Source organism: Erwinia sp. V71 (genome assembly GCF_965644245.1).
Taxonomy (GTDB): Bacteria; Pseudomonadota; Gammaproteobacteria; order Enterobacterales; family Enterobacteriaceae; genus Erwinia.
Genome location: NZ_CBFFRK010000017.1, coordinates 1 through 57,138, shown reverse-complemented (window position 1 = coordinate 57,138; position 57,138 = coordinate 1). Strand labels below are relative to the sequence as shown.

At 53.9% G+C, this 57,138-nt stretch carries 52 protein-coding genes, 2 tRNA genes, 2 pseudogenes and 1 other annotated feature (1 of these 57 only partly in view); of the genes and pseudogenes, 26 read left to right on the top strand and 30 right to left on the bottom strand.

Translation table 11 applies throughout. From position 1 onward, the window contains the following. The 5 genes from ACSZO1_RS06365 to yeaG all read right to left on the bottom strand — a co-directional run. Window positions 1-567, bottom strand: partial view of a sugar transferase gene (locus ACSZO1_RS06365; protein ID WP_437610644.1) — the 5' portion only. Its footprint begins 123 nt before the window's first position; 567 of the gene's 690 nt are visible here — the first part of the coding sequence; its start codon is at window positions 565-567; its stop codon lies off the left edge, out of view. 349 nt (window positions 568-916) lie between these two features. Further along, window positions 917-1,150, bottom strand: coding sequence for a DUF1480 family protein (locus ACSZO1_RS06360; protein ID WP_437610642.1), 234 nt, complete (start codon window positions 1,148-1,150; stop codon window positions 917-919). Between the two features lie 77 nt (window positions 1,151-1,227). Further along, entirely contained in the window at window positions 1,228-2,955 is a 1,728-nt protein-coding gene (locus ACSZO1_RS06355; RefSeq protein ID WP_437610640.1) for a potassium/proton antiporter, read from the bottom strand. Between the two features lie 246 nt (window positions 2,956-3,201). Continuing rightward, window positions 3,202-4,482, bottom strand: a complete 1,281-nt coding sequence (locus ACSZO1_RS06350) for a YeaH/YhbH family protein (protein ID WP_437610638.1) — start codon at window positions 4,480-4,482, stop codon at window positions 3,202-3,204. Between the two features lie 88 nt (window positions 4,483-4,570). Beyond that, window positions 4,571-6,505: a protein kinase YeaG gene (yeaG, locus tag ACSZO1_RS06345; protein ID WP_437610636.1), complete on the bottom strand. Its 1,935-nt coding sequence runs from the start codon at window positions 6,503-6,505 to the stop codon at window positions 4,571-4,573. Window positions 6,506-6,947: 442 nt separating this feature from the next. On the opposite strand from yeaG, the gene ACSZO1_RS06340 reads away from it, so the two are divergent. Then, window positions 6,948-7,697, top strand: coding sequence for a MipA/OmpV family protein (locus tag ACSZO1_RS06340; RefSeq protein WP_437610634.1), 750 nt, complete (start codon window positions 6,948-6,950; stop codon window positions 7,695-7,697). 83 nt (window positions 7,698-7,780) lie between these two features. Beyond that, a complete protein-coding gene (locus tag ACSZO1_RS06335; protein WP_437610632.1) occupies window positions 7,781-8,632 on the top strand; it encodes an aldo/keto reductase in 852 nt (283 codons plus the stop codon). A 147-nt stretch (window positions 8,633-8,779) separates the two neighbouring features. On the opposite strand, the gene ACSZO1_RS06330 is transcribed toward ACSZO1_RS06335, so the two are convergent. After that, window positions 8,780-9,655 carry a D-hexose-6-phosphate mutarotase gene (locus ACSZO1_RS06330; protein WP_437610630.1) on the bottom strand — a complete coding sequence of 292 codons (876 nt, stop codon included), beginning with the start codon at window positions 9,653-9,655 and terminating at the stop codon, window positions 8,780-8,782. Window positions 9,656-9,736: 81 nt separating this feature from the next. Further along, window positions 9,737-10,732, bottom strand: a complete 996-nt coding sequence (gene gapA, locus ACSZO1_RS06325; RefSeq protein ID WP_437610628.1) for a glyceraldehyde-3-phosphate dehydrogenase — start codon at window positions 10,730-10,732, stop codon at window positions 9,737-9,739. A 345-nt stretch (window positions 10,733-11,077) separates the two neighbouring features. Between gapA and msrB the strand changes: the two genes are divergently transcribed. Both msrB and ACSZO1_RS06315 read left to right on the top strand, forming a co-directional pair. Continuing rightward, entirely contained in the window at window positions 11,078-11,488 is a 411-nt protein-coding gene (msrB, locus tag ACSZO1_RS06320; protein WP_437610626.1) for a peptide-methionine (R)-S-oxide reductase MsrB, read from the top strand. Window positions 11,489-11,492: 4 nt separating this feature from the next. Continuing rightward, window positions 11,493-11,774 (top strand): YeaC family protein, encoded by a 282-nt coding sequence (locus ACSZO1_RS06315; RefSeq protein ID WP_437610624.1) that lies wholly within the window; start codon window positions 11,493-11,495, stop codon window positions 11,772-11,774. A gap of 34 nt (window positions 11,775-11,808) precedes the next feature. Here ACSZO1_RS06315 and pncA read toward each other — a convergent pair whose 3' ends face one another. From pncA to sppA, 3 genes are all read right to left on the bottom strand, one after another. Next, entirely contained in the window at window positions 11,809-12,417 is a 609-nt protein-coding gene (gene pncA, locus ACSZO1_RS06310; protein WP_437610622.1) for a bifunctional nicotinamidase/pyrazinamidase, read from the bottom strand. A 15-nt stretch (window positions 12,418-12,432) separates the two neighbouring features. Then, window positions 12,433-13,446 (bottom strand): asparaginase, encoded by a 1,014-nt coding sequence (gene ansA, locus ACSZO1_RS06305; protein ID WP_437610620.1) that lies wholly within the window; start codon window positions 13,444-13,446, stop codon window positions 12,433-12,435. A gap of 379 nt (window positions 13,447-13,825) precedes the next feature. Next, the gene (gene sppA, locus ACSZO1_RS06300) at window positions 13,826-15,682 is read right to left on the bottom strand and encodes a signal peptide peptidase SppA (protein WP_437610618.1); all 1,857 of its coding nucleotides are present in this window, start codon (window positions 15,680-15,682) and stop codon (window positions 13,826-13,828) included. A 173-nt stretch (window positions 15,683-15,855) separates the two neighbouring features. Here sppA and ACSZO1_RS06295 point away from each other — a divergent pair, with 173 nt between their 5' ends. From ACSZO1_RS06295 to ACSZO1_RS06285, 3 genes are read left to right on the top strand one after another with little or no spacing between them, the layout of a single operon-like run. Next, on the top strand, window positions 15,856-16,407 hold the full coding sequence (locus ACSZO1_RS06295; protein ID WP_437610616.1) for an NAD(P)H nitroreductase: 552 nt from the start codon (window positions 15,856-15,858) through the stop codon (window positions 16,405-16,407). Between the two features lie 14 nt (window positions 16,408-16,421). Continuing rightward, window positions 16,422-18,350 carry a DNA topoisomerase III gene (locus ACSZO1_RS06290; protein WP_437610614.1) on the top strand — a complete coding sequence of 643 codons (1,929 nt, stop codon included), beginning with the start codon at window positions 16,422-16,424 and terminating at the stop codon, window positions 18,348-18,350. Then, window positions 18,347-18,649, top strand: a complete 303-nt coding sequence (locus ACSZO1_RS06285; protein ID WP_437610612.1) for a DUF1496 domain-containing protein — start codon at window positions 18,347-18,349, stop codon at window positions 18,647-18,649. Before ACSZO1_RS06290 ends, ACSZO1_RS06285 begins: the two co-directional genes overlap by 4 nt. A gap of 45 nt (window positions 18,650-18,694) precedes the next feature. Here ACSZO1_RS06285 and xthA read toward each other — a convergent pair whose 3' ends face one another. From xthA to ACSZO1_RS06260, 5 genes are all read right to left on the bottom strand, one after another. After that, a complete protein-coding gene (xthA, locus tag ACSZO1_RS06280; protein WP_437610610.1) occupies window positions 18,695-19,501 on the bottom strand; it encodes an exodeoxyribonuclease III in 807 nt (268 codons plus the stop codon). A 266-nt stretch (window positions 19,502-19,767) separates the two neighbouring features. Beyond that, a tRNA-Tyr gene (locus tag ACSZO1_RS06275) sits at window positions 19,768-19,848 on the bottom strand. Window positions 19,849-19,926: 78 nt separating this feature from the next. Then, window positions 19,927-20,011, bottom strand: a tRNA-Tyr gene (locus ACSZO1_RS06270). 197 nt (window positions 20,012-20,208) lie between these two features. Then, window positions 20,209-21,057 carry a formyltetrahydrofolate deformylase gene (gene purU, locus ACSZO1_RS06265; RefSeq protein WP_437610609.1) on the bottom strand — a complete coding sequence of 283 codons (849 nt, stop codon included), beginning with the start codon at window positions 21,055-21,057 and terminating at the stop codon, window positions 20,209-20,211. A gap of 67 nt (window positions 21,058-21,124) precedes the next feature. Beyond that, on the bottom strand, window positions 21,125-21,583 hold the full coding sequence (locus tag ACSZO1_RS06260) for a YchJ family protein (RefSeq protein WP_437610607.1): 459 nt from the start codon (window positions 21,581-21,583) through the stop codon (window positions 21,125-21,127). A 102-nt stretch (window positions 21,584-21,685) separates the two neighbouring features. On the opposite strand from ACSZO1_RS06260, the gene rssA reads away from it, so the two are divergent. From rssA to ACSZO1_RS06235, 5 genes are all read left to right on the top strand, one after another. Continuing rightward, the gene (gene rssA / locus ACSZO1_RS06255; RefSeq protein ID WP_437610605.1) at window positions 21,686-22,588 is read left to right on the top strand and encodes a patatin-like phospholipase RssA; all 903 of its coding nucleotides are present in this window, start codon (window positions 21,686-21,688) and stop codon (window positions 22,586-22,588) included. An 88-nt stretch (window positions 22,589-22,676) separates the two neighbouring features. Then, window positions 22,677-23,690, top strand: coding sequence for a two-component system response regulator RssB (gene rssB, locus ACSZO1_RS06250; protein WP_437610603.1), 1,014 nt, complete (start codon window positions 22,677-22,679; stop codon window positions 23,688-23,690). A 196-nt stretch (window positions 23,691-23,886) separates the two neighbouring features. Next, on the top strand, window positions 23,887-24,795 hold the full coding sequence (gene galU, locus ACSZO1_RS06245; RefSeq protein ID WP_437610601.1) for a UTP--glucose-1-phosphate uridylyltransferase GalU: 909 nt from the start codon (window positions 23,887-23,889) through the stop codon (window positions 24,793-24,795). 24 nt (window positions 24,796-24,819) lie between these two features. Continuing rightward, window positions 24,820-26,160 (top strand): UDP-glucose dehydrogenase family protein, encoded by a 1,341-nt coding sequence (locus tag ACSZO1_RS06240; RefSeq protein ID WP_437610599.1) that lies wholly within the window; start codon window positions 24,820-24,822, stop codon window positions 26,158-26,160. 14 nt (window positions 26,161-26,174) lie between these two features. Beyond that, complete coding sequence (locus tag ACSZO1_RS06235; RefSeq protein WP_437610597.1) at window positions 26,175-27,182, top strand: NAD-dependent epimerase; 1,008 nt, start codon at window positions 26,175-26,177, stop codon at window positions 27,180-27,182. Window positions 27,183-27,340: 158 nt separating this feature from the next. Here the strand turns inward: ACSZO1_RS06235 and hns are convergent, their stop codons facing one another. Beyond that, window positions 27,341-27,748, bottom strand: coding sequence for a histone-like nucleoid-structuring protein H-NS (gene hns / locus ACSZO1_RS06230; protein ID WP_437610595.1), 408 nt, complete (start codon window positions 27,746-27,748; stop codon window positions 27,341-27,343). 172 nt (window positions 27,749-27,920) lie between these two features. Here hns and ACSZO1_RS06225 point away from each other — a divergent pair, with 172 nt between their 5' ends. After that, window positions 27,921-28,097, top strand: coding sequence for a hypothetical protein (locus ACSZO1_RS06225; RefSeq protein WP_437610593.1), 177 nt, complete (start codon window positions 27,921-27,923; stop codon window positions 28,095-28,097). A 175-nt stretch (window positions 28,098-28,272) separates the two neighbouring features. Beyond that, the gene (gene tdk / locus ACSZO1_RS06220) at window positions 28,273-28,893 is read left to right on the top strand and encodes a thymidine kinase (RefSeq protein ID WP_437610591.1); all 621 of its coding nucleotides are present in this window, start codon (window positions 28,273-28,275) and stop codon (window positions 28,891-28,893) included. Between the two features lie 104 nt (window positions 28,894-28,997). Here tdk and adhE read toward each other — a convergent pair whose 3' ends face one another. After that, window positions 28,998-31,679 (bottom strand): bifunctional acetaldehyde-CoA/alcohol dehydrogenase, encoded by a 2,682-nt coding sequence (adhE, locus tag ACSZO1_RS06215; protein WP_437610589.1) that lies wholly within the window; start codon window positions 31,677-31,679, stop codon window positions 28,998-29,000. A gap of 503 nt (window positions 31,680-32,182) precedes the next feature. Between adhE and ACSZO1_RS06210 the strand changes: the two genes are divergently transcribed. From ACSZO1_RS06210 to oppF, 7 genes are all read left to right on the top strand, one after another. Beyond that, window positions 32,183-32,830 (top strand): YchE family NAAT transporter, encoded by a 648-nt coding sequence (locus ACSZO1_RS06210; RefSeq protein ID WP_437610587.1) that lies wholly within the window; start codon window positions 32,183-32,185, stop codon window positions 32,828-32,830. 792 nt (window positions 32,831-33,622) lie between these two features. Further along, window positions 33,623-35,257: an ABC transporter substrate-binding protein gene (locus tag ACSZO1_RS06205; protein ID WP_437610585.1), complete on the top strand. Its 1,635-nt coding sequence runs from the start codon at window positions 33,623-33,625 to the stop codon at window positions 35,255-35,257. 182 nt (window positions 35,258-35,439) lie between these two features. After that, entirely contained in the window at window positions 35,440-37,068 is a 1,629-nt protein-coding gene (oppA, locus tag ACSZO1_RS06200; RefSeq protein ID WP_437610583.1) for an oligopeptide ABC transporter substrate-binding protein OppA, read from the top strand. A 180-nt stretch (window positions 37,069-37,248) separates the two neighbouring features. Then, on the top strand, window positions 37,249-38,169 hold the full coding sequence (oppB, locus tag ACSZO1_RS06195) for an oligopeptide ABC transporter permease OppB (protein WP_437610581.1): 921 nt from the start codon (window positions 37,249-37,251) through the stop codon (window positions 38,167-38,169). Between the two features lie 14 nt (window positions 38,170-38,183). Then, the gene (oppC, locus tag ACSZO1_RS06190; protein ID WP_437610579.1) at window positions 38,184-39,092 is read left to right on the top strand and encodes an oligopeptide ABC transporter permease OppC; all 909 of its coding nucleotides are present in this window, start codon (window positions 38,184-38,186) and stop codon (window positions 39,090-39,092) included. A 10-nt stretch (window positions 39,093-39,102) separates the two neighbouring features. Beyond that, window positions 39,103-40,119: an ABC transporter ATP-binding protein gene (locus ACSZO1_RS06185; protein WP_437610577.1), complete on the top strand. Its 1,017-nt coding sequence runs from the start codon at window positions 39,103-39,105 to the stop codon at window positions 40,117-40,119. Then, window positions 40,116-41,117 carry a murein tripeptide/oligopeptide ABC transporter ATP binding protein OppF gene (gene oppF, locus ACSZO1_RS06180; RefSeq protein WP_437610575.1) on the top strand — a complete coding sequence of 334 codons (1,002 nt, stop codon included), beginning with the start codon at window positions 40,116-40,118 and terminating at the stop codon, window positions 41,115-41,117. The genes ACSZO1_RS06185 and oppF overlap by 4 nt, the downstream gene beginning before the upstream one ends. A gap of 78 nt (window positions 41,118-41,195) precedes the next feature. Here oppF and ACSZO1_RS06175 read toward each other — a convergent pair whose 3' ends face one another. Both ACSZO1_RS06175 and cls read right to left on the bottom strand, forming a co-directional pair. Next, the gene (locus tag ACSZO1_RS06175; protein WP_437610573.1) at window positions 41,196-41,519 is read right to left on the bottom strand and encodes an HI1450 family dsDNA-mimic protein; all 324 of its coding nucleotides are present in this window, start codon (window positions 41,517-41,519) and stop codon (window positions 41,196-41,198) included. 45 nt (window positions 41,520-41,564) lie between these two features. Beyond that, complete coding sequence (gene cls / locus ACSZO1_RS06170) at window positions 41,565-43,025, bottom strand: cardiolipin synthase (protein WP_437610571.1); 1,461 nt, start codon at window positions 43,023-43,025, stop codon at window positions 41,565-41,567. A 145-nt stretch (window positions 43,026-43,170) separates the two neighbouring features. Between cls and ACSZO1_RS06165 the strand changes: the two genes are divergently transcribed. Next, window positions 43,171-43,344 carry a YciY family protein gene (locus ACSZO1_RS06165; protein ID WP_437610569.1) on the top strand — a complete coding sequence of 58 codons (174 nt, stop codon included), beginning with the start codon at window positions 43,171-43,173 and terminating at the stop codon, window positions 43,342-43,344. Window positions 43,345-43,384: 40 nt separating this feature from the next. Here ACSZO1_RS06165 and ACSZO1_RS06160 read toward each other — a convergent pair whose 3' ends face one another. After that, entirely contained in the window at window positions 43,385-43,681 is a 297-nt protein-coding gene (locus ACSZO1_RS06160; protein ID WP_437610567.1) for a YciI family protein, read from the bottom strand. A gap of 306 nt (window positions 43,682-43,987) precedes the next feature. Here ACSZO1_RS06160 and tonB point away from each other — a divergent pair, with 306 nt between their 5' ends. After that, window positions 43,988-44,698: a TonB system transport protein TonB gene (tonB, locus tag ACSZO1_RS06155; RefSeq protein WP_437610566.1), complete on the top strand. Its 711-nt coding sequence runs from the start codon at window positions 43,988-43,990 to the stop codon at window positions 44,696-44,698. A 142-nt stretch (window positions 44,699-44,840) separates the two neighbouring features. Here the strand turns inward: tonB and yciA are convergent, their stop codons facing one another. The 4 genes from yciA to ACSZO1_RS06135 all read right to left on the bottom strand — a co-directional run bounded on the left by yciA (window position 44,841) and on the right by ACSZO1_RS06135 (window position 47,113). After that, window positions 44,841-45,269, bottom strand: a complete 429-nt coding sequence (gene yciA / locus ACSZO1_RS06150) for an acyl-CoA thioester hydrolase YciA (RefSeq protein ID WP_437610564.1) — start codon at window positions 45,267-45,269, stop codon at window positions 44,841-44,843. A 69-nt stretch (window positions 45,270-45,338) separates the two neighbouring features. Next, window positions 45,339-45,875, bottom strand: coding sequence for a septation protein A (locus ACSZO1_RS06145; protein ID WP_437610562.1), 537 nt, complete (start codon window positions 45,873-45,875; stop codon window positions 45,339-45,341). A 55-nt stretch (window positions 45,876-45,930) separates the two neighbouring features. Further along, a complete protein-coding gene (locus tag ACSZO1_RS06140; protein ID WP_437610560.1) occupies window positions 45,931-46,668 on the bottom strand; it encodes a YciC family protein in 738 nt (245 codons plus the stop codon). A gap of 25 nt (window positions 46,669-46,693) precedes the next feature. Further along, entirely contained in the window at window positions 46,694-47,113 is a 420-nt protein-coding gene (locus ACSZO1_RS06135; RefSeq protein WP_437610558.1) for a YkgJ family cysteine cluster protein, read from the bottom strand. Window positions 47,114-47,399: 286 nt separating this feature from the next. Between ACSZO1_RS06135 and ompW the strand changes: the two genes are divergently transcribed. After that, window positions 47,400-48,032 (top strand): outer membrane protein OmpW, encoded by a 633-nt coding sequence (gene ompW / locus ACSZO1_RS06130; protein ID WP_437610557.1) that lies wholly within the window; start codon window positions 47,400-47,402, stop codon window positions 48,030-48,032. A gap of 190 nt (window positions 48,033-48,222) precedes the next feature. Here ompW and trpA read toward each other — a convergent pair whose 3' ends face one another. The 5 genes and pseudogenes from trpA to ACSZO1_RS06105 all read right to left on the bottom strand — a co-directional run bounded on the left by trpA (window position 48,223) and on the right by ACSZO1_RS06105 (window position 54,781). Continuing rightward, the gene (gene trpA, locus ACSZO1_RS06125) at window positions 48,223-49,026 is read right to left on the bottom strand and encodes a tryptophan synthase subunit alpha (RefSeq protein ID WP_437610555.1); all 804 of its coding nucleotides are present in this window, start codon (window positions 49,024-49,026) and stop codon (window positions 48,223-48,225) included. Next, window positions 49,026-50,216 carry a tryptophan synthase subunit beta gene (trpB, locus tag ACSZO1_RS06120; protein WP_437610553.1) on the bottom strand — a complete coding sequence of 397 codons (1,191 nt, stop codon included), beginning with the start codon at window positions 50,214-50,216 and terminating at the stop codon, window positions 49,026-49,028. The genes trpA and trpB overlap by 1 nt, the downstream gene beginning before the upstream one ends. A gap of 45 nt (window positions 50,217-50,261) precedes the next feature. Next, entirely contained in the window at window positions 50,262-51,623 is a 1,362-nt protein-coding gene (gene trpCF, locus ACSZO1_RS06115; protein ID WP_437610551.1) for a bifunctional indole-3-glycerol-phosphate synthase TrpC/phosphoribosylanthranilate isomerase TrpF, read from the bottom strand. Between the two features lie 2 nt (window positions 51,624-51,625). After that, window positions 51,626-53,219, bottom strand: a pseudogene (gene trpD / locus ACSZO1_RS06110) (bifunctional anthranilate synthase glutamate amidotransferase component TrpG/anthranilate phosphoribosyltransferase TrpD). Then, on the bottom strand, window positions 53,219-54,781 hold the full coding sequence (locus ACSZO1_RS06105; RefSeq protein ID WP_437610549.1) for an anthranilate synthase component 1: 1,563 nt from the start codon (window positions 54,779-54,781) through the stop codon (window positions 53,219-53,221). The pseudogene trpD and the gene ACSZO1_RS06105 overlap by 1 nt, the downstream one beginning before the upstream one ends. A gap of 30 nt (window positions 54,782-54,811) precedes the next feature. Continuing rightward, window positions 54,812-54,904: a sequence feature (Trp leader region), on the bottom strand. A 157-nt stretch (window positions 54,905-55,061) separates the two neighbouring features. On the opposite strand from ACSZO1_RS06105, the gene rnm reads away from it, so the two are divergent. Further along, complete coding sequence (gene rnm / locus ACSZO1_RS06100) at window positions 55,062-55,934, top strand: RNase RNM (protein ID WP_437610548.1); 873 nt, start codon at window positions 55,062-55,064, stop codon at window positions 55,932-55,934. Window positions 55,935-55,967: 33 nt separating this feature from the next. Further along, the gene (locus tag ACSZO1_RS06095) at window positions 55,968-56,588 is read left to right on the top strand and encodes an L-threonylcarbamoyladenylate synthase (protein ID WP_437610546.1); all 621 of its coding nucleotides are present in this window, start codon (window positions 55,968-55,970) and stop codon (window positions 56,586-56,588) included. A gap of 48 nt (window positions 56,589-56,636) precedes the next feature. On the opposite strand, the pseudogene ACSZO1_RS06090 reads toward ACSZO1_RS06095, so the two are convergent. Then, window positions 56,637-57,029, bottom strand: a pseudogene (locus tag ACSZO1_RS06090) (serine protease); the annotation flags it as partial. Window positions 57,030-57,138 lie beyond the last annotated feature (109 nt).

The following is a 57,138-nucleotide window of genomic DNA, read 5'->3' as shown; positions in this document are numbered from 1 at the left end:
GCCGCGACGGCCGGATACCTGCCACAGTCCGGTAATACCCGGTTTTGTCAGCGTATAATAGCCTGCCTTGCTGGCGTAACGTTCCAGTTCCACCGCCATAATCGGGCGTGGCCCTACCAGACTCATATCGCCGCGTAACACATTCCACAGCTGCGGCAGTTTATCAAGGCTGGTACTGCGCAGGAACTGACCGAATTCGGTCACGCGCGGGTCCTGCTCGAGACGGAAATCATCTTCCCAGTCGTGGCGTGCCTGCTCGCTGGTCGCCAGCAGCAGACGCTCGTCAGCATCAGTCACCATGGTGCGAAACTTATAGCAGGTAAAGCGTTTGCCATTTTTTCCCACACGCTGCTGACCATAAATCCCTTTGCCACCCTCGCGTGATGCCATACGCCATAACACCAGCATTGCCGGGGCGAGAAACATCAGTAATAAGGCCGCGACGACAATATCAAAACTGCGCTTCAGCGCTTGTGAGGAACGTCGCGCCAGCGCAGGGCTGACGGCGGAAATTGACGAGCTCGCGCGTTTCTGACGATTGTGGGAAATGACTTTTAAATCTTCCATAATAGCGATTCTCTTATAACGAGTGATGGCTATCCTGAAATCATGTTTTTTCCAGGAACCGGATGATCATTGTCAATAATCAATCTGATAAGCGTTATTTTTGAGCAACTTGCGTTGTCAGGCGTAATGCGGAAAACTAAGACTTATTTCACTTTTCTTACGACAACGAGTAACAGTATGCAGGATAAAGTGGAATTAGTTAATAGGGTAATAGTCCTAAAAGAAATAGACTAATGTCTAATTTTTTCGTGGCTTTAATATTATTCCTGGAATTCAGTGCATTGACTTTTTCCAGCAGAAATAATAGCAAAAAAAAGCCGCGATATAATCACGGCATCAGCAGCAATTGTCAGGCAGGTTTTTTCAGCACCCAGCGGTCATGCTGCTTATCATAGTGTCCCACATCAAGATCGACCGGGTTGCCATCGATCCAGGCAGGGACGCTGGTGTCAGTGTCCCAGCCATCCAGCTGATAACTCAGGCCGGGATTGGTGTTGCAGGGAATACTGATAGTCCCCAGATTATCCGTATCCATTTCAGCATCGATAATCTCGTAGCGCCCAATCTTGAGTACGTGACCCATAATATTTCCCCATCAGCAAAGACGTGAATAGTAAGCGTAGTCTTTCCTGACGGGAAATCGAGCCATTTGCTCTCGGATTATTCCTTCTCTTGCGGTACGCGCACACCGATTTTGATCACCTGGTTATCCTCTTTCTCGGCTACTGTCCATATCAGCTCTTTCCACTCAATCTGGTCGCCGACCACCGGTGCACCGCCAATCATATCGAGAATCAGCTGACCGAGCGTCTGCTGATCGTCCATATCGGCATCCAGCTCAAGGCCATAAATCTGCGAAACATCGCGCAAACGGGTATCCGCTTCGAGAATAAAGTCACCAAAGAAGCGTTGATCCAGCGCCACCGGCGGCGATTCGCTGAACAGCTTACCCAGTGCTGGCAGGTCACGCTCACGTCCAATCACACAGAGCACATCGCCTTCCTGCAGGCGGGTGTTACCGGTAGGGTGCAGCAGCTGGTTTTTACGGAACAGCGCGGCAATACGGGTTTCGCGTGGCATATGCAGATCGCGTAATGCTGCACCAACACACCATTTATCTGCACTGAGCTGATAGACAAACTGCTCCCACGGATTTTCCGGATGAATATCGAGTCCGACACGGTTAATCGGCACACCCATCGGCGGCACGATGACCCGCGCTTTACGTGCGGCAAAGCCCAGCGAAGTGCCTTGCAGCATCAGCGAAACCAGCACAACAAAGAAGGCGATATTAAAAAACAGCGTCGCATTGTCCAGCCCGGCCATCATTGGGAAGACCGCCAGAATAATTGGCACGGCGCCACGCAGACCCACCCAGCTGATAAAGAAGCGTTCACGGATATTAAAGCCGCGGAAGGGCAGCAGACCGACCAGTACAGAGAGCGGGCGCGCGACCAGAATCAACCACAGTGACAGCAGCATCGCTGGCAGTGCGATATGCCACAGATCGGACGGAGTCACCAGTAAGCCCAGCACGAGGAACATGCCGATCTGGCTGAGCCATGCCATACCATCGAAGGTTTGCAGGATACCGTGGCGGTTACGAATTGGTCGGTTACCAAGGACATAACCACACAGATAGACCGCCAGAATCCCGCTGCCTTCCAGCACAGTGGTGAGTGCAAAGACGAGGATGCCACCGCTGACCGCCAGCAGGGGGTAGAGGCCACTGGCAAGGGAAATGCGGTTGATCACCTGTAACACGGCCCAGCCGCCGCCAAGCCCCAGCACAATACCGAGGCCAAACTGCTGTACCAGATGCACGACAAACATCCAGCTGAGGCCGGTTTGCCCCTGCTGTATCATTTCGATAAGCGTGATGGTCAGAAACACGGCCATCGGGTCGTTGCTGCCGGACTCGATCTCCAGTGTCGCATTGACACGCTCGTTAAGGCCTTTATCACCTAACAGAGAAAATACCGCTGCAGCGTCGGTGGAGCCGATAATCGCGCCGATAAGAAAACCCTGCATTAAATCGAGATGAAACAGCCAGGCAGCCATCACGCCGGTGAGGCCAGCGGTGATAAGTACACCGACAGTGGCGAGGGAAAGTGCCGGGCCCAGCGCCACCTTAAACGAACTGGCCTGGGTACGCATGCCGCCATCCAGCAGAATAATCGCCAGCGCGAGGTTAGAGACCAGATACGCCACCGGATAGTTATCGAAAGCGATGCCACCAATACCGTCAATGCCCGCCAGCATGCCGAGCACAAGGAAGATCACCAGGATAGGAATGCCAAGACGCGAGGAGAAAGAACTTAGCAGAATACTCGACGCGACCAGCACGGAACCGATGATAAACAAACTATAAATCGCGCTGGCGTCCAATGGCGGGTCTCCTGGTGTCTGAAAGGGTGGGTATTTTTACAGTGTGTAAAACGCAGCGATGAATGTCAAAAATTATTGCTAATGCAATGTTTTTCACCGGGAAAATACCGGGCATAGTATAAAATACCAGACATTATCAGCCGGTAAACGCACGTCAGAAGGCATATTTAGCAGGTTATTAAGCGAATTGAAGCGCTTGCGCAGCAAATGGGCCAGCCAGACAGGGCGTCTGGCTGGTGACGGAGATTAATAACTCTCTTCAGCCTGCTTATGGAACAGCTCGCGGAATACCGGATAAATGTCCTCCGGCTCGCGGATATGCTGAATGGCGAAATTATCAAACGTCGCCTGCAGGTGTTCATACTCACGCCACAGCGTCTGGTGCGCACGGCGGGTGATCTCGATATAGCTGTAGTAGCGTACCACCGGCAAAATATTCTTCGCCAGAATCTCATGACACAGCGGTGAGTCATCTGCCCAGTTATCGCCATCCGACGCCTGCGCAGCGTAGATATTCCACTGTGCCGGATCGTAACGCTCTCTCACCACTTCATCCATCAGTTTCAGCGCGCTGGAGACAATGGTGCCGCCGGTTTCCTGCGAATAGAAGAACTCCTGCTCATCCACCTCTTTCGCCTGCGTATGGTGGCGAATATACACCACTTCCACATTCTTATAGGTACGGATCAGGAACAGATACAGCAGAATATAAAAGCGCTTCGCCATATCTTTGGTGGCCTGGTCCATTGAACCGGAAACGTCCATCAGACAAAACATCACCGCCTGACTGGAAGGCTCCGGGCGTTTCTCAAAGTTTTTATAACGCAGGTCAAAGGTGTCAATAAATGGCACCCGCGCGATACGCGCCCGCAGCTCGGCGATCTCTTTGCGCAGACGCTCCTCTTCCAGCAACTGCACCGGTTCGGCTTTTGCCACTTCTTCCAGCGCATCTTCCAGTTCGTGCAGCATACGCCGTTTGCCCGCACTCATCGCCGTGCGGCGCGCCAGCGAGTTCTGCAGTGAACGCACCACGCTGATATTGGCCGGCACACCATTGGCGGTATAACCCGCGCGATGGGTTTTGTATTCGTTGAGCTGACGATGCTGGTTTTTTTTCAGATTGGGCAGGGCGAGATCCTCAAACAGCAGGTCGAGGTACTCATCTTTGGAAATCTGGAAGACGAATTCATCCTGACCTTCACCATCCTGACTGGCATTGCCCTGACCACTGCCAGAACCGCCACCACCACCCTGCGGACGCTCGACACGGTCATTCTGCACAAAGTGGTCATTGCCCGGATGCACGCGATGGCGGTGGCCGCCGCGTCCCTGATGGAAAACCGGCTCATGAATATCGTCCACCGGAATGGAGACGGATTCACCACTTTCCACGTCGGTAACCGAACGCTTGTTAATGGCCTCGGAGATCGACTGCTTGATTTGCGACTTGTAACGGCGCAAGAAGCGCTGGCGGTTTACCGCGCTCTTGTTTTTACCGTTCAGCCGCCGATCGATAAAATAGGCCATAGTCCCCCCAACATTGCAAGCAGGTCGGGCGTACCCGACCTTTCCGATTTTGTATCCTTACCTGTTCTGGTTTACATCAGCGTCAACTTTAAGACGATTTACGTACCCGCAGGTACCATTCGCACAGCAGGCGCACCTGTTTACGGGTGTAGCCTTTCTCCATCATACGGTCAACGAAATCGTCGTGTTTTTTCTGCTCATCCGTAGATGTTTTCGCGTTGAACGAAATCACTGGCAACAGCTCTTCGGTGTTCGAGAACATTTTCTTCTCGATAACCGTGCGCAGTTTTTCGTAACTGGTCCAGTTCGGATTACGACCGTTATTGTGTGCCCGGGCGCGCAGCACAAAGTTCACGATCTCATTACGGAAGTCTTTCGGATTACTGATACCGGCAGGCTTCTCAATTTTTTCCAGTTCCGCGTTCAGGGACTCACGGTCAAACAGCTGGCCGGTATCCGGGTCGCGATACTCCTGATCCTGAATCCAGAAGTCCGCATAGGTCACATAGCGGTCGAAAATATTCTGTCCGTACTCCGAGTAGGACTCGAGATAGGCGGTCTGAATCTCTTTGCCAATAAATTCAGCATATTTTGGAATCAGATAACCTTTCAGGTGCTCCAGATATTTCTCCGCCAGCTCCTGCGGGAACTGCTCGCGTTCAATCTGCTGCTCCAGTACGTAGAACAGATGCACCGGGTTGGCGGCCACTTCGACATGGTCGAAGTTAAATACCCGCGACAGAATTTTAAACGCGAAACGCGTCGACAGACCGTTCATGCCTTCATCGACACCGGCATAATCGCGATACTCCTGGTAGGATTTCGCTTTCGGGTCGGTATCTTTCAGGCTCTCGCCGTCATAAACGCGCATTTTCGAGTAAGTGCTGGAGTTTTCCGGCTCTTTCAGGCGCGACAGAATCGAGAAGCGCGCCAGTGTTTCCAGCGTGCCCGGGGCGCATGGCGCATGGGACAACTCACTGTGGTTAAGCAGTTTCTCGTAGATTTTGATCTCTTCGGAAACCCGCAGGCAGTAAGGCACCTTGACGATATACACACGGTCAAGGAACGCCTCGTTGTTTTTGTTGTTACGGAACTGGACCCACTCTGATTCGTTGGAGTGCGCCAGAATAATGCCGTTAAACGGCAGGGCGGAGATCCCTTCAGTACCGTTGTAGTTACCTTCCTGGGTCGCGGTCAGCAGCGGATGCAGCACCTTAATCGGCGCTTTGAACATCTCGACGAATTCCATGATCCCCTGGTTGGCACGACACAGGGCACCGGAGTAACCGTAAGCATCAGGATCGTTCTGCGCGTGGTTTTCCAGTTTACGGATATCCACTTTACCGACCAGCGCGGAAATATCCTGGTTATTCTCATCACCCGGCTCGGTTTTGGCGATCGCCAGCTGCTGCAGAATGGACGGCCAGACTTTCACCACTTTAAAGCGGGTGATATCGCCGCCAAACTCCTGCAGGCGTTTTGCGGCCCACGGCGACATAATCGTGCCCAGATAACGCCGCGGAACACCGTACTCTTTATCGAGAATGTTGGCATCTTCCTGTGGATTGAACAGGCACAACGGATGGTCGTTGACCGGGCTGCGTTCGCCATCTGCGCTTAGCACATAGATAGGAACACGCTGCATCAGCGATTTCAGGCGTTCAGCCAGCGAAGATTTACCACCACCGACCGGACCCAGCAGATACAGAATCTGTTTCTTCTCTTCAAGACCTTGTGCGGCGTGTTTCAGGTAGGAGACGATTTGTTCAATCGCTTCCTCCATACCGTAAAATTCTTCAAACGCCGGATAGCGCGCCACGACACGGTTGGAAAACAGGCGGGAAAGGCGTGGCTCCAGGGCAGTGTCGACCATCACAGGCTCACCAATAGCCATCAATAGTCGCTCCGCCGCGTTGGCGTATGCACTGCGATCCTGCTTACAGACGGCGAGGAATTCCTGCAGTGTAAACTCTTCATCCTTGGCAGCTTCATAACGCTGACGATAGTGATCGAATATATTCATAGCGATGCCCGTCCTTTCGTTTTTAGCACAGGTAATAGGAGCTTAAAAAAGATCTGGCTGCTCCCGGAAGATATTCTCTATATGAGTACAGCAACCCTTATGCCAACCTGACGTTTTTTTATCGGGATACACAATTCTTATGGTCACTCTGCTCGTACAAAATTCGCGTCTTACTTTTAACTGTAGATGGCATTTAGGAAATTTCCTTAGCTGCCAGCAGTTTCTAATGAAATTTCAATAACAAAGTCACAAACCAGATAAGCTATAACCCTCATCAGACGCGGGTTGAGGGAGAATTGTAAATAAGCATGCTCAATCTTTATGCCAGCACGGCTTCTTAAATTGATTTTACGTGCTAAAAGCTTTGTAAATTTCTCAACACCAGTCGTATCAGTAAGTAAACTGTGTAGCCTGATTGTTATATTTATGGAATGAATAAATTGTGAACCATTTCAAAGTTAGCGTGCTTGCCGTGCTTTTACCGGGATGTTTAAGCGCTTTTTCCGCCTCTGCTGAACCGCTTACCCTCGGTGCGTCAGTTATTTACTCGCAAAGCCCGTATAAGAGTGGTCAGGACCGTTATTATCCGGTGCCGGTGATCAATTATGAGGGCGAAAGCTTCTATTTCCGCAGCCTTCAGGCAGGTTACTACCTGTGGAAAGATACGCAAGACCAGTTATCACTTACTGTGCTCGGGTCGCCACAAAACTATGATCCGGGTGAAAGTGATGATGGTGATATGCGCGCGCTGGACAAGCGCCGTATGACGCTGATGGCGGGTGTGGCTTACCGCCACGTTGCTGACTGGGGTACTGTACGTACCGCGCTGATTGGTGACGTGCTGAACAACAGCAACGGTATTATCTGGGATCTGACGTATCTTTATCCTTTCACTTTTGGCGATTTCAGCATCACACCGGGCATCGGCGCGTTGTGGAACAGTGCTAACCAGAACCGCTACTACTATGGTGTTTCCGGCAATGAAGCGGCGCGTACTGGCCTGAACAGCTATCGCCCTGATGACAGCTGGAGCCCTTATGTGGAGCTGGGACTCGACTATAAGATTAATGCCAGCTGGCGCGCCAATCTGGTCGGGCGTTATACTCGCCTCGGCGATGAAATTAAAGACAGTCCGATGGTGGATACCGATTCGCAGACCATGATCTGGACTGGCGTAAGTTATACCTTCTGAGTCAAAAAGGTATGCACAAAAACAGGGCGCTTTGCACCCCTTTTGCACATTTATGGTGCTTAATATTGGTGCAGGGAGGGGGCATGCAAAAAACAGTAACTTTCCGACAATCAGAGAGCGTACCGGCCATCGGCCTGGGGAGCTGGTATATGGGGGAAGATCCCAGCCAGCGCCGACAGGAAGTTGCGGCGTTACAGGCTGGACTTGAATGTGGCTTAAAACTGATTGATACCGCCGAAATGTATGCTGAAGGCGGTGCCGAACAGGTCGTGGGTGAAGCACTGCAGGGACGGCGTGACAGCGCGTTCCTCGTTTCCAAAGTGTATCCGTGGAATGCGGGTGAGGTCGACGCGGTGGACGCCTGCGAGCGCAGCCTGCGGCGGCTGAAAACCGATTACCTCGATCTTTATCTGCTGCACTGGCGCGGTTCGGTGCCACTGGAAGAGACTATCCGGGCGATGGAAGTGTTGCAGCAGCAGGGCAAAATTCGCCACTGGGGAGTATCCAACTTCGACAGCGATGATCTGCAGGAGTTATGGCAGGAAACAGGCGGTGAGCAGTGCGCCACTAACCAGGTGCTGTATCACCTTGCATCGCGTGGTATTGAGTATTCCCTGCTGCCTGAATGTCAGCAGCGCCAGATGCCGGTGATGGCTTACTGTCCGCTGGCGCAGGCTGGACGGCTGCGACGCGGCCTGTTTGCCAATGACTATCTTAATCAGCTTGCACAACAAAAGGGCACCAGTGTCGCGCAATTGCTGCTGGCATGGGTGATCCGTAAAGAGGGGGTGATTGCCATTCCCAAAGCCAGTTCGGTGGCGCATGTACAGGATAATGCGGCGGCGTTGCAGGGGAGTTTTAGCAGCGAAGAGCTGGCGTTGCTGAATAATCACTTCCCGCCACCGGGCGGCAAAGAACCGCTTGATGTGGTGTAACGTTTTACTCCCTCAGTTCTGAATGATGAGGGGCTGCTTGTTTCTCCCTCCTCCATAAAATGGGGGAGGGCGGGGAGGGGCAACTGACAGCGTAGATCCCGCCTTTCCCCCCTCCCGGTCTTCCCCGGTTTACGGGGAAAGGCGCAGTTAAAGCTTACGCAAACGAATCGTCGTCCCCAGACGTGCCGGTTTTTCTGGCGCACTCTTCATCGGTGAACTGACGTGTGCAGTTTCAACACAGACAAATGTTTTGTAACCGTCGTTCTCCATATCCGCCATACTGCAGGATAATTCCGCGCCAGGATTCCAGGTGACAACGTCACTTTGGTGGTGGTGATACACTTCAATCACTCGCTTGCCCGCGGTGTCATGGATCAGGCTGCAGCCTTCCGGCTGAGTATGGATGCGGTCAACGCGCGAAGGATAGCGCTGCTTACCATCAGCAGACTCACCACGCACACCGTTATTCACCTTATCGATAAAACTGTTGCCCAGCCCGCTGACTTCCACTCCGGCGATGTCCGCGACGGTAAAATAGCTGTGCAGTGCCGCTGTCGCGTCATACTCACCATGAGCTTCCAGCTCAATCTCACAATGTGCACCCAGGCGGAAGCGGGCCAGCAGGGTGAAATCATGTGGCCAGAATTTTTTGCTCTGCTCACTGCTTTCCAGCACCAGCGTCAGCATTACGCCATCTTCGTTCTCATCGTGCGCGGACAGTTTCCATGGCAGATTACGGGCAAACCCGTGCGCCGGTTCGCCTGCCGGACCAAACCATGGCCAGCAGATCGGCACGCCGCCACGAATGGCTTTACCGGGGATCAGAGGTGTCTTTTCGCTAAGCCAAATCACTGGCTTCTCACCGCTCGGTTGCCAGGCAATCAGCTGCGCGCCCTGCAGGGTCACGGCGGCGCGCACCTTAGGATGGCTGACAACAATTACCGGCAGTTCACCAGTCTGGCGCAGGGAAAGATAAGGAGTGATTTGGTTAACGACAGGAAGTGCAAAGAGTTGTTCGTTCATAATGAATCCTGTTTTATTCAGATTCTGACGATAAAAAAGGGCGACCGTAGTCGCCCTCTGTGATCAGCTGGTCAGCATCACTTATTTAGAGATGTGAGCAATCAGATCCAGAACTTTGTTAGAGTAACCAGTTTCGTTGTCGTACCAGGAAACCAGTTTCACAAAGTTGTCGCTCAGCGCGATACCTGCTTTAGCATCGAATACAGAAGTCAGTTTTTCGCCGTTGAAATCGGTAGAAACCACTTCGTCTTCGGTGTAGCCCAGAACGCCTTTCAGCTCGCCTTCAGCAGCGGCTTTGATCGCTTCACAAATTTCTTTGTAAGAAGCGGGTTTAGCCAGACGTGCAGTCAGGTCAACCACAGAGACGTTAGGGGTAGGAACGCGGAACGCCATACCGGTCAGTTTGCCGTTCAGCTCAGGGATCACTTTACCTACTGCTTTAGCTGCGCCAGTAGAAGAAGGGATGATGTTCTGAGCTGCGCCGCGGCCGCCGCGCCAGTCTTTGTGAGACGGGCCATCAACGGTTTTCTGGGTAGCGGTGGTCGCGTGAACAGTGGTCATCAGTGCTTCAACTATACCGAACTGGTCGTTGATCACTTTAGCCAGTGGCGCCAGGCAGTTGGTGGTGCAGGATGCGTTAGAAACGATTTCCTGGCCAGCGTAAGATTTGTGGTTCACGCCCATGACGAACATTGGGGTGTCATCTTTAGATGGACCAGTCAGAACAACTTTCTTCGCGCCCGCTTCGATGTGTTTACGTGCGGTTTCGTCGGTCAGGAAGATACCGGTTGCTTCAGCAACAACATCCACACCAACTTCGTTCCACTTCAGGTTCGCTGGGTCACGCTCTGCGGTAACACGGATTTTTTTGCCGTTAACAACCAGCTGGCCGTCTTTGACTTCTACCGTGCCGTTGAAACGACCGTGGGTGGAGTCATATTTCAGCATGTAAGCCATGTACTCAGCGTCGAGCAGATCGTTGATAGCAACGATTTCAATGTCAGAACGCTCCTGAGCAGCACGGAAAACAATGCGACCGATGCGGCCAAAACCGTTGATACCTACTTTGATAGTCATATATTCCACCAGCTTGTTGTTAGTGAATAAAAGGTTGGCTGTAAAATTACAAAAACCATACCAGGCGTCAAGCGGAATCGTGTCAATAGTTGCGACAAATCAAACCAGCGACCAGGAATTATTCATCTGAAACTGCGTTCCGCGTTGACAGATCATTCTCTACTTTGGGGCTCGGGTCTTGAAAATAAAGGGCCGGTCATAACAAAAAGTGATGTCCGTCACATTTTTGCCAGTCAGCACAAAAGTGTCGACCTCAGGCAAGAAAAATTGCCCTGATCTTGTTAAGTGTTTGTTAGAATACTAGCCGAAGATTTCAGAATAACTACCCCCCGAGACCATCATAAAATGGCTAAAGAATCGACACATCTTACACCCGATACTGAACTGACGGAAATGCAGCGTTACGTGACGCAACAGCGTGGTACTGAGCCGCCATTTTCCGGTGCGTTACTGCACAACAAAACCGATGGCATCTACCACTGCCTGGTGTGCAACTCGCTGCTGTTTCTGTCAGAAAGCAAATATGATTCTGGCTGCGGCTGGCCGAGTTTTTATCAGCCGTACAGCGATGACGCTATCCGTTATCTGGAAGATAGCTCGCATGGCATGCAGCGCATTGAAATTCGTTGTGGAAACTGTGATTCTCATCTGGGACATGTGTTCCCCGATGGCCCGCAACCGACCGGTGAACGTTACTGTGTGAATTCTGCCTCACTCAGCTTTACCAATGATGACGGCAAACAAACCAAAGGCTAACGCGATGCAAAAAGATCTTGAGGCGATGATTGCGGCCATGACGCCAGATGTTTACCAGCGGCTGGCAACCGCAGTGGAAACCGGTAAATGGGCGGATGGTGTGGCGCTGACCAGCGAGCAGAAAGAGAACTGCCTGCAACTGGTGATGTTATGGCAGTCACGCCATAACCATGATGCGCAGCATATGAGCATCGGCAGGGACGGGCAGATCGTCACCAAGTCGAAGCAGCAGCTGAAAGAAGAGTTTGGCATCATCTCTGATGTGACGCGTATTACGTTGCAGTAAGTGGCGTAGCGGGCCGGGAACCCGGCCCGCTACGTTAATGCACCTGTGCGCCCGCCGCGGCCATGTCAGCGAAAGCCTGTTCACTGTCATCGGCGTGCAGATTGACGCCGCGACATCCTTCACGCAGCACCTCCACCTTATAACCCAGCTCCAGTGCGTCCAGCACGCTGAATTTGACGCAATAATCCGTCGCCAGTCCGATCACCAGCAGGGACTCAATACCGCGTTCACGCAGCCAGCTGTCCAGCCCGGTTTGCCGGCGGTGGCCGTTATCAAAAAACGCGCTGTAGCTGTCCACGGAAGCATCCTCGCCTTTGTGAAATACCGCATCGATCAGCGTCTGATCGAGTTGCGGGTGAAACGCTGCTCCCTTGCTGTGCTGAATGCAGTGATCCGGCCACCACACCTGCGCCAGACCGTCCAGCTCACCCACGCTGTAGGGCACGGCGCCAGCCACTGAGGCAAAACTGCCGTGCTGCGCCGGATGCCAGTCCTGGCTGGCGATCACCGCCTCGCCACGCTGACGATATTCGGCGGCAAGGCGGTTAGCCACGGCGATGGTTGCATCGCCATCACTGACCGCCAGTGCACCGCCAGGACAAAAGTCATTCTGCAGGTCGATCAGTAATAGCGCACGTTTCATCGCGTCTTCTCCAGATTATTCTGCGGTCAGCTCACCGCGCAGGTTGGTCTGCATCTGCTGGCGAATCTCTTCTGCGGAGAGATCCTGGCACAGCAGGAAGTGCAGTTTGGTGAGCGCAGCTTCTACCGTCAGATCATAGCCGCTGATCACGCCCGCGTGTGCCAGCGCGTTCCCCGTGGCGTAGCCGCCCATATTCACTTTACCGGACATACACTGCGTCAGGTTAACCACCACAATGCCGCGTTCAGACGCCTGGCGCAATTCATTGAGGAATTCAGCATTTTGCGGGGCGTTACCGACGCCATAAGAGCGCAGGATCAGCGCTTTTACCGGCTGGCGCAGGAAGTTGCGTACCACATCGGCGGAGATACCTGGGTAAATGGTGACCACGCCAATTGGCTGTGGTGAGGTCGGGTGAACCACCAGTTTCCCCTGGCCCTGCGGCGCTGGCGGGGTATTGAGGCGACGAATATGGATACCCGCTTCCAGCAGCGGAGCCAGGTTAGGGGAGGCAAAGGCATTAAAGCCATCGGCATGGGCTTTGGTGGTGCGGTTGCCACGGTACAGGGTGTTGTTGAAGAACAACGCCACTTCATTAATCGGATAATTCGCCGCGACAAACAGCGCATTCAGCAGGTTCTGCTGACCATCTGAACGCAGTTCCGCCAGCGGGATCTGCGAGCCGGTGACGATCACCGGTTTCGCCAGGTTTTCCAGCATAAATGACAACGCTGAGGCGGTGAACGCCATGGTGTCAGTACCGTGCAGGATGACAAAGCCATCGTAGTTGTCGTAGTTCTTTTCGATGTCATCCGCAATCGATTGCCAGTCCTGCGGCGTCATATCTGAAGAGTCCATCAGCGGTGAGTATTCATGGATGGTGAAATCCGGCATCTCCGGGCGATGGAATTCCGGCATCTTAGACAGTTCCTGCTGCAGGTGACCGGAGACCGGAATATACCCGTGTTCAGAACGCTGCATACCGATGGTGCCGCCCGTGTAGGCGACATAAATAGATTTCTTTTGCATTAATGGACTCTGGCTTGCCGTAGAAAGGGCGCAGTATACCTGTTCGATCTGCAATTTGCAGCGTTGTTCACCGGGCAAATCCCTGACGTTAATCACATTGTGGTGAGTCAGCAGAGCCACTCTGAAACTGCAGGCATATCACCGGCAGCAACGAAGAAACTTAAGGCGCAGGGAACACGGTCAGCGGAGCAAAGCGTCCCGCGCCATGGACGGCGCGGGCCGAGCCGTCAGGGATGACGCTTTTTGCGACTTTGCGGAGCTGACCGTGTTCCCTGAGCGGTCGCAGGACTAAAAGCGATGCCCATTGCCACCGCAAAACGTCACGAAGACACCTGGGAAATCGGAAAGGAGAGGCGCGGCAAGCCGCGCCTGTAAGAGATTACCGTACGTCGCCGCAGGTGAGGCAGAAGGCGTAACGGTTTTGCGGGTCGTTAAGATGATTGAACAGGCCAGGTTGTTTGTGCATATCGCTCATCACCTGTGCCACTGGCGCAGGCAGATATGCTTTCAGTGCCTGTGGCAGCAGCGCCTGCGCCGAGGCATCAAACTGGCTTAACAGGGTGTCCAGCAGCCCCGGTTCATCCTGTACCCAGACCAGCTGATAATGGTCCAGTTTCGCCAGCTCTGCGGCTTTCGCGGCGGCATCATCAAAGTCACCCAGCGCATCCACCAGGCCATTCGCTTTGGCATCGCTGCCAGTCCAGACATGACCCTGGGCAATCTGATCAATCTGTTCCGGCATCTTATTGCGCGACTTCGCGACCAGACCGAGGAAGTTCTTGTAGCCATTCTCGATGCTCAGCTGCATTAGCTGCTGCACTTCCGCAGGTAACGCTTTGGTGGTGGCGATATCGGCCAGCGGTGAGGTGGCGACGCCGTCAGTATGCACGCCCACGCTGTCCAGCGAGTTTTCCACGGTGTTAATCACGCCAAAGATGCCGATAGAACCGGTCAGGGTATTCGGGCTGGCAACAATATAGCTGGCAGGTGTGGAGATCCAGTAACCGCCAGACGCCGCCATACCGCCCATTGACACCACCACCGGCTTACCGGCGGTACGCGCGGCGGCCAGCTCCTGGCGAATCACTTCAGAAGCGCTGACGCTGCCGCCCGGGCTGTTAACGCGCAGAATAATTGCTTTGATCGCCGGATCAAGACGCGCATCGCGGATTTGCTGCGCGGTGGTATCGCCACCTACCGAACCCTGTGCTTCTTCACCATCCATAATGGCGCCGTTAGCCAGAATGACCGCGATATTACCGCCTTTATTCGCGGAATCTTTCAGCGTGTAATCGTAAATGCTGATGTTGTTGTAATCGTGCTGTTGCTGGCTATAGCCAAATTTTTTCGCCAGCAGCAGATCCACCGCAGCACGTGATGCCAGTTCATCCACCAGTTTGCTCTCTTTGGCATACTGCGCGGTATCGCCGCCCACTTTCTGCAGGGCATCCAGCAGCCCCTGCGCGCCAGGGAACGCCTGTTGCGGTGTGATCTGGCGGTTAGCGGCAATGGTATTGAGATAGTTCTGCCACAGCTCGCCGATCCAGCGGCTGTCAGACTCACGCGCCGCAGGCGACATATCATCACGCAGGAACGGCTCAACGGCGGATTTGTAGGTGCCGACGCGGAACACATGCGAAGTGACTTTCAGCTTATCCAGCAGCGATTTGAAATACAGGCTGTTAGTGGCGAAGCCGTGCAGGTCAACTGTTCCCTGGCTGGAGAGGTACACGGTATTGGCGAAACTGGCGAGATAGTATTGCGCCTGGCTGTAGCTGTCGCCAGTGGCGTAAATCGGCTTGCCGCTGTCGCGGAATTCACGCAGCGCTTTGCCGATATACTGCAGTGATGGCTGATCCGCACCCGCGAAATCGCGCAGTTCCAGCACCATACCGGTAATATTCTTATCGTCTTTCGCCTGGCGAATGGCGTTGACCACGTCAAACAGCGAGTTTTCTTTCAGGCGGTCACTGCTGGCGCCGAGCAGCTGGCGGCCCAGTTTACTTAGCTTATTACTGACTGTCGGTTTATCGACCACCACTCCGGTAAGATCGACTTTCAGCGCGCCGCGTGGCGTTTCGGCCGGCGTACTGGCGCTGTTAAGCTGGAAATAGATGCCAACGCAAACCAGGATTAAAAACAGCAGAAACAGGTTCAAAATGAACTCGCGGACAAAATTCACGATACGCCATGTCCATTTGAACAAACCTGCGATAATTCGCCACAAAGTGCGCATGTCATCTCCATATTTATCGAATAATTACCCGAAAAATCTCAGCCTTCGGGGGATCAGCCCATCCTAAAGAGCGACGGGCGAATTGTCAGCAGGAAAAAGCGCTATGCTGTAACAAAACGTCAGCCTGTGGTAGTTTGCAGCGGTTGTTATTGCACTTGATCAGGAGGCATTTAATGGACGCACTGGACTTACTGGTTAACCGCCGCTCGGCGTCACGTCTGACCGAACCGGCGCCTGCGGGTGAAGCGCTGGAGAATATTATCCGCGCCGGGATGCGCGCACCGGATCATGGCACGTTGCAGCCGTGGCGTTTTATCATCATCGAAAATGAAGGTCGTGAGCGTTTCAGCACGTTGCTGACCCAGGCGGCACAGGAAGATGCGCTGGATGATAAGGCGATTGAAAAAGCGCAACAGGCGCCGTTCCGCGCGCCAATGATTATTGCCGTGGTGGCGCATTGCGATGAACACCCGAAAGTACCGCACTGGGAGCAGGTGGTTTCCGCTGGCTGCGCGGTGATGGCGATGCAGATGGCGGCTGTCGCACAGGGCTTTAACGGTATCTGGCGCAGCGGCGCCTGGACTGAACACGATACCGTGCGCGCGGCATTTCATTGTCGTCAGCAGGATGTGATTGTCGGTTTCCTGTACCTTGGCACGCCGCAGTTAAAATCTTCCACTACCGTTATCCCGCCGGATAGCGCGCCATTTGTCAGTTCTTTCTGAGTGACGCAACGTTAATGCGCCTGTTTATTGCCGAAAAACCGAGTCTCGCGCGCGCCATTGCCGATGTATTGCCTAAACCACATCGGCGTGGAGATGGTTATATTGCCTGTGGCAACGATCAGCTTGTCACCTGGTGTGTGGGACACCTGTTAGAACAAGCGCAGCCCGACAGTTATAACAGTCGCTTTGCCCGCTGGTCGCTGGCGGATCTGCCGATTGTGCCGGAAAAATGGCAACTGCAGCCGCGGCCGTCAGTGGCAAAACAGCTGAATGTGATTAAAGGCCTGCTGGCGCAGGCCACGGAAGTGGTGCATGCCGGTGACCCGGATCGCGAAGGTCAGTTGCTGGTGGATGAAGTGCTGGATTATCTGGCGCTGCCGCCCGAAAAGCGCGAGAACGTACAGCGCTGCCTGATTAATGATCTCAACCCGCAGGCGGTGGAACGCGCGGTAGGCCGTCTGCGCGCCAACCGCGAGTTTATTCCGCTCTGTGTCTCGGCGCTGGCGCGTGCCCGTGCTGACTGGCTGTACGGCATCAATATGACGCGTGCTTACACCCTGCTGGGGCGTAATGCGGGCTATGACGGTGTGCTCTCCGTTGGCCGGGTGCAGACGCCGGTGCTGGGACTGGTGGTGCGGCGCGATGAAGAAATCGAGAACTTTGTCGCGAAGGACTTCTTTGAAGTGAAGGCTCATATCGTCACACCGCAGGAGGAGCGCTTTGTTGCGCTATGGCAACCGAGCGAGTCCTGTGAGCCGTATCAGGACGAAGAGGGGCGTCTGCTGCATCGTCCGCTGGCGGAACATGTGGTGGTGCGTATCGACGGCCAGCCAGCGATTGTCACGCAGTATAACGACAAGCGTGAGAATGATACTGCGCCGCTGCCGTTTTCCCTCTCCAGTCTGCAGATCGAAGCCGCACGGCGTTTTGGCCTCAGTGCTCAGGTGGTGCTGGATACCTGTCAGCGCCTGTATGAAACCCACAAACTGATTACCTATCCCCGTTCTGACAGCCGTTATCTGCCGGATGAGCACTTTGCCGGACGTCACGCGGTGCTGAACGCGATTAGCGTGCATCAGCCGGCATTAACGCCGCCAGCGGATTTTGATACCGATCGTAAAAACCGCTGCTGGGACGATAAAAAAGTGGATGCGCACCACGCGATTATCCCTACCGCGCGCAGCAGTCAGACACGGCTGACGGAGAATGAAGCCAATATTTATGGCCTGATTGCCCGCCAGTATCTGATGCAGTTCTGCCCGGATGCGGTATACCGCAAGTGCGTCATCGAGCTGGAGATCGCCGGCGGTAAGTTTGTCGCCAAAGCGCGTTTTCTGGCGGAAGCTGGCTGGCGTGCGCTGCTCGGCAGTAAGGATCGCGACGAGGAGAACGACGGCACACCGTTGCCGGTGGTGGCAAAAGGTGATGAGCTGTTGTGTGAACGCGGTGAGGTGGTGGAGAAGCAGACCCAGCCACCACGGCCGTTTACGGACGCGACCCTGCTCTCCGCGATGACCGGTATTGCCCGTTTTGTGCAGGATAAAGATCTAAAGAAAATCCTCCGTGCGACCGATGGTTTAGGAACAGAAGCTACCCGTGCAGGCATTATCGAACTGCTGTTCCGCCGCACTTTTTTGTACAAGAAAGGGCGCTATATTCATGCCAGCGAGGCGGGTCGGGCGTTGATCCACTCTCTGCCGGAGATGGCCGCCAGACCTGATATGACGGCGCAGTGGGAATCGACGCTGACGAAAATCAGTGAGAAACAGTGCCGCTATCAGGATTTTATGTATCCGCTGGTGGAAACGCTGCACAGTCTGATCAATCAGGCGCGTCAGCAGCCTGCGGCACAGGCATTTCGCGGCGTGGCAGCGCCAGCAAAGGGTGGCAAAGGTCAAAAATCGCCGCGTAAATCGGCTAAAGTGAAGGAGAGTGAGGAATGAAATTAGCAGCTTTACTTTGCGGCGCAACACTGCTGCTGAGCACTGCCGCACTGGCGGAAGGGGAAAGCCGCGCGCGTCATGGCGGTGATACCGATGTTATCGTCAATATGCCAGCGGAAGTGTGGAATCAGGGCAGCAGTAATCAACAGAATCAGCCGTGCGCCCGCTGCTGTACTTACGGTAACCAGAGCTATACCGAGGGTGCGGTGATCAAGAAAGAAGGGGGGTTGCTGCAGTGTACGCGCGATAAAGCCTCTTTGGGGACGCACAATCTGATCTGGCAAATCGTACGTGAATAAGCCACAGCGTCTGGCCGCGTGATGCGCGGCCAGACGCTGCTGTGATCAGAGTTTGAATTCTGCCCAGATTGGCGCATGGTCGGACGGTTTTTCCATGCCGCGGATGTCATAATCGATACCGGTCGCCACACAGCGTTCCGCCAGCGGGTTGCTGGTGAGGATCAGGTCAATACGCAGGCCACGGTTATCATCAAAACCTTTCGAACGATAATCAAACCACGAGAAACGGTCACTGTTTTCCGGGTTCTGTGCACGCCAGCTGTCCACCAGTCCCCAGTTCATCAGACGGTCCATCCACTCGCGCTCTTCCGGCAAGAATGAGCATTTACCGGTACGCAGCCAGCGTTTGCGGTTCTCTTCACCGATACCGATATCGAGGTCGGTCGAACTGATATTCATATCACCCATAATCAGCACCGGGTTCGCAGGTTGCAGGTTCTGTTCCAGATAATCCTGCAGGTCGCGGTAAAACTTCTCTTTGGCCGGGAATTTGGTGGCATGATCACGGCTTTCACCCTGCGGGAAGTAGCCGTTAATCACCGTCAGGTTGCCCAGCGGCGTCGCCAGTTCTGCCATGATCAGGCGGCGCTGCGCATCTTCATCGTCACCAGGGAAACCACGACGCACCATCACAGGGGGTTCTTTGGTCAGCAGCGCCACGCCATAGTGACCTTTCTGACCATGATAGAACACGTTGTAGCCCAGCTTGCTGACCTCTTCCAGCGGGAACATATCATCATGGACCTTGGTTTCCTGCAGGCCGATCACGTCTGGCTGATGCTGCTCAATAATCGCTTCAAGCTGATGTGGACGGGCGCGCAGCCCATTGATATTAAAAGAAACAAATTTCATCGCGGATGCCATTGCGCAAGGGGAAAGAGTGGGCGGATGGTAGCATGGGTGGTGGGGGAAATCTAAGAGAATGTGCCGTTTACTGCGATGGGGGAACGGGAGGTTACAGCGATACTGGTATCTGTGCTCTGGCGATGGTGAGGGCAGGATTACCGATGTAAGCGGTGTTGTCTTGATGACGCTCGGCTTGAACCTTCGAGGCGCGGGTAGTGATTTCTGCTTTGACTCTGCTGCGGGAAGGATTACCGCCGCAAGCGGCGTTGTCTCGCTGGCGCTCGACTCGAACCTTCGAAGTCGATGACGACAGATTTACAGTCTGCTCCCTTTGGCCGCTCGGGAACCCCACCAGGTGAAGCGTACTACTTGTTGGTATTCAGCATCAGTTCAGAAACATAATGGCTGTTGTACATACTGCATCAGGTAAATGGTGGTGGGGGAAGGATTCGAACCTTCGAAGTCGATGACGGCAGATTTACAGTCTGCTCCCTTTGGCCGCTCGGGAACCCCACCAGGGATTCACTATCAGTTTGTACTTTACATTGAGACGACAACACTCACTGTCGTTCGCTGTAGTGCTCGTAAGCGGGGCGCATCATATCAAATGAACCGCCGCTGTAAAGCACTGGATCTCAGAAACTTTATCGTTTGCCGTTTTTTTGCCCGTAGCGCTGCATTGCTGCGCAAAACACCCGCCACGGGCAGGGGAATTACAGAATAATCGTGCGGTTGCCGTAAACAAATACGCGCTGCGCCAGCACTTTATACAGCGCACGGCTCAGCACATTTTTCTCCACGTCACGACCTGCGCGCATCATATCTTCGGCAGTGTAGGTGTGATCGACATTAATCACGTCCTGCATGATGATTGGACCTTCATCCAGATTGTCGTTCACGTAGTGCGCGGTGGCACCAATGATCTTCACGCCACGCTCATACGCCTGATGGTACGGACGTGCACCGATAAAGGCGGGCAGGAAGGAGTGGTGAATATTGATAATCTGGTTCGGGTAACGCTGCACGAAAGCGGGCGTCAGCACGCGCATATATTTTGCCAGCACCACGTAGTCAGGCTTAAAGCGGTCAATCTCCGCGGCCATGGCATTGTCGTGCTGCTCGCGTGTTATGCCTTCATGGCTGACGAGGATAAATGGAATGTCGAAGCGTTCAACCAGTGTCTGCAGGGTTTCATGGTTGCCGATCACTGCCGCAATTTCCACGTCCAGCCCGCCATACGCGCTTTTCATCAGCAGATCGCCGAGGCAGTGTGCCTCTTTGGTCACCAGAATCACCACGCGGCGACGCCCGGCAGAGGTCAGTTCACGCATAGACCCCTGTGGCAGCGCGCTGTCGAGATCGGCCAGCAGCGTGGCGTCGTTGAAAATCCCTTCCAGCTCAGTACGCATGAAAAAGCGCCCGGTGCGGTGATCAACAAACTCATTGTTCTGCACAATATTCAGTTCGTGCTTGTAACAGATATTGGTGATCTTGGCGATCAGCCCTTTGGCGTCAGGGCAGATGGTACGTAAAACTTTTCGTTGCAGTGGTTGAGCTTGCATTTCGGTATAGGTCCTGTCGAAGCCTTATATTCATTAATCAATCGGTAGGTGAAGGGCACTGAGTGTATCACTGGCCACAACATTTCTTGTATTTTTTCCCGGAGCCGCAGGGACAACGGTCATTTCGTCCGACAGGCGGCACGGTTCCGTCGATATAGTACCAGCGTTGATCCTCACGAAGGAAGCGCGAGCGTTCGTGAATTGCCGCAATGCGCTGATTCTCGCGAAAACGCGCAAAAAAGGTGACGAAACCTTCATTATCGTGGCTTCCTGCTTCATGAGCGATTACATTCAGGCTGAGCCATTCGGTGTCACGGAAGCTCTCTTCCAGCACACTGTGCAGTTGTGGATGCCGGGCGCTGCTGTGCCAGCTATCAACCAGATAGCCGGCGCGCTGTTTTACGTAGGCGGTATAACGTGAACGCATTAACGCTTCCGGCGTCGGGGGAATTGCTGTCCCGTCGAGCCAGGGCGCGCAACATAAGCTATACTGCATTCCGCTACAGCACGGACATTTCTCAGACACAAGTACTCCGGGTTGTCAGACAACATAAGTAAAAACAGCGGTTATGTTAACCGAGGCGGGCCCGGTTAGCTATTTGCACATTGTGTTATCGCCAGAGGTTGAATGAGACAGGTAAAGATTGGACTGGCGCTGGGTTCCGGCGCAGCCAAGGGATGGGCTCACATCGGCGTCATCAGAGCGCTGGAAAAAGCAGGCATCAACGTCGATATCGTTGCGGGTTGTTCAGTCGGCGCGCTGGTCGGTGCAGCTTATGCCACCCATCGTCTGCCCGTGATGGAAAAGTGGGTACGCTCATTCAGCTACTGGGACGTGATTCGGCTGATGGATTTTTCATGGGGCCGCGGCGGTCTGTTGCGCGGTGAAAAGGTGTTTAATCACTGGCGCCAGCTGGTGACGGCGGAAAATATTGAGGAGTGCAAACTTCGTTTCGGCGCCGTCGCAACCAATCTCAGTACCGGCCGTGAATTGTGGCTGACCGATGGCGATTTGCATCAGGCGGTGCGTGCGTCCTGCAGTATGCCGGGGTTACTGTCGCCAGTAGCGTATCACGGCTACTGGCTGGTGGATGGTGCAGTGGTGAACCCGGTGCCGATTTCCCTGACGCGCGCGCTGGGCGCGGATATCGTTATCGCGGTGGATTTGCAGCATGATGCGCACCTGATGCAGCAGGACCTGCTGTCGGTGACACCACAGGAACCATCGCAGGAGCAGGACGTTGCGACCAGCTGGGGAGGCAAATTGCGCCAGCAGCTGGCAAAAATGGCCAGCCGTCGGATTAACCAGACACCCGGCGCAATGGAAATTATGACCACCTCGATCCAGGTGCTGGAAAACCGGGTTAAACGCAACCGTATGGCGGGTGACCCGCCGGATGTGCTGATTCAGCCTTTTTGTCCGCAGATTTCAACGCTCGATTTTCACCGGGCGGAAGAAGCTATCGCAGCGGGTAAAGAGGCCGTTGATAAGAAGATGGATGAGCTTTTACCGCTTGTTCGAAACAGATAATCAGCCTGTCGTAACTTCAGGCAATTCTGACAGGCATAAGTGCGCTTTTTAAACCACTATTGAATTATCTGGCGTGCAAGGGGGAACGATGGAGAAACCATTATTCGGAAAGCAACTGCTCATTGTTGAAGATGAGGTGGTTTTTCGTTCCCTGCTGGAAAATTTCCTCCGTTCCCTTGGTGCGAGCACCATTACGGCGAACGATGGACTCGACGCGCTCGACGTTCTGCTGCACAGCAAGCCTGATATGATGATCTGCGATCTGGATATGCCGCGCATGAATGGCATCCGGCTGGTGGAGCATTTGCGTGCGCGGGGGAATGCCCTGCCGATCCTGATTGTTTCCGCGACCGAAAATATGTCGGATATCGCCCATGTGCTGCGCCTTGGGGTGCAGGACGTGTTACTGAAACCGATTCGGGATTTGACGCGGCTGCGCGAAGCTGTGTACGAGTGCCTCTATCCCTCTATGTTTACGTCAAAAGTGGAGGAGGATGAGCAGCTGTTTCAGGACTGGGATGCGCTGGTGCGCGATCCGGCGGCGGCGGCAAAGCTGCTGAAACAGTTACAACCGCCGGTGCAGCAGGTGATCGCCAACTGCCGCATTAATTATCGTCAGCTGACGATGGCGGAGCAGCCGGGACTGGTGCTGGATATTGCCGCGCTGTCCGAGAAGGATCTGGCGTTTTATTGCCTGGATGTTACCCGTGCCGGTGATAATGGCGTGCTGGCTGCACTTTTATTACGCGCATTGTTTAATGGTTTACTTCAGGAACAGTTATCAGGACAGGGACAGCGCTTATCGGAATTAAGCGCATTGTTAAAACAGGTTAATGCGTTATTGCGTCAGGCGAATCTGCACGGCCAGTTTCCTTTATTGGTTGGTTATTATCACCACAGTTTAAAAAACCTGATCCTGGTTTCCGCCGGATTGAATGCCACACTCAACATCAATACTCAGCAACTGCAACTCAATAATGGTGTTCCGCTTGGCACGCTGGGTAGCACACATCTTAATCAAATTAGTCAGCGTTGTGATGCCTGGCAATGTCAGGTATGGGGCGCTGGTGGCAGGCTGCGCCTGATGTTATCGACCGAATAACGACCAGCACGTTACTATTTTTTTGCCGGACTAAAGACAGTGCCAGGTATAAGCTTTACACTTGGGTAATAGTCTTAATTTCACCGGAATTTACCCAACCAGGATAAATCCTGCGTCACCAAACTGATATACTCGTTTCGTTTTTTAAATCGACATATCAAGTAATAACTTGAACGGCCTAAAGAGAGGTATCTTGATGTCTGCCTATAAGTCTAAGGTAAAAAAAGCAGTAATCCCTGTAGCAGGTTTGGGAACACGTATGTTGCCAGCTACCAAAGCGATTCCGAAAGAGATGCTGCCGTTGGTTGATAAGCCGTTAATTCAGTATGTCGTTAACGAGTGTATCGCAGCCGGAATTAATGAAATTGTGCTGGTCACCCACTCATCCAAAAACTCGATTGAAAACCATTTCGATACCAGCTTCGAGCTGGAAGCGATGCTGGAAAAACGCGTTAAGCGTCAGCTGCTGGACGAAATTCAGTCTATCTGCCCGCCACACGTCACCATTATGCAGGTACGTCAGGGTATCGCTAAAGGCCTTGGCCACGCCGTAATGTGCGCCCACCCACTGGTTGGTGACGAGCCTGTCGCGGTGATCCTGCCGGACGTGATTATTGACGAATACGAATCCGATCCTGCCAAAGATAACCTTGCTGAGATGCTGAAGCGTTTCGACGAAAGCAACCGCAGCCAGATCATGGTGGAGCCGGTGGCGGATGTTACTGCTTACGGCGTGGTTGACTGTGAAGGTCGCGAACTGAATCCAGGCGACAGCGCACCAATGGTCGGCGTGGTGGAAAAACCGAAAGCTGCCGAAGCCCCATCCAATCTGGCTGTGGTGGGCCGTTACGTGCTGTCTGCTGATATCTGGCCTCTGCTGGCTAAAACCCCTCCGGGAGCGGGTGGCGAAGTTCAGCTGACTGACTCTATTGCCATGCTGATGGAAAAAGAGACGGTGGAAGCTTACCACCTGAAAGGCGTCAGCCATGACTGCGGCAATAAACTCGGCTATATGCAGGCATTTGTGGAGTACGGTGTGCGCCACGCGTCACTGGGCAGTGATTTCAAACAGTGGCTGGAAAGCACCGTCGGCAATAAAAAGTAATTCATTTTAACGCGGGATAACTCAATGAAAGTCACCGTATTTGGTATCGGCTATGTTGGTCTGGTTCAGGCTGCAGTACTGGCCGAAGTCGGACATGACGTTCTTTGCATCGATGTAGACGAGAACAAAGTTGAAAACCTCAAGAAAGGGATTATCCCGATCTTTGAACCAGGTTTGACGCCGCTCGTCACCCAGAACTATGAAGCAGGACGCCTCAAATTCAGCACGGACGCCGCAGAGGGCGTCAGTCACGGTGTGATGCAGTTCATCGCCGTCGGCACGCCGCCGGATGAAGATGGTTCGGCGGATCTGAAGTACGTTACCGCTGTAGCGCGGACTATCGCGCAACATATGAACGAGCACAAAGTGGTGATCGACAAGTCCACTGTGCCGGTAGGAACCGCGGATCGCGTGCGTCAGGTGATGACGGAAACGCTGCAGGCGCGTGACTGCCATATCGCTTTCGATGTGGTCTCTAACCCGGAATTCCTGAAAGAAGGTGCCGCGGTCAGTGACTGTATGCGTCCGGATCGTATCGTTATCGGTACAGATAATGAGGATGTGGTCGAACTGCTGCGCGAGCTGTATGAGCCGTTTAACCGCAACCACGATCGCATGATCCTGATGGATATCCGCAGTGCGGAGCTGACCAAGTATGCGGCAAACTGCATGCTGGCGACCAAAATCAGCTTTATGAATGAAATGTCCAACCTGGCGGAACGTCTTGGCGCGGATATTGAGAAAGTGCGTATGGGTATTGGTTCCGATCCTCGTATCGGTTACCACTTTATCTACCCTGGCTGTGGCTACGGTGGTTCCTGCTTCCCGAAAGATGTGCAGGCGCTGATTCGTACCGCAGAGTCGATTGGCTATACACCTCGTCTGTTGCAGGCGGTGGAAAATGTCAACGATGCACAGAAAAGCAAGCTGCCAGACTTTATCAAACGTCATTTTGGCGACGACCTGCGTGGCAAAACCTTCGCATTGTGGGGACTGGCGTTCAAGCCGAATACCGACGACATGCGTGAGGCTTCCAGCCGCGTGCTGATGGAGACGTTATGGGCAGCGGGTGCAACCGTTCAGGCTTACGATCCGGAAGCCATGGACGAAGCGCAGCGCATCTACGGCCATCGTCCGGAGCTGAAGCTGATGGGCACCAAAGAAGCCGCATTGCAGGGCGCAGATGGTCTGGTGATTTGTACGGAGTGGAAAAGCTTCCGTGTGCCAGATTTCGATGTGATTAAAAATGCCCTGAAAGAACCCGTGATTTTTGACGGTCGTAACCTGTATGATCCGGAAAGAGTCAGCAAACGCGGTTTTGTTTATTATGCAATCGGCCGTGGAGCGTCCATTCAAATCGCATAATTAACGAGGACAGTATGAAATATCTGGTTACCGGCGCGGCAGGATTCATTGGTTTTCATGTTAGCCAACGTTTATTGTCAGCCGGTCACCAGGTTGTCGGTCTCGACAACCTGAATGACTATTATGATGTAAACCTCAAGCTTGCCCGCCTTGAACTGCTTAAATCCCATCGTGATTTCATATTTTCTGAAACCGATCTGGCCGATCGACAGGGAATAGCACATTTATTCGCCACTCAGGGTTTCGAGCGGGTTATCCATTTGGCTGCGCAGGCTGGCGTACGTTATTCCATCGAAAATCCTCATGCTTATGCTGATGCTAATTTAGTCGGTCACTTAAATGTGCTGGAAGGTTGCCGTCATCATAAAATTGGCCATCTGTTATATGCCTCATCAAGCTCAGTTTACGGTCTGAATCGGAAAATGCCGTTTTCTACCGATGATTCTGTCGATCATCCGGTATCGCTGTATGCGGCGACGAAAAAAGCCAATGAACTGATGTCGCATACCTATTCCCATTTGTATGGCATTCCGACCACGGGATTGCGTTTCTTCACGGTATATGGCCCGTGGGGACGCCCGGATATGGCGCTGTTTAAATTCACGCGCGCTATTATTGCTGGCGAAAGCATCGACGTTTATAACCACGGCGAGATGCGTCGCGATTTCACCTATATTGACGATATCGTCGAGTCTATTATCCGTCTGCAGGATATTATTCCGGCAAAAGATGACAGCTGGACAGTGGAAAAGGGCTCGCCGGCCACCAGTTCGGCGCCGTACCGTGTCTATAATATCGGCAATAGCCAGCCGGTTAAGCTGATGGCGTATATTGCGGCACTGGAAAGTGCGCTGGGAATGACGGCGAATAAAAACATGTTACCGATGCAGGCTGGCGATGTGCTGGAAACCAGCGCAGATACGCAGCCGCTGCAGGACGTTACAGGCTTTAAACCCGCTACCAGTGTGGAAGAGGGTATTAAACGCTTTGTCGCGTGGTACAGGGCGTTCTACAGGGTTTAACGACTGGTGTATCAGATAGCCAGCAACAAAAAAAGGAAGCCAGTGGCTTCCTTTGTTTTTTTGCTGATCCCGGTGAAACGAATGTTCGAAAATGCGAACAATAAAAAAACCCATTCTTCTGGCAAATGGGGTTAATTGGGAAGCACCCTGAACAGCGATTACAGCAGGAAATCGTCCAGCTGTTTGCCTTGCTCTTCGATGGCTTTTTTGATCACAGCTGGGGTACGACCCTGGCCGGTCCAGGTTTTGGTTTCGCCATTTTCGTCCACGTAAGAATATTTAGCAGGACGTGCAGCGCGCTTCGCTTTGCCCTGAGTTTTCGCGGAAGTCGGTGCGTTCAGTAATTCATTTGGATCGATACCGTCAGCAATCAGCATTTCGCGATATTGCTGCAGTTTACGGGTACGCTCTTCAACCTCTGCCGCAGCCTGAGATTCTTCTTCACGACGCTCGTTAACAACAACTTCCAGTTTTTCCAGCATCTCTTCCAGAGTTTCCAGGGTGCATTCTCTGGCCTGCGCACGCAGGGTGCGGATGTTGTTCAGAATTTTAAGTGCTTCGCTCATTGTCCTAACTCTCAAAATTATATATGGGTGGGAGAAATGTTCTGCCTGATAATAATAGAGGCCGAATTTGGGAACTGCAATAGCTAATTTTGTAAGAAACTCAAAATAACTATTTAAAGTGCGATTAGCATAACGCTATTGGCATAAATTTAAAGCCCGCTGCCGCAGAAATATGCCATTTGATAAAAAAGTAAACCACGACAGCCGTATGCCGGGCAGGGTTTTGCCTGTCAGTGGAATCGCAATAGAGCAGATGTTATGTGGAAAATCGCCGGATTTCCTGCCGCCCGGTAAAGTAACACGCGACGAAACGGTGCAAATATTAATGGCCGTAATATTGCGTTTTTAACCTTTAATGCGCCACGCGGACATCGGCGGATTGTTGATTAAAACATCAATACAGGCAATTATCCGGTCGCTAAGCAACTGCCGACGCCTGCGCAGTAACACGCAATATAGCGCCAGACTGTGATACAATCGCGCCATCCCCAGACACTTGTTAACCTTTAGTGGAGTTCGGCCTGATGGCTCAGCTTTATTTTTATTATTCGGCGATGAACGCGGGCAAATCCACCGCGCTGTTACAATCCTCTTATAATTATCATGAACGAGGCATGCGTACGCTGGTGTATACCGCAGAGATCGACAACCGCTTTGGCGCGGGGAAAGTGAGCTCACGTATCGGTCTTTCATCTCCAGCAAAACTTTATAATAACCAGAGTTCACTGTTACAGGAAATTAGTGCAGAACATCAGCACCAGCCGGTACATTGTGTGCTGGTGGATGAAAGCCAATTTCTTACGCGAGAACAAGTTAAAGAACTTTCAGACGTCGTGGATAATCTCGATATACCTGTACTTTGTTATGGTTTACGTACAGATTTTCGTGGCGAACTGTTTAGCGGCAGCCAGTATTTATTAGCGTGGTCAGATAAACTGGTCGAGTTAAAAACTATCTGTCACTGCGGACGTAAAGCCAGCATGGTATTACGTCTCGACAGCCAGGGCGCGCCTTTTAAAGAGGGTGAGCAGGTGGTGATTGGCGGCAATGAGCGTTATGTCTCCGTGTGTCGTAAACACTATAAAGAGGCGCTGGAAACCGGCGCACAGCGTGCTATTTTTGGCGATAAACCTCCTGCGCTGTAAAGACTGATTTATAACGTATTAATTGCGTCTGAGAAGCCGTATTAACGGGTCGCAGGCAATAAAAAACCCGCATTACGCGGGTTTTTTTATACTGACTTACTGCGTTACTTCTTTACTTTTTTTTCCGCTTTATCGTTTTTTGCCGCGGGTGCCACTACGGCTTCAGCCGCAACGGTGTGTTCGACAAATTCGCGACCATAGTAGCTGTCCAGCATAATCTGTTTCAGCTCGGAAATCAGCGGATAACGCGGGTTAGCACCGGTACACTGATCATCGAAGGCATCATCAGCCAGTTTTTCGACTTTCGCCAGGAAGTCGGCTTCCTGCACACCCGCTTCGCGGATAGATTTAGGAATGCCCAGTTCCGCTTTCATGCCTTCCAGCCACAGCAGCAGCTTCTCAATTTTCTGCGCGGTACGGTCACCGACAGCACTGAGTCCCAGGTGGTCAGCAATTTCCGCGTAGCGACGACGGGCCTGCGGACGGTCGTACTGGCTGAATGCGGTCTGCTTGGTTGGGTTGTCATTAGCGTTGTAGCGAATGACGTTACAAATCAGCAGGGCGTTCGCCAGGCCGTGCGGGATATGGAACTCAGAACCCAGTTTATGGGCCATGGAGTGACAGACCCCGAGGAAGGCGTTGGCAAAGGCGATACCGGCGATAGTGGCGGCGTTGTGCACGCGCTCACGGGCGACCGGGTTTTTCGCGCCTTCGTTGTAACTGGCTGGCAGATTCTGTTGCAGCAGTTTCAGCGCCTGCAGTGCCTGGCCGTCAGAGTACTCGTTAGCCAGCACAGAGACATAGGCTTCCAGTGAGTGGGTTACCGCATCCAGACCGCCAAAGGCGCAGAGGGATTTCGGCATGTTCATCACCAGGTTAGCATCAACAATCGCCATATCCGGCGTCAGTGCATAGTCCGCCAGCGGATATTTCTGACCTGTTGCATCATCGGTTACAACCGCAAACGGCGTCACTTCAGAACCGGTGCCGGACGTGGTGGTGATGGCGACCATTTTCGCTTTCACGCCCATTTTCGGGAACTTGTAGATACGTTTACGGATATCCATAAAGCGCAGCGCCAGTTCTTCAAAGTGGGTTTCCGGATGCTCGTACATTACCCACATGATTTTCGCCGCATCCATCGGCGAACCGCCGCCAAGGGCGATAATCACGTCAGGTTTAAAGGAGTGCATCTGCTCTGCACCCTTACGCACGATACTCAGGGTCGGGTCGGCTTCCACTTCGAAGAACACTTCCGTTTCGATGCCATGTTTTTTCAGCACGGAGATGATCTGGTCAGCATAGCCATTATTGAACAGGAAACGGTCGGTGACGATAAAGGCGCGTTTGGCACCATCGGTCGCCACTTCTTCCAGCGCAATCGGCAGTGAGCCGCGGCGGAAGTAGATAGACTTAGGAAGTTTATGCCACAACATATTCTCTGCTCGCTTCGCCACGGTTTTCTTGTTGATCAGATGTTTTGGTCCGACGTTTTCAGAAATGGAGTTACCCCCCCATGAACCGCAACCGAGCGTCAGTGATGGCGCCAGTTTAAAGTTATACAGGTCACCGATGCCCCCCTGTGACGCCGGGGTGTTAATCAGAATACGTGCGGTTTTCATTTTGTCGCCAAAGAAATTGACGCGTTCACGCTCGTTATCCTGGTCGGTATACAGACAGGAGGTGTGGCCGATACCGCCCATCGCCACCAGTTTTTCTGCCTTGCTGACGGCGTCTTCAAAATCTTTGGCGCGGTACATGGCAAGGGTAGGGGAGAGTTTCTCGTGAGCGAATGGTTCAGACTCATCCACCTGTTTCACTTCACCAATGAGAATCTTGGTATTTGCCGGTACGGTAATGCCCGCCATTTCGGCAATTTTTACCGCGGGCTGACCCACGATTGCCGCATTAAGCGCGCCATTTTTCAGAATGATATCCTGAACGGCTTTCAGCTCTTTGCCCTGCAGCATGTAACCGCCATGGCTGGCGAAACGTTCGCGCACCGCATCATAAGCAGCATCAACGACAATTACGGACTGCTCAGACGCACAAATCACGCCGTTATCGAAGGTTTTTGACATCAGAATTGACGCCACGGCACGTTTAATATCCGCCGTTTCGTCAATCACTACTGGCGTGTTACCGGCACCGACGCCGATAGCAGGTTTACCCGAGCTGTATGCGGCTTTTACCATGCCCGGGCCGCCGGTGGCGAGGATCAGGTTGATATCCGGGTGATGCATTAACTGGTTAGACAGCTCCACAGAAGGGACATCAATCCAGCCGATAATATCTTTTGGCGCACCGGCCGCGATGGCCGCCTGCAGTACGATATCCGCCGCCTTGTTGGTGGCTTCTTTAGCGCGCGGATGTGGTGAGAAAATAATACCGTTACGGGTTTTCAGACTGATCAGTGCTTTAAAGATGGCAGTGGAGGTGGGGTTAGTGGTCGGGACGATACCGCAAATCAGTCCGGTAGGTTCAGCGATAGTAATGGTGCCGAAAGTATCATCGGTTTCCAGAATACCGCAGGTTTTCTCATCTTTGTAAGCGTTGTAAATGTATTCAGATGCGAAGTGGTTTTTGATCACCTTATCTTCAACAATCCCCATGCCGGATTCCGCAACCGCCATTTTTGCCAGCGGGATGCGGGCATCGGCAGCGGCGAAAGCGGCGGCGCGGAAGATTTTGTCTACCTGCTCTTGAGTGAAATTGGCGTATTCACGTTGGGCTTTCTTAACGCGTTCAACCAGTGCGTTAAGTTCAGCGACATTAGTAACGGCCATAATGCTCTCCTGATGGAAGTTTAAACTCTTTTAGTAAACAAACCTGAACCATTGAGTATAGTCAGCGCATATGGCGTGGTCGTGAAGCACTCCCGACCTGAGTCACAAATTCCCGTGAAAACCCAGCCTGTTTACTGAAAGAGTTTTACCGTAATGGCAGTCTGGTGCTACGCTCTGCCCGGTTACTTTTCCTGCTCCTTCTGATACTGAGCTTACCCCCTCATTGAGGGAGTTTTTATGATCCTGGTCAATATTCCTCTAAGCTGACTCCATTCAGCACAGCGTGTTACTTGATCTTACGCATAGACACGCCCGCGGCGATTGTGGCAGTTATGCCTGCTATTATTCCTGGCGAAAGATGGCGCTTTGCACGCTTTTAGTGCTGGTGTATTTCACTGGTTATAAAAGAAATTCCAGATACTTGTGCTGATTTATCCGCTGGAAACCATCACCCTTTTCAATTAAATTAAGCGCCTGAAACTGGCCTGGTTCTGGAGCGCTGTGTGAACCCCGCAATTCTTGATTTGTCTGGCTACATTAAATTTTTTATTGGTTTGTTCGCGGTGGTGAACCCGGTCGGCATTATTCCGGTGTTTATCAGTATGACCAGCTACCAGGCGGTGGCCGAGCGTAATAAAACCAATCTGACTGCTAACCTGGCGGTGGCGATTATTCTGTGGACGTCGCTGTTCCTCGGTGATGCCATTCTGCGTGTGTTTGGCATCTCCATCGATTCCTTCCGTATTGCGGGGGGCATTCTGGTGGTTTCGATCGCCATGTCGATGATCAGCGGTAAGCTGGGCGAGGATAAACAGAACAAGCAGGAAAAGTCAGAAACGGCGATCCGCGAAAGTATTGCTGTCGTGCCGCTGGCGTTGCCGCTGATGGCGGGGCCGGGCGCCATCAGTTCCACCATCGTCTGGAGCAGCCGCTACCATAGCTGGCTGAACCTGCTGGGGTTTAGTCTGGCGATTGCCCTGTTTGCCGCCTGCTGCTGGCTGTTGTTCCGCGTTGCACCGGTGATGGTGCGCCTGCTGGGGCAGACAGGGATTAACGTCATCACCCGTATTATGGGCTTGCTGCTGATGGCGCTGGGTATTGAGTTTGTCGTCACCGGGATGAAAGCTATCTTCCCGGGGCTGCTGAGTTAACACGCGTTCTCTTTCCTGCCACCCTCAACGCCTGCTTTTCGGCGCACATCCCGCGGCCTCGTCGCGGGATCATCACTCTGGTCTCTTCCCATCCTGAACACGGCATGTGTCAGTGATCCCTGAAATAAATCCCGGCGCAGAATATGCGCTTATTTTTAGCTTATAACTCATGTTGCGCGCCATTATGGTGCTTGTGGCTGAATAATTGCACCTTAATGGTGCAATTATTCATTTGTCTTAACATGGAAGGGAGATAATTAGAGAAATTTCTTATCTGGCATAACCTTTGCAGTTGGCGTTACGCATTTGTTGTTTTTTTAACATTACACCGGGATGTTAAAAAATGCGATTTCGTGAGAATTACTGTTAATTATGCAGTTAGCGCAGAGCTTTATGCTGAAATGTTCGTATTTGAGCACTTTTTTTGCATTTTGTGCGTATTCGCTGATTTTTATCAATAACAAAAACAAGGAGATAGTGTATAACGCTATGATTGTAAGCGGTTTATTGCTTAATTCAGGTGGTGAAATAACGCTTTCTCTCCTGCGGCGGACATGATAAAAGAGAATTAGTTAACATTTTCGCTATTTTGCTTTGGTACTGACTGACGCCTTCTGGTAGTTTCCGACGCAGTGAAAAAATTGGCTTTGCCTGCAAAGTGAGAACGATTTTTGCTTATACCCTGCGGGCCTGCGGCTGTCGCGTAATGGGGAAGGGAATAACGTCTTGCCATACTGTCAGCTTCAGATTATTCGCATGCAAATCCACTGATACAGGATAAATAGAGTTTTGATGAAATTAATCAACGCGTCGAAAACCGCTCTTGCGCCGCTATTTATTCTTTCCTCCTGCCTGACCGGTTCTGCTGGCGCAGCGACAGTGCCTGTGGGCGCGCAACTCGCCGAACAGCAATTTATTGTGATTAATAATGGCACGGAGCCGTCGTCGCTCGACCCGCATAAAACGGAAGGGGTGCCGGAAAGCAATGTCATCCAGAATTTACTCGAAGGTCTGGTCTCCACCGACAATACCGGGCAGGTGGTGTCAGGCGTGGCGGAGCGCAGGGAAAACCAGCAGGGAAAAGTGTGGACCTTCTGGCTGCGCAGCGATGCGAAATGGAGTATTGGCGAGCCGGTGACCGCACAGGATTTTGTCTATAGCTGGCAGCGTCTGGTGGACCCGAAAACGGCATCGCCGTATGCCAGTTATGTGCAGTATGCGCATATCGCCAATGTTGACGACATTATCAACGGCAAGCAGCCTGCCAGTACCCTGGGGGTAAAAGCGCTCGACGATCACCGTCTGCAAATCACCCTGAGTCAGCCGGTGCCTTATCTGCTGCCGATGCTGGCGCACACTGCCATGAAGCCGGTCAATCGCCACACCGTGGAAACCTTTGGTGAGCAGTGGACCCGGCCGGAACATTATGTTTGTAATGGCGCTTACACCCTGAGTGACTGGGTGGTGAATGAAAAAATCGTACTGAAACGTAATCCGGCATACTGGGATAACCGCCAGACGGTGATTGAACAGGGCACCTTCCTGCCGATTTCCTCGGAAGTCAGTGATGTGAACCGCTATCGCAGCGGTGAAATCGATATGACCAACAGCGCCATTCCGCCTGATCTGTTCCCGATGCTGCAAAAAACGCTGGGTTCAGAAGTGCATATCAGCCCTTATCTCTGCACCTTCTATTACGAAATTAACAACAAACGCGCCCCTTTCACGGATGTACGGGTGCGTACTGCGCTGAAGCTGTCACTCGATCGGGAAATTATCGCCGACAAAATTATGGGGCAGGGGCAGATCCCGGCTTACGGTTTAACGCCGCCCTTTACCGCAGGGGCGCGCCTGACGCCACCGGAGTGGTTCACCTGGGATCAGGAGCAGCGCAATGCCAAAGCGCGCGAGCTGCTGACGGAATCGGGTTACAGCGCGAAGAAACCACTGAAATTTGCGTTGCTGTACAACACCTCTGATCAAAATAAAAAGCAGGCGATTGCTGCGGCATCGATGTGGAAAAAGAATATCGGCGCGGATGTCACGCTGCAAAACCAGGAGTGGAAAACACTGCTGACGACGAAACATGACGGGCAGTTCGATGTGGTGCGCGCCACCTGGTGTTCAGACTATAACGAGCCGTCCACCTTCCTGAACATGTTGCTCAGTGACTCGTCGACCAATACCGCCTTTTATCAGAGCGCGGCATTTGATGAATTGATGGCGCAGTCACTGAATGCGCCGGACACGGAAGCGCGGGCGGCGCTGTATAAACGCGCGGAAAATCAGCTGGACAGAGATTCAGCGATTATTCCGGTGTACTACCGCGTCAGTGTGAGGCTGGTCAAATCCTGGGTCGGTGGTTACACCGGGCACGATCCCCAGGACCAGACTGACCTAAAATATTACTACATCACTAAACATTAATTTGCGGCGTACCGTGCGACACAGTGCGGACGCGGCGAACAATGCAGGATCCCGGACTGGGATCGCCTCAACGCTACCGTGGTGCGTGATTCGTTCCACTCGCCACGGTGGTTTACCCGCGATACGGAGACTCGCTGAGCGCGTTGCGCATCAGCACTGATAATAACTGGAGTATTAAGAGTATGACCAACATCACGAAAAAAAGCCTGGTCGCCCTTGGGGTGATGGCCGCACTGGGCGCTCACACAGCATTTGCAGCCACTGTTCCGGCGGGTGTTGAACTGGCCGCCAAACAGGAGCTGGTCAAAGGCAACGGCGCTGAACTGCAATCGATGGACCCGCACAAGATTGAAGGGGTGCCGGAATCAAACGTGGCCCGCGATGTGCTGGAAGGTCTGGTGACCAGTGATGCAGAAGGTCATCCTATTCCTGGCGTGGCGGAAAGCTGGGACAGCAAAGACAGCAAGGTGTGGACTTTCCACCTGCGTAAAGATGCCAAATGGTCCAACGGTGAGCCGGTGACCGCGGAAGACTTCGTGTACAGCTGGCAGCGTCTGGCAGATCCGAATACCGCATCCCCTTACGCCAGCTACCTGCAGTATGGTCATCTGGCCAATATCGACGACATCATCGCCGGTAAGAAAAAACCAACCGAACTGGGTGTGAAAGCGATCGATGCTCATACTCTCGAAGTCACCCTGAGCGAACCAGTGCCGTATTTCTACAAACTGCTGGTGCACTCCTCCATGTCGCCGGTGTACAAACCTGCGGTGGAAAAATTTGGTGAGAAGTGGACGCAGCCAGAAAACTGGGTCGGTAACGGCGCGTTTAAACTGAAAGAGTGGGTGGTTAACGAGCGTATCGTGCTTGAGCGTAATACCAATTACTGGGATAACGCGAATACCAAACTGGACAAAGTCACCTTCCTGCCAATCTCTTCTGAAGTGACCGACGTTAACCGCTATCGCAGCGGTGGCAGCGACATGACTTATAACAATATGCCGATCGAACTGTTCCAGAAACTGAAGAAAGAGATCCCGACCGAAGTGCATGTGGACCCGTACCTGTGTACTTACTATTACGAAATTAACAACCAGAAAGCGCCATTCAACGATCCACGTGTCCGTACCGCGCTGAAACTGGGTATGGACCGCGACATTATCGTCAACAAGGTGAAAAACCAGGGCGATCTGCCGGCTTACAGCTACACCCCGCCATACACCGACGGCATCAAGCTGACCCAGCCAGAGTGGTTCGGCTGGTCACAGGAAAAACGCAACGAAGAAGCGAAAAAATTGCTGGCGGAAGCAGGCTATACCGCAGCGAAACCACTGACCTTCGATCTGCTGTACAACACCTCCGATCTGCATAAAAAACTGGCTATCGCCGCGGCATCGATCTGGAAGAAAAACCTCGGTGTGGAAGTGAAACTGCAGAACCAGGAGTGGAAAACCTTCCTCGATACGCGTCATCAGGGCACTTTCGATGTGGCGCGTGCGGGCTGGTGTGCGGATTACAACGAACCGACCACCTTCCTGAACACCATGCTGTCTGACAGCAGCAACAACACCGCGCATTACAAGAGCCCGGCCTTCGACAAGCTGATGGGCGAAACGCTGGCGGCACCGGATGAAGCGAAACGCTCTGCGCTGTATGCCGAAGCGGAAAAAATCCTCGATAAGGATTCCGCGATTGTTCCGCTGTACTACTACGTGAACGCGCGTCTGGTGAAACCTTATGTCGGCGGTTATACCGGTAAAGATCCACTGGATAACGTTTACGATAAAAATCTGTACATCATTAAACACTAACTGGCGCGCCGTTTGCGCCGGGCAGCGCAATTTGCCGCCGCCCTGAGCAATACAGTGGCCGGTTTTACCGGCCACTGCATGAATACTTGAAGTATGCCCGTGATTATTCAGGCCGCTGCTGCGTGATATTACGCAGCGCCACCTGAGTGTTGGGGTATAGCAGCCTTTGCAGGTAGAGCAATGTTAAAGTTCATCTTACGTCGTTGTCTGGAAGCGATTCCGACGTTATTTATCCTGATTACGATTTCCTTCTTTATGATGCGCCTCGCGCCGGGCAGCCCGTTCACCGGTGAACGTACGCTGGCACCGGAAGTGATGGCGAATATTGAAGCCAAATACCATTTAAACGATCCGATCATGACGCAGTATTTCAGTTACCTGAAACAGCTGGCGCACGGTGATTTTGGCCCGTCGTTTAAATATAAAGATTATTCCGTCAACGATCTGGTAGCGAACTCATTCCCGGTATCGGCGAAACTGGGCGCGGCAGCGTTTATTTTTGCCGTGGTGCTGGGGGTCAGCGCCGGGGTGATTGCGGCACTGAATCAGAACACCAAATGGGACTATGCCGTGATGGGGGTCGCGATGACCGGGGTGGTGATCCCCAGTTTCGTGGTCGCGCCGCTGCTGGTGCTGGTGTTCGCCATTACGCTGAAATGGCTGCCGGGGGGTGGCTGGAATGGCGGGGCGCTGAAATTTATGATCCTGCCGATGGTGGCGCTGTCGCTGGCTTATATCGCCAGTATTGCGCGTATCACCCGTGGTTCGATGATTGAAGTCCTGCACTCCAACTTTATCCGCACTGCGCGGGCGAAAGGCCTGCCGATGCGTCGCATCGTGCTGCGTCACGCGCTGAAACCCGCGCTGTTGCCGGTGCTCTCTTACCTTGGCCCGGCTTTCGTCGGCATTATCACCGGTTCGATGGTGATCGAAACCATTTACGGTCTGCCGGGGATTGGCCAGCTGTTTGTCAATGGCGCACTTAACCGTGACTATTCACTGGTGCTCAGCCTGACCATTCTGGTCGGCGGCTTAACCATTCTGTTTAACGCGATCGTTGATGTGCTGTACGCCGTAATCGATCCAAAAATCCGTTACTGATTCAGGAGCTCGTTATGTTGTTGAGTAAGAAAAATAGCGATGCTGTTGAAGCTTTCAGTGAAAAACTGGATGTTGAAGGGCGCAGCCTGTGGCAGGACGCCCGCCGTCGTTTTATTCATAACCGTGCCGCGCTGACCAGCCTGTTTGTGCTGTTCCTGATCGCGCTGTTTGTGATTTTTGCCCCGATGTTGTCTGCCTTTACCTATGACGATACTGACTGGGCGATGATGTCGAGTGCGCCGGATATGGCTTCCGGCCACTATTTCGGTACTGACTCGTCCGGACGCGACCTGCTGGTGCGTGTGGCGATTGGCGGCCGTATCTCGCTGATGGTGGGGATTGCCGCGGCGCTGGTGGCGGTGATCGTCGGTACGCTGTACGGCTCGCTGGCGGGGTATCTCGGTGGCAAGACCGACTCGGTAATGATGCGTCTGCTGGAGATCCTCAACTCCTTCCCGTTTATGTTCTTCGTCATTCTGCTGGTGACCTTCTTTGGTCAGAACATCCTGTTGATCTTTGTCGCGATTGGCATGGTGTCGTGGCTGGATATGGCGCGTATTGTGCGTGGCCAGACCCTGAGCCTGAAGCGCAAAGAGTTTATCGAAGCCGCGCAGGTGGGCGGGGTGTCTACCCTCAATATCGTGGTACGCCATATTGTGCCGAACGTGCTGGGTGTGGTGGTGGTTTACGCCTCGCTGCTGGTGCCAAGCATGATCCTGTTTGAATCCTTCCTGAGCTTCCTCGGCCTCGGTACGCAGGAGCCATTAAGCAGCTGGGGCGCACTGCTCAGCGACGGCGCCAACTCCATGGAAGTTTCGCCATGGCTGCTGCTGTACCCGGCGGGCTTCCTGGTGATTACGCTGTTCTGTTTTAACTTTATTGGCGATGGCCTGCGTGATGCCCTCGACCCGAAAGATCGTTAAGGAGTTCCCGATGAGTACGATTGAACAACAGCCAGCAATGGCAGGCACTTCGGGAAGCCCGGCGCTGCTGGAAGTGAAAGACCTGCGCGTCACCTTTGCCACCCCGGACGGGGATGTGACTGCGGTAAACGATCTGAATTTCAGCCTGAATGCCGGTGAAACGCTGGGGATTGTTGGCGAGTCCGGTTCCGGCAAATCGCAGACCGCGTTTGCGCTGATGGGCCTGCTGGCCAGCAATGGCCGTATCGGTGGTTCGGCGCTGTTTAATGGCAAACAGATCCTCAATCTGCCGGAGAACCAGCTCAACAAGCTGCGCGCTGAGCAGATTGCGATGATTTTCCAGGACCCGATGACCTCGCTTAACCCATACATGAAAGTAGGTGAGCAACTGATGGAAGTGCTGCAGCTGCATAAAGGCATGAGCAGCGCGCAGGCGTTTGAAGAGTCCGTACGGATGCTGGATGCGGTGAAAATGCCGGAAGCCCGCAAGCGCATGAAAATGTACCCGCATGAGTTTTCCGGCGGTATGCGTCAGCGTGTGATGATTGCCATGGCGCTGCTGTGCCGGCCGAAACTGCTGATTGCCGATGAACCGACAACTGCGCTCGATGTTACGGTACAGGCGCAGATTATGACGCTGCTGAATGAGCTGAAACGCGAATTCAATACCGCGATCATTATGATTACTCACGACCTGGGTGTGGTGGCAGGCATCTGTAATAAGGTGCTGGTGATGTACGCCGGACGCACCATGGAGTATGGCCAGGCGCGCGACGTATTTTATCGTCCGGCACATCCGTACTCGATTGGCCTGCTGAATGCGGTGCCACGTCTTGATGCTACCGAGAATGAGTCACTGCTGACCATTCCTGGCAATCCACCCAACCTGCTGCGTCTGCCGCAGGGCTGCCCGTTCCAGCCGCGTTGTCCGCATGCGATGGATATTTGTGCCAGCGCGCCGCCGCTGCGCGCCTTTGACCAGGGGCGGTTACGCGCCTGCTTTAAGCCGGTGGAGGAGCTGGTATGAATCAGGTTGCAGAGAAAAAAGTATTGCTCGAAATCGCCGATCTGAAAGTGCATTTCGATATCAAAGACGGCAAACAGTGGTTCTGGCAGCCGCCAAAAACCCTGAAAGCGGTGGATGGTGTCAGCCTGCGCTTATATGAAGGGGAGACCCTTGGCGTGGTGGGCGAGTCCGGCTGTGGGAAATCCACGCTGGCGCGTGCGATTATCGGTCTGGTGAAAGCCACCGATGGCCGCGTCGCCTGGTTAGGGCGCGACCTGCTGGGCCAGAGCCAGGAAGAGTGGCGCAAGGCGCGCAGTGATATTCAGATGATTTTCCAGGACCCGCTGGCGTCGCTGAATCCGCGTATGACCATTGGCGAGATCATTGCCGAGCCGTTACGCACTTATCATCCGAAAATGCCGCGTCAGGAAGTGAGAGACAAGGTGAAAGCGATGATGATGAAGGTGGGGCTGCTGCCAAACCTGATTAACCGCTATCCCCATGAGTTCTCCGGCGGTCAGTGTCAGCGTATTGGCATTGCACGTGCGCTGATTCTGGAACCGAAGCTGATTATCTGTGATGAGCCGGTGTCGGCGCTGGATGTGTCAATTCAGGCACAGGTGGTGAATCTGCTGCAGCAGCTGCAGCGCGAAATGGGGCTGTCGTTGATCTTTATCGCCCATGACCTGGCGGTGGTGAAGCATATTTCCGACCGCATGCTGGTGATGTACCTCGGTCATGCGGTGGAGCTGGGCACGTATGATGAAGTGTATGGCGACCCGCAACATCCGTACACCCGCGCACTGATGTCAGCGGTGCCGATCCCGGACCCCGATCTGGAGCAGAATAAAACCATTCAGCTGCTGGAAGGGGAGCTGCCATCACCGATTAACCCGCCATCGGGTTGTGTGTTCCGCACCCGTTGTCCGCTTGCCGGGCCGGAGTGCGCCAAAACGCGGCCGCTGCTGGAGGGCAGTTTCCGCCATGCGGTTTCTTGTCTGAAGGTGGACCCGTTGTAAAGGAAGAGCTGTTCTGATCCCCTCCCCCATAAAATGGGGGAGGGTTAGGGTGGGGGAGCAACTGGCGTCTGAAGCTGATTACTCACGCCACAAAATATGGCACAGCTTATGGTCTTTCTCGCGGCACAGCAGGACACGGGCAAATACATCGGTAATCGGTTCGCCGTCCGCTTCGCCTAAACCAATCACCACTTCGGCAAAGAAGTCCGGGTTCAGATCAAAATCCACATGTTCAGCCCAGTCTTCACCCGGATCAAACAGCTCGGCACCGCCGCGCTCTTCGAACGCCAGATTGAAAATCAGAATATCTGCCGGATCGAGATTGTCGCCTGCCAGTTCAAGAAAGATATCGTAAGCCTGTTCCAGCGTTTCATCTTCGGTAAGGCGGTTATTTAAATCCATGATTGATCCCATTTGCCCTGCGGGCAGCTAAATATTTCGCCCGTTTTACAGCAATGGACTGAAGAAGTAAAACAGTCGTTCGACAATCCGCTGCCACCAGGCACGACGCGCCCAGCGCTTTGCATCAACGAGGCGTGAGCGGGCGATATAATCATCCTGTACACGGGCTAAATCACTGCCAAAACCGTCGTCATCTATCACCAGGGTGATCTCAAAATTCAGCCATAAACTGCGCATATCGAGGTTCACGGTGCCCACCAGACTCAGCTGACCGTCGACCAGCACACTCTTGGTATGCAGCAGGCCACCTTCGAACTGGTAGATTTTCACCCCGGCAGCCAGCAGCTCGGCAAAGAAGGCGCGACTGGCCCAGCCCACCAGCAGCGAATCGTTATGATGGGGCACAATCAGACTGACATCCACGCCGCGCAGTGCGGCAGTGCAGATAGCATGCAACAGGTCATCGCTCGGCACAAAGTAGGGAGTGGTCATAATCAGCTGCGAACGTGCAGAGTAGACCGCCGTCAGCAATGCCTGATGGATCATATCTTCCGGGAAGCCAGGGCCGGAGGCGATGGCCTGAATGGTATGCCCGCTCTCCTGTTCGAACGGCATCAGATTGCTGTCCGGCGGCGGTGGCAGAATGCGTTTGCCGGTTTCAATCTCCCAGTCACACGAGTAGATAATACCCAGCGTGGTGGCGACCGGGCCTTCCATCCGCGCCATCAAATCGACCCACTGACCCACGCCTGCATCCTGTTTGAAGTAACGCGGATCGACCAGGTTCATACTGCCGGTATAGGAAATATAGTTATCGATCAGCACCACTTTGCGGTGCTGACGCAGATCCATACGGCGCAGAAACACGCGCAGCAGGTTAACTTTGAGCGCTTCCACCACGTCAATGCCGGCGTTGCGCATCATTGCCGCCCACGGACTGCGGAAGAAGGCGACGCTGCCTGCGGAGTCGAGCATCAGACGGCAGTGCACGCCGCGGCGTGACGCGGCCATCAGCGATTCCGCCACTTCATCCGCCATGCCGCCGGGCTGCCAGATATAGAACACCATCTCGATGTTATGGTGCGCCAGCTGGATATCGCGGATCAGCGCTTTCATGGTGTCTTCGGCGCTGGTCAGCAGCTGCAGCCGGTTACCTTTCACGCCAGCGATCCCCTGGCGCTTCTCACACAGCTGGAATAATGACCGCGCGACATCGCTGTTTTCAGTGGCGAAAATCGGCTGATGTGTTTTCAGTTCACTCAGCCAGCGGGCAGTGGAGGGCCACATGGTGCGTGCCCGTTCGGCACGCCGCTTTCCCAGATGCAGCTCACCAAATGACAGATAGGCAATAATGCCCACCAGCGGCAGGATAAAAATAATCAGCAGCCAGGCCATCGCCGACGGCACCGGGCGGCGTTTCATCAGGATCCGGAGTGTCACACTGGCGATCAGCAACCAGTAACCAAAGACCAGCAACCAGCTGATTAAGGTGTAAAAAGTGCTCATTAAGTGGAAGTCCTGTTCACGCTCATGGTTCTGGCAGTGTACGTGCAGATGGCGAACGACGAAACCCCCTGTTCACACTACTGTCATTTTTAGAGCTGAAGGGTATAATCCGGCCGCATGAAGTAATCAGCCTGATGAGGACAAGATGAAACGAAGCAGAAACGAAGTAGCGCGTTGGCGGATGATGCGACAGACTCAGCGACGTCGGGCACGCTGGCTGGAAGGGCAGTCTCGTCGTTATGGTCGTATGCACTCCTTCCGTCATCAGGTGAGCCAGCAGCAGCGGCGCTCAATTCTGTTTATTTCACAGTCTTACTGACAGCAGGCCAGCATCGTGGCTGGCCCGCCGGAGACGACGTTTAAAAGACGCGTTTAAACGGCTTCACCGCCACTTTCTGGTACACGCCAGCGGCGACATACGGGTCATCATTCGCCCAGCTCTGTGCGGCTTCCAGTGACGGAAACTCAGCAATCACGGTGGAGCCGGTAAAACCTGCTGCACCGGGATCGTTACTGTCGACTGCCGGCATCGGCCCGGCGACAATCAGACGACCTTCGTCCTGCAAAATTTGCAGACGCGCCAGGTGGGCAGGGCGCACAGAAAGGCGTTTTTCCAGTGAATCAGCATTATCTTCCGCGTAAATAACATACAGCACGATCAGAACTCCTGTCTGGTGAGTAGTAGCTGGCACCACGTTAAGTCATCCGGCGGCGCATTGTAAAGTTATCTCAGGAAAACGCGGCCGGGTTTTCTGCCCGGGTCACCTGCTTTGTGGCCTGAGCATCGCTCAGCAGCCTGTATTGCTGCATTATTTCCGGTGATGGCCGCGCAGAATGAGGGGCTGAATGACCGGCTGTGATGAGTGTTCGTGCAACAGAATGCGGATTTAACTGGCTGAGTTGTTGAAACTGATTGCTATTTGCATTTAATATTATTGCTTCATTAAAATCGCTTAATACTTATGACGACGCTAACGACTAATTTTCCCAAACCTTCACCGTTGCCCTTTTTGCTCTCTGTGGTGCTGCATGGGTCGGTGATTGCCGGTTTGCTTTATGCCTCTTTTCACCAGGCCATCGATCTGCCAAAAGCGTCGCAACCGATCAGTGTCACCATGGTTGCTCCAGAGATTCAGCCTGAGCCCGCGCCTGCACCGGAACCGGTTGCTGAACCCGAGCCAGAACCTGAACCCGCGCCGGAGCCTCCGAAAGTGGAGCCTGTGCCGATCCCGAAACCGGAACCGAAGCCAAAACCGAAGCCGGTTAAAAAAGAGGTGGTGAAGCCGAAGCAGGAAGCGAAACCTAAACAGCAGGCTGCGCCGGTAGAACAGGACGCACCAAAAGTGCTACCGAAACCGTCTACCGCGCCAAAGACCTCGGAAGCGCCGTCAAAAGCCATCTCCACCGGCCCGCGAGCACTGAATATCGGCAAGCCAGCCTATCCGGCGCGTGCTTTTGCCCTGCGTGTGGAAGGGAAGGTGCGGGTGCAGTTTGATGTCGACAGTAGCGGACAAGTCGATAACGTGCGTATTCTCTCTGCTGAACCACGCAATATGTTTGAACGTGAAGTGAAGCAGGCGATGAAAAAATGGCGTTATGAGAGCGGAAAACCGGGCAATGATATGATTATGAACATTGTCTTCCGTATTGATGGCGGCGCCAGCATCGAGTAAGCCTCGATCTTATTCCCTCCCCCATAGAATGAGGGAGGGACAGGGAGGCGGTGCTGATGACAGCGATACTGAGCTATCAGCGCCACCATCCCCGTCTTCCCCGCTGGCGGGGAAAGGCACCGTGACTGCCTGCTGTTAATCTTTACGCCGTGCAGTCCCCACTGCAGTTTCTTTTCCCTTCCGGCAGCTGACGGGGTTTCCCTTCTTCATCCACCGCCACATAAATAAATACTGCCTCGGTTGCACGATAACGCTGACCAATCGGCTCAGATGAGACTTTCTTCACCCAGACTTCGATATTAATGGTCATGGAGCTGCCGCCCGTGCGTATGCAGCGTGCATAGCAGCACACCACATCACCGACCGCGACCGGCTTGAGGAACGTCATGCCGTCAACGCGTACGGTGACCACGCGGCCTTCGGCAATCTCTTTCGCCAGAATAGCGCCGCCGATATCCATTTGTGACATCAGCCAGCCACCAAAGATATCGCCATTGGCATTGGTATCTGCAGGCATCGCCAGGGTACGCAGCACCACTTCGCCATGCGGAGAGGGTTGTTTTTCGCTCATTGCTTCGCTTCTTATAAAAATGCGGCCTGAGGCCAAAAAATACCCGGCTTATCGCCGGGTATCAGGGAATTATTTTTGTTCCTGCGGCATCAGGCGATAAATATAGACGCCACTGAATAAGGTAAACAGCAATGTCAGACCGGTAAGGCCGAATACTTTAAAATTAACCCAGAATTCCTGCGACAGCCAAAATGCGACGTAAATATTTGCCAGACCACAGGCAAGGAAAAACAGCGCCCAGGCGACATTCAGTTTGCGCCAGGCGTAATCCGGCAGCTGTAACTCTTTACCCAGCATGCTCTGAATCAGCGGCTGTTTCATCCAGAACTGGCTGAACAGCAGGGCGAGCGCAAACAGTGAGTAAATCACCGTGACTTTCCACTTGATGAACTCATCGTTGTGGAACACCAGCGTCAGCGTACCGAAGACCGCGACCAGCACAAAGGTGACAATCGTCATCTTCTCCAGTTTGCGATACAGCACCCAGCTCACCACCAGCGCCAGGCCGGTCGCCACAATCAGCGCGCCAGACGCGACAAAAATGTCGTACATCTTGTAGAAGACAAAAAACACAACCAGCGGAAGAAAATCGAGTAACTGCTTCATAAAAGTTTCCAAATCACTGACGGTTGCGGCATGCCGCGCTGACATGCCGGCATGCTTAACGTAACAGCATATATAACCGTGACAAATAGATAATCAATATGGCTGAAACCAGATTGCTGATGGCGTTAAACACCACGGATGCGACGTTAGCGGGCAGCACGGTAAACGAGGTGGCAAACAGCATCAGTACAATTTTTGCCAGCAGCCACAACAGCACCGCAGGGGCGACCAGACGAATATGACCCCATACCAGACGGAAACTGGCGCGCATTGCCGCTATCACACCGGTTTTGTCCGTCACCATAATCATCGGTGCCAGCGCCAGCAGGATGGCCAGCATCACCCCCGGCAGCACCAGCACCATAAAGCCCAGCTGCACCACCAGTGTAATCAGGAACGTCATCAATAGCAGACGCGGCAGCAGTGGGGCGGATGCACCAATCGCACGCAGTGCACTCACACGCTGACCCGCAGAAACCATTGGGATCAGGCACAGCATGCCGCCCAGCAGCAATACATTGCCTGCCAGCGATGCCAGCGTACCGGCTGCGGAGGCACGCAGTAACACCGCCTGCTGTTCAGGTGTCATGCTTTGCACCATTTCCAGCAGCGTAGTGGCGTTGCCGCTGTCACCTTCACCGAGAATCGACAACTGATCGACATTCGGTGTTAACGCGTGGCCAACCATCACCGTGATAAATGAGGTCAGCAGCGCCATCAGGACGATGGTCATCAGCTGGTGGCGCAAAAAATTTCCCGTGTCACGGTATAGCGAACCCGCCGTGATAGACATGTACTCTCCTTGGGTAAAACCGGGTTTATAGACCCGGCGATTGTACATGGTCTGACAGCGTGCTGGCACTCAGACTTACATAACTTTCCGTTATTAACCCCTGAGTTGGCTGAAAAAGCGGCGGCAGGCCATAGCGCGCCCGGGCGCGGTCACAGGCCGTATTCTGTTCGCCATTTTCACCGGACAGATGAAACTCGCGGCAGGTCGACGAGCGTTGCGTATAAATCGTGCAGGATACCTCCTGACCCACCTCGCCCTGCAATGCACAGCAGCGTGGTGACCTGCAGTTGGTGCCGGACATCGCGCGCAGAAAGGGAGTCAGCGGCTCGGTGAGTTCACTGGGGACGCAGCCAGCGCCATCATCGGCCTCCGCCCAGTAAAACGAGACGCGAAACGCAGCGCAGCAGGCGCCGCAGCTCACGCATGGATTCAGATTATCGCTCATTTGATCTTCCCACCTTTGTCGGGGCGTCGAACCAAAATCACCCATATCAGAGTAGCAACATATCCCCTCACTGGTGGTTGTTCAATGGTGATTATAACCTGCATCTTAAATGCAATATTTTGCGAAATTGATCTAAATCAATCCATTGTTTTTTAAGGAGTTTAAAAGAATTGATTCACATGATCTTTGCAAAAAATCGATGTAAAAATGTGTCACGCAACAGCGAAGGCAGGATTGCCAGAAAAGCAGTGGGCAAATCGGTATAACATAACAACAGGAGTGGCATATGAAGTTGGCAACAGTCGTTCTGGCTCTGGCGGCAGCATTACCGGTAGTGGCAAGCGCGCATCATGCAGGTGATTTCTTTCTGCGCGCGGGTACGGCAACCGTGCGTCCAACCGAAGGTTCGCAGGATGTGATGGGGCTGGGTTCTTTCAGCGTGGATAACAATACCCAGCTGGGCCTGACGTTCACTTATATGGCGACCGATAATATCGGTATTGAACTGCTGGCAGCGACCCCGTTCCAGCACAAAGTTGGCCTTGCAGCGACCGGCAATCTGGCAAAAGTCAAACAGCTGCCACCGACGCTGATGGCACAATGGTACTTCCTTGACAGCAACAGCAAGGCGCGTCCTTATGTGGGGGCTGGTATCAACTACACCACTTTCTTTGGTGAGAAATTCAATCAGACTGGCGAAGATGCGGGTCTGAGCGATCTGAGTGTGAAAGATTCCTGGGGTCTGGCTGGTCAGGTGGGTCTGGACTATCAGGTGGATCAGGACTGGCTGATTAACATGTCTGTCTGGTACATGGATATCGATACCGAAGTGAAATTCAAAGCGGCTGGTGAAGAGCAAAACATTAAAACCCGCATCGATCCATGGGTATTCTTCTTTGGCGTCGGTTACCGTTTCTAAGCTTACCGCACACGCTTAAGCAATACGGGGTGAAGGAGTGGCGATCTCGCCATTTTTAGCCCCGATCTTCTTTTACCGGCACCCTTCGTTAATCACCCGCATAGTATCCGTTTCCCACGTCCTCTGGTGACACATTGTACTGTCGTGATCATGCCTTATCCGCCAGGGCAGATAAGGCATAAGAGGACGATTAACGGCTGGCCGCTTTCAGCGAACTGGCAAAGGCGTGCAGTTCCGCCAGCAGCGCCTGTGGATTCGCCTGATGCTTCTCAATAATTTTAACAATGGCAGAGCCGGAAATCGCCCCTGCGGCACCGGAGGCGATCGCTTCTTTCACCTGCGAAGGTTCTGAAATACCAAAACCCTGCAGCGGTGGTGCGGCGTTATATTCGCGCAGTTTGTCCACCAGATGCTTCAGTGGCAGGCTGGCGCGTTTCTCTGCCCCGGTGACACCCGCGCGTGACAGCAGATAGGTGTAGCCACGGCCATGCGAGGCAATTTCGCGCAGCAGGTCATCATCGGCATTCGGCGGGCAGATAAAGATGGGGGCGATATTGTGGCGCAATGCGGCCTGACGGAAGGGGGCGGACTCTTCAATCGGAACATCCGCGACCAGTACCGAATCAACACCGACCTGCGCGCAGCGGGCATAAAAGTTGTCGATACCGCCGGAAAACACCAGGTTGGCGTACATCAGCAGGCCAATGGGTAACTCGGAGTACTTCTGGCGAATGGTCGCCAGCATTTCAAAACATTGCGCCGGCGTGACGCCAGCGGCAAAGGCGCGCAGGTTGGCACCCTGGATGGTCGGGCCATCGGCCAGTGGATCGGAGAAGGGGATACCCAGCTCCAGCGCATCTGCGCCCGCCGCGACCAGGGTGTCAATAATCTGCAGTGACACTTCCGGCGACGGGTCGCCAAGGGTAACAAAGGGGACAAATGCACCTTCTTTCGCGGCGTCCAGACGTTTAAACAGTTGCTGATAACGTTCCATCAGATTTCTCCCTTCGCTTTCAGAATGTCATGGACGGTGAAAATATCTTTGTCGCCGCGACCGGAGAGATTCACCACCAGCAGCTGCTCTTTGTCCGGGTTCTCGCGGATCATCTTCAGGGCATGCGCCAGCGCGTGAGAGGATTCCAGCGCCGGAATAATCCCTTCAGCACGGCACAGGGTTTTAAACGCATCCAGCGCTTCTTCATCCGTAATCGACACATAGTCGGCGCGGCCGATGCTGTTGAGATATGCATGCTGCGGGCCAACAGACGGGAAGTCGAGACCGGCGGAAATCGAGTAAGATTCTTCAATCTGTCCGTCTTCGGTCTGCATCATCGGCGCTTTCATACCGAAATAGATGCCGACACGGCCATGTTTCAGCGGTGCGCCGTGCTCGCCGGTTTCAATACCGTGCCCGGCAGGTTCGACGCCAATCAGACCGACACTGGCGTCATCAATAAAATCAGCGAACATGCCAATGGCATTGGAACCGCCGCCCACACAGGCCAGCACCGCATCCGGCAGACGGCCTTCGCGCTCAAGGATCTGCGCTTTGGTCTCTTCGCCAATCATGCGCTGGAATTCACGCACGATGGTCGGGTAAGGGTGCGGACCTGCCGCGGTGCCGAGCATATAGTGGGAATTTTCGTAGCTGCCAGACCAGTCACGCAGCGCCTCGTTGCAGGCATCTTTCAGCGTGGAAGAACCGCTGTGCACCGGGATTACTTCCGCACCCATCAGACGCATACGGAAGACGTTCGGCGACTGACGTTCAATATCTTTCGCGCCCATATAGATGCGGCATTTCAGTCCCAGCAGGGCGCTGGCGAGGGCAGAGGCAACACCATGCTGACCGGCTCCGGTCTCGGCGATAATCTCAGTTTTACCCATGCGTTTTGCCAGCAGCGCCTGGCCCAGCACCTGGTTGGTCTTGTGCGCACCGCCGTGCAGCAGGTCTTCGCGTTTCAGATACAGACGCGTTTTGCTGCCTTTGGTCAGGTTTTCACACAGGGTGAGTGCGGTCGGGCGACCGGCATAGTTTTTCAGCAGGTCAGTAAACTGTGCCTGAAATTCAGGATCGCGCTGCGCGCTGACAAAGGCCTCTTCCAGCTGGCGCAGGGCTGGCATCAGAATTTGCGGGACATACATTCCGCCAAATTCGCCAAAATAGGGATTCAGTAACGTCATGTTTTCTCTCTTCTGTTATCGGGGAGCGGCACGGCCGCTCCGCAATTAATAGGCGCGTAATGTACGGAATACGGCAGCGAGTTTATCGCTGTCTTTTACGCCGGGCGCGCTTTCCACGCCGGAATTAAAGTCGAGACCGGCACAACCCAGCTGGGCGGCGGCGACGCAGTTATCCGCGCCCAATCCGCCAGCCAGCAGCACATTGTCCAGTTGCTGGCCCTGCAGCAGTGACCAGTCAAAACGCTGGCCGGTGCCGCCCTGGCCGTTATCGAACAGATAACGGTCAACATGCTGCCAGTCGCGCGCCGGTAAGGCGTCCTGCACACTCAGTGCTTTCCAGATTTTTACGCTGTCAGACAACTGTGCACGCAGGGTATCGACATACGCCTGATCCTCATCACCATGCAGCTGCACCGCATGCAGGGCAAGGCTTTGCGCTATTGTGACAACGTCACTGACAGGCGCGTTACGGAACACGCCAACATATTTTAAGGGGGCGGCTGCCATCACTTCACGTGCCTGCTGCAGCTCAATCTGGCGCGGAGAACCGGCGGCGAAGATCAGCCCGCCATAGCTGGCACCAGCGCGATGCGCGGCGGCGGCATCCTCAGGACGCGTCAGGCCGCACACTTTGTTATCACCCAGCAGCACACGACGCACGGCAGCATTTAAATCGTCTTCCGCCATCAGTGCTGAGCCAATTAAAAAGCCATTGGCAAAGTGGCTGAGTTCACGCACCTGAGCGTAGTTGTTGATACCTGACTCGCTGATCACGGTGACACCCTGACCGAGACGTGGCGCCAGCTGACGCGTGCGGTTGAGGTCAATCGACAGATCGCGCAGATCGCGGTTGTTGATGCCAACCACGCGTGCTTCCAGCGCAATGGCGCGTTCCAGCTCTTCCTCGTTGCTCACTTCCGTCAGCACGCCCATATTCAGGCTGTGCGCCACCGCTGCCAGCTGACGATACTGCTCATCATCCAGCACCGACAGCATCAGCAGAATGGCATCGCCTTGATAGTAGCGGGCGAGGTAAATCTGGTACGGGTCAATGATAAAGTCTTTGCACAGCACCGGCTGGGTAATCGCGGCGCTGACCAGCGGCAGAAAATCGAAGCTGCCGTGGAAATATTTCTCGTCGGTTAACACCGACACCGCTGACGCATAGCGGGTATACACCCCGGCAATGGCCGCCGGATCGAAGTCCTCGCGGATCACCCCTTTCGAGGGGGATGCCTTTTTACATTCGAGGATAAACACCGTATGAGTACCGCTCAGCGCATCATAAAAACTGCGACTGGCGGGCACGATGTCGTTCTGAAAGCTGGCCAGCGGCTGCTGCGCTTTGCGTGCCTCCACCCATACCGCTTTATCCTGAACAATTTTGTGAAGTACGGTTTCCTGCATGATCATCCTCTCGCTGCCAGTGCGACCACACGTTCCCTGGCCTGACCGCTACGGATCGCCTGCAACGCGCGCTGCGCATTTTCGCGTAAATCTTCCTGTCCAAATACTTTCATCAGCATCGCGACGTTCACCGCCACCGCCTCTTCGTGGGCGCGCTCGCCCTTACCCTGGAGCAATCGCGTCAGAATGTCACGGTTTTCTTCCGGTGTGCCGCCGGCCAGCGCCTCTTTCGGCTGGAAACCGAAGCCAAAATCTTCCGGCGTCAGCGGATAGCTGGTGATTTCGCCATCACGCAGCTCGGCGACTTGGGTGACGCTGTGCAGCGCCACTTCATCCATACCGCCGCCGTGCACCACTGCTGCACGCTGGTAGCCGAGCACTTTCAGCGTCTGGGCAATCGGCAGCACCAGTTCCGGGCTGTAGACGCCAATCACGGCCAGCGGCGGACGCGCCGGGTTAATCAGTGGACCCAGCACATTAAACAGGGTGCGGGTTTTCAGCTGCTGACGTACCGGCATCGCATGGCGAAAACCGCTGTGATACTGCGGGGCAAACAGGAAGCAGACATTAAGGTCGTCCAGTGCTTCGCGCGCCTGCTCAGCCGGTAAATCCAGTTTGATGCCTAACGCTGCCAGCAGATCGGATGAACCGGACTTGCTGGATACGCTGCGGTTGCCGTGTTTAGCGACTTTCAGGCCGCAACTGGCGGCGACAAACGCGCTGGTGGTGGAAATATTAATGCTGTTGCTGCCATCACCGCCGGTGCCGACAATATCGGCAAACAGATAATCCGGGCGTGGGAAGGGTTTTGCATCTTCCAGCAGCGCACTGGCGGCACCGGCAATCTCTTCCGGGCGTTCGCCGCGCACTTTCATTGCGGTCAGCGCTGCCGCCAGCTGAGTCGGTTCCAGCTGACCGGTAATAATGGCCGAAAACAGCTGGTGGCTTTCCTGCTGGCTGAGAATTTCCGCCTGATACAGTTTTTCCAGAATGTTTTGCATCTTATTCTCCTGATGATTCCGCCAGCGCCCAGGCGAGGGTCTGTTCCAGCAGACGTGCGCCCTGGGTGGTAAGAATGGATTCGGGATGGAACTGGAAACCGCAGACGCGATGGGCGTCGTGGCGTACCGCCATCACCATGCCGTTATAACTGGCGTTAATCGTTAATTCAGCCGGCGTATTGCTGCCTACCAGCGAGTGGTAGCGGGCCACCGGCAGCAGGTCAGGCAGACCGGCAAACATCGCCTCGCCGTCGTGGCTGATGGCCGAGGCTTTACCGTGCAGGATTTCCCCTGCCTGACCGACATGGCCGCCATAGGCTTCGATAATCGCCTGATGGCCGAGGCAGATGCCAATAATCGGCAGTTCACCGCGCAGGCGCTGCAGCAGTTCCGGCATGCAGCCCGCTTCAGACGGTGCGCCCGGGCCTGGTGACAGCATCAGCACCGGGTTTTTCATGCTGTGCAGACGTTCAATCAGGGTATCCGCCGGTACGGTGTTGCGGTAAATCACCACGTTATGGCCAAAGGCGCGTAACTGGTCGACGAGGTTGTAAGTAAAGGAGTCGATATTGTCGAGCAGCAGGATATCGGCCATCAGAAAATCTCCTTGCAGTGGTGAGCGGTCGCGATGGCGCGCAGCACGGCGCGCGCTTTGTTACGGCTTTCATCCGCTTCAGCCTGAGGATTAGAGTCCAGTACCACGCCTGCGCCTGCCTGTACCGTCGCCACGCCATCTTCGACGTACGCTGAGCGGATCACGATGCAGGTATCCAGATCGCCATGCGCGGTGAAGTAACCGACGGCGCCGCCATAGCTGCCACGGCGGGTGCCTTCCGCACCGGCAATCAGCTGCATAGCGCGGACTTTTGGCGCGCCGCTCAGGGTGCCCATATTCATGCAGGCATGATAGGCGTGCAGTACATCAAGGTCGCCGCGCAGTTTGCCGACCACGCGCGATACCAGGTGCATCACGAAGGAGTAGCGGTCGACTTTTGTCAGGTCGGCGACATAGCGGCTGCCTGCTTCGCAGATACGCGCCAGGTCATTACGCGCCAGGTCGACCAGCATCAGATGTTCGGCCAGCTCTTTATGGTCGGTACGCATTTCCAGTTCGATACGGCTGTCGAGATCGCGATCCAGCGAACCATCGGCGTGGCGGCCACGCGGACGTGTACCGGCAATCGGGTAGATTTCGATCTGGCGGTCGCTGGCGTCATATTTCAGTGAGCTTTCCGGTGAAGCGCCAAACAGGGTGAAATTCTGGTCCTGCATAAAGAACATATACGGGCTTGGATTGCTGGTTTTCAGTGTGTCATAAGCGGCCAGCGGCGACGGGCAGGGCAGTGAGAAACGACGTGACGGCACCACCTGGAAGATTTCACCGATACGAATCGCTTCCTGCATCTGGCGCACAATGTGGCAATATTCTTCATCACTCTGATTGCAGCTCAGTGTCATCTCCGGCACCTGCTGCACCGGCAGCGCAGGCGCCGGGTCCAGCATCTGGGTATGCAGCTGTTTGATACGGCTCTGCAGACGCTGGAATTCGGCGGTCGATGGGGCAAACAGGCTGGCCTGCAGACGCGCGCTGTGGCTCTGGTGGTCGATCACCAGCAGGGTTTCCGCCAGGTAGAAGCAGTAATCGGGGCAACGCTGCTCATTGTTCAGTTCAGGCAGCGCTTCGAAACCGGCCACCAGGTCGTAGGCAAACAGCCCGCCGAGCAGCATCGCTTCACGCTCGTCGTCCGGTGTCTGTACCAGCGTGGGCAGCAGACGCAGCGCATCGAATACCGACAGCGACTGCAGACGGCTGTCTTCATCCTGCTGTGCTTCCGGCTCCGGGAAGGTTAACTCCCGGCCATCGGGACGTACCTGACGGGTGACGCTGGCGGGCAGCGCCTCGTCCAGCAGTGGCAGCAGCGCACGGCCATTATCTGACAGCGCCTGAATGGTCACGGTTTTTCCCTGGGCGGTAATGCGCAGTGCACTGTCGACGATCAGCAGGCTTTTCAGGTTTTGTTTGCTGTCAATGTCGGCGGATTCAAGCAGCAGGGTGGCCGGACGTGCACCACAAAGCTGGTGAAACACGGCGGCCGGGTCTTCGCGGTAGGGCGCGGCGCCGGTAATCAACTTCAGTGCTGGTTTCGCGATTGGCATAATGATTTCTCTGATTTGCTGAATTTCGCTCAAAAAAAGCCCGCACATGGCGGGCTGGGTATCGGCTAAAAAATATGCACGATGACGTCGCCCTGTTCAGGGAGAAGCGCGCCACCAACCATGCAGATTTGTCTGTAAAGCCATCATTTTCTGATACCCCTTGCGTGAACTTGTGTACTAGTTAACGGGTTCATGAGAAAAATGTCAACACTCTTTTTCCCTCCATCGCATAATTGTCGCTATGATACCGCCCTGACTGAATTCTGCTTCCGGAGCCCTTTTGACTGACGCCACGCCCCTCAGCAACTTTCCTTTATGCGACCTCCACAGCCATACGCGCGCCTCGGATGGCCTGCTGACACCGGAACAACTGGTGCAGCGCGCTGTTACAATGCGGGTTGGTGTGCTGGCGATTACCGATCACGATTCGGTGGACGGCATCGAACCTGCGCGGCAGGCGATTGCCCGGCACCAGCTGCCGCTGCAGTTGATCAGTGGGGTGGAGATCTCCACGCTGTGGGAGAACCATGAAATTCATATCGTCGGACTGGGCATTGATATTCACCATCCGGTGCTGACCACGTTGCTGCAGGAGCAGAGTTACCGGCGCATGGCGCGGGCGCAGCTGATGGCAGAACGGCTGGAAAAAGCGCATATCAGTGGCGCGCTGGAAGGGGCATTGCGTCTGGCAGCAGGGGGCGCGGTCACCCGTGGTCATTTTGCCCGCTATTTAATTGAGCAGGGCAAGGGCGCCACGATGCAGCAGATTTTTAAAAACTATCTTGCGCGCGGTAAAACCGGTTATGCGCCGCCGCAGTGGTGTACAATAGAACAAGCTATTGATGCGATTCATCATTCTGGTGGTCGTGCGGTGCTGGCGCATCCCGGGCGTTATGATTTGTCCGCCAAGTGGCTGAAACGGCTGATTGCCTGGTTTGCGGAATGCGGCGGGGAAGCGATGGAGGTGGCGCAGTGTCAGCAGGCCCCTCAGGAGCGCAGCCAGCTTGCACAGTACGCCCGCGATTATCAGCTGGCCGCATCGCAAGGCTCCGATTTTCATCAGCCCCTGCCGTGGATTGAGTTGGGTAAAAAACTCTGGCTGCCGGGCGGCGTTGACGCCATCTGGCAGCGTTATCCCGATATTGCGCAGTAACGGTCCCGGCGACAGGGCGACAAGAGGTTTGTTATGAGTCAATTTTTTTATATTCATCCGGAAAATCCGCAACCCCGTCTGATTAAACAGGCCGTGGAGATGCTGAATAAAGGCTCGGTAATTGTTTATCCGACCGATTCCGGCTATGCGCTGGGTTGCAAACTGGAAGACAAAAACGCCATGGAGCGTATTTGCCGCATCCGTCAGCTGGATGGCAACCACAATTTCACACTGATGTGCCGCGATCTGTCTGAGCTGTCCACTTATGCTCATGTGGATAACAGCGCGTTTCGCCTGATCAAAAATAATACGCCAGGCAACTACACCTTTATTCTGAAGGCGACTAAAGAGGTGCCACGTCGTCTGATGAGTGAGAAGCGCAAGACCATTGGTCTGCGTGTGCCATCGAATCCGATTGCACTGGCGCTGCTGGAAGCGCTGGATGAGCCATTGATGTCGACGTCACTGATGCTGCCGGGGAATGATTTTACCGAGTCTGACCCGGAAGAAATTCAGGACAGCATTGGCCGTCAGGTGGATTTGATTATCCACGGCGGTTATTTAGGGCAGCAGCCGACCACGGTGATTGATCTCACCGAAGATACCCCGGAAGTGGTGCGCGCAGGCGCAGGCGATCTGACGCCATTTCAGTAATCGCAACGCGGGCCGCGTGATGTCGCGGCCCATGCAAGATGCGTATCCTTACGAGGTGGTTTTCGCCAGCCAGTCTTTAAAATCGGCGTAAGGAATATACAGCGACACATCCTTCAGCACGTTTTTATTACGTCTGTTTTTTATCTCTGAGGTATATCCGACAATCACACCACCGATGGTGTCATCGTTATTATATACCGCACCGCCAGACATTCCCTGCACCACACCGGCATTTGACGCCATAGCGACGCATGGGCGTTTATTCCACTCATTGCGGATTCCGGTCCGGGCTAAATTAATACCTGAGGATTCGACAGGCATGGCAGAGATAAAGCTATATCCGTACATTTTTATTGGATCGCCGATATTGCCACTGCGGAATTTCGGCAGCGATTTGATATCATTTTTATGATAAATAATCGCTAAGTCGCAATAAGGATGGTCGCGAATTCAGATAATAAGTGCAACGCTTGGTCGCGAATTCAGATAATAAGTGCAACGCTTGGTCATGTGGATGGAGGGACGGTTAGCTACCGATAAGCTATCCTGC

Bases quoted from the DNA above. Each gene is read 5' to 3' on its own strand.
- ACSZO1_RS06360 (WP_437610642.1), bottom strand. From the start codon at position 1,150: ATGGGTCACGTACTCAAGATTGGGCGCTACGAGATTATCGATGCTGAA.
- ACSZO1_RS06350 (WP_437610638.1), bottom strand. From the start codon at position 4,482: ATGGCCTATTTTATCGATCGGCGGCTGAACGGTAAAAACAAGAGCGCG.
- yeaG (WP_437610636.1), bottom strand. From the start codon at position 6,505: ATGAATATATTCGATCACTATCGTCAGCGTTATGAAGCTGCCAAGGAT.
- ACSZO1_RS06335 (WP_437610632.1), top strand. From the start codon at position 7,781: ATGCAAAAAACAGTAACTTTCCGACAATCAGAGAGCGTACCGGCCATC.
- ACSZO1_RS06330 (WP_437610630.1), bottom strand. From the start codon at position 9,655: ATGAACGAACAACTCTTTGCACTTCCTGTCGTTAACCAAATCACTCCT.
- gapA (WP_437610628.1), bottom strand. From the start codon at position 10,732: ATGACTATCAAAGTAGGTATCAACGGTTTTGGCCGCATCGGTCGCATT.
- msrB (WP_437610626.1), top strand. From the start codon at position 11,078: ATGGCTAAAGAATCGACACATCTTACACCCGATACTGAACTGACGGAA.
- ACSZO1_RS06315 (WP_437610624.1), top strand. From the start codon at position 11,493: ATGCAAAAAGATCTTGAGGCGATGATTGCGGCCATGACGCCAGATGTT.
- pncA (WP_437610622.1), bottom strand. From the start codon at position 12,417: ATGAAACGTGCGCTATTACTGATCGACCTGCAGAATGACTTTTGTCCT.
- ansA (WP_437610620.1), bottom strand. From the start codon at position 13,446: ATGCAAAAGAAATCTATTTATGTCGCCTACACGGGCGGCACCATCGGT.
- sppA (WP_437610618.1), bottom strand. From the start codon at position 15,682: ATGCGCACTTTGTGGCGAATTATCGCAGGTTTGTTCAAATGGACATGG.
- ACSZO1_RS06295 (WP_437610616.1), top strand. From the start codon at position 15,856: ATGGACGCACTGGACTTACTGGTTAACCGCCGCTCGGCGTCACGTCTG.
- ACSZO1_RS06290 (WP_437610614.1), top strand. From the start codon at position 16,422: ATGCGCCTGTTTATTGCCGAAAAACCGAGTCTCGCGCGCGCCATTGCC.
- ACSZO1_RS06285 (WP_437610612.1), top strand. From the start codon at position 18,347: ATGAAATTAGCAGCTTTACTTTGCGGCGCAACACTGCTGCTGAGCACT.
- xthA (WP_437610610.1), bottom strand. From the start codon at position 19,501: ATGAAATTTGTTTCTTTTAATATCAATGGGCTGCGCGCCCGTCCACAT.
- purU (WP_437610609.1), bottom strand. From the start codon at position 21,057: ATGCAAGCTCAACCACTGCAACGAAAAGTTTTACGTACCATCTGCCCT.
- rssA (WP_437610605.1), top strand. From the start codon at position 21,686: ATGAGACAGGTAAAGATTGGACTGGCGCTGGGTTCCGGCGCAGCCAAG.
- rssB (WP_437610603.1), top strand. From the start codon at position 22,677: ATGGAGAAACCATTATTCGGAAAGCAACTGCTCATTGTTGAAGATGAG.
- galU (WP_437610601.1), top strand. From the start codon at position 23,887: ATGTCTGCCTATAAGTCTAAGGTAAAAAAAGCAGTAATCCCTGTAGCA.
- ACSZO1_RS06240 (WP_437610599.1), top strand. From the start codon at position 24,820: ATGAAAGTCACCGTATTTGGTATCGGCTATGTTGGTCTGGTTCAGGCT.
- ACSZO1_RS06235 (WP_437610597.1), top strand. From the start codon at position 26,175: ATGAAATATCTGGTTACCGGCGCGGCAGGATTCATTGGTTTTCATGTT.
- hns (WP_437610595.1), bottom strand. From the start codon at position 27,748: ATGAGCGAAGCACTTAAAATTCTGAACAACATCCGCACCCTGCGTGCG.
- ACSZO1_RS06225 (WP_437610593.1), top strand. From the start codon at position 27,921: ATGCCATTTGATAAAAAAGTAAACCACGACAGCCGTATGCCGGGCAGG.
- tdk (WP_437610591.1), top strand. From the start codon at position 28,273: ATGGCTCAGCTTTATTTTTATTATTCGGCGATGAACGCGGGCAAATCC.
- adhE (WP_437610589.1), bottom strand. From the start codon at position 31,679: ATGGCCGTTACTAATGTCGCTGAACTTAACGCACTGGTTGAACGCGTT.
- ACSZO1_RS06205 (WP_437610585.1), top strand. From the start codon at position 33,623: ATGAAATTAATCAACGCGTCGAAAACCGCTCTTGCGCCGCTATTTATT.
- oppA (WP_437610583.1), top strand. From the start codon at position 35,440: ATGACCAACATCACGAAAAAAAGCCTGGTCGCCCTTGGGGTGATGGCC.
- oppB (WP_437610581.1), top strand. From the start codon at position 37,249: ATGTTAAAGTTCATCTTACGTCGTTGTCTGGAAGCGATTCCGACGTTA.
- oppC (WP_437610579.1), top strand. From the start codon at position 38,184: ATGTTGTTGAGTAAGAAAAATAGCGATGCTGTTGAAGCTTTCAGTGAA.
- ACSZO1_RS06185 (WP_437610577.1), top strand. From the start codon at position 39,103: ATGAGTACGATTGAACAACAGCCAGCAATGGCAGGCACTTCGGGAAGC.
- oppF (WP_437610575.1), top strand. From the start codon at position 40,116: ATGAATCAGGTTGCAGAGAAAAAAGTATTGCTCGAAATCGCCGATCTG.
- ACSZO1_RS06175 (WP_437610573.1), bottom strand. From the start codon at position 41,519: ATGGATTTAAATAACCGCCTTACCGAAGATGAAACGCTGGAACAGGCT.
- cls (WP_437610571.1), bottom strand. From the start codon at position 43,025: ATGAGCACTTTTTACACCTTAATCAGCTGGTTGCTGGTCTTTGGTTAC.
- ACSZO1_RS06165 (WP_437610569.1), top strand. From the start codon at position 43,171: ATGAAACGAAGCAGAAACGAAGTAGCGCGTTGGCGGATGATGCGACAG.
- tonB (WP_437610566.1), top strand. From the start codon at position 43,988: ATGACGACGCTAACGACTAATTTTCCCAAACCTTCACCGTTGCCCTTT.
- yciA (WP_437610564.1), bottom strand. From the start codon at position 45,269: ATGAGCGAAAAACAACCCTCTCCGCATGGCGAAGTGGTGCTGCGTACC.
- ACSZO1_RS06145 (WP_437610562.1), bottom strand. From the start codon at position 45,875: ATGAAGCAGTTACTCGATTTTCTTCCGCTGGTTGTGTTTTTTGTCTTC.
- ACSZO1_RS06140 (WP_437610560.1), bottom strand. From the start codon at position 46,668: ATGTCTATCACGGCGGGTTCGCTATACCGTGACACGGGAAATTTTTTG.
- ACSZO1_RS06135 (WP_437610558.1), bottom strand. From the start codon at position 47,113: ATGAGCGATAATCTGAATCCATGCGTGAGCTGCGGCGCCTGCTGCGCT.
- ompW (WP_437610557.1), top strand. From the start codon at position 47,400: ATGAAGTTGGCAACAGTCGTTCTGGCTCTGGCGGCAGCATTACCGGTA.
- trpA (WP_437610555.1), bottom strand. From the start codon at position 49,026: ATGGAACGTTATCAGCAACTGTTTAAACGTCTGGACGCCGCGAAAGAA.
- trpB (WP_437610553.1), bottom strand. From the start codon at position 50,216: ATGACGTTACTGAATCCCTATTTTGGCGAATTTGGCGGAATGTATGTC.
- trpCF (WP_437610551.1), bottom strand. From the start codon at position 51,623: ATGCAGGAAACCGTACTTCACAAAATTGTTCAGGATAAAGCGGTATGG.
- ACSZO1_RS06105 (WP_437610549.1), bottom strand. From the start codon at position 54,781: ATGCCAATCGCGAAACCAGCACTGAAGTTGATTACCGGCGCCGCGCCC.
- ACSZO1_RS06095 (WP_437610546.1), top strand. From the start codon at position 55,968: ATGAGTCAATTTTTTTATATTCATCCGGAAAATCCGCAACCCCGTCTG.